Raw genomic sequence first — 57,671 nt, 5'->3', positions numbered from 1 at the left:
CGTTACCTTTTGCTTTTTTAATTACAGCTTCTGAAATATTAGAAGGTGTTTCTGCATAGTGAGAAAACTCCATTGTTGAAGTAGCTCTACCAGAAGATAATGTTCTTAATGTTGTTACATATCCAAACATCTCTGATAATGGCACGTCAGCTTTAATAGTTTTAGCACCGTTTCTGTCACCCATGTCATTAACCTGACCTCTACGACGGTTGATATCACCTACGATATCTCCCATGTTTTCTTCTGGTGTAATAACTTCCATTTTCATGATTGGCTCCAAAATAATTGCTCCAGCAGCTTTTGCCACCTCTCTATAACCCATTCTTGCAGCTAATTCAAAAGAAAGAGCATCAGAATCGACAGGGTGGAAAGATCCGTCTGTCAAAGTTACTTTCAAACTATCCACTTGATAACCAGCCAAAGGACCAGTTTTCATAGCTTCACGGAAACCTTTTTCTACAGATGGAATGTATTCTTTAGGAACGTTACCACCTTTTACCGCATTAATAAACTGTAATCCTACAGGAACTTTACCATCAACTTCGTCAGCTGGCTCAAGCGTAAATACGATATCACCGAATTTACCACGACCTCCTGATTGTTTCTTGTAAGTCTCTCTATGTGTTGCAGTTCTTGTAAACGCTTCTTTATATTCAACTTGAGGCTCACCTTGGTTTACTTCAACTTTAAATTCACGTTTCATACGATCTACCAAGATATCTAAGTGAAGCTCACCCATACCTGAGATAATAGTTTGCCCTGAAGCCTCATCTGTTCTAACAGTAAATGTTGGATCTTCTTCAGCTAATTTAGCCAAAGCCATACCCATTTTATCAACGTCAGCTTTAGTTTTAGGTTCAATTGCAATACCAATTACCGGCGCAGGGAATTTCATAGACTCAAGAATAATTGGGTGTTTTTCATCACACAATGTATCTCCAGTTTTGATATCTTTAAATCCAACAGCAGCCCCAATATCTCCAGCCTCAATATATTCGATTGGATTTTGTTTGTTCGCGTGCATTTGATAGATACGAGAAATTCTTTCTTTACTTCCTGAACGAGTGTTCAAAACGTAAGAACCAGCATCTAAACGTCCAGAGTAAGCACGGAAGAAAGCTAAACGACCTACGAATGGGTCAGTAGCAATTTTAAATGCTAGAGCAGCGAAAGGCTCTTTTACGTCTGGCTTACGTAAGATTTTAGTTTGATCTTCTTCTAATAATTCAGCATCATCAGGATGAATTCCTTCGATACCTTCCTTATCCATTGGAGAAGGTAAATATTTACAAACTGCATCTAACATGAATTGAACTCCTTTGTTTTTGAAAGAAGAACCAGCGATCATCGGGATGATAGCCATATCCATAGTAGCAGCTCTTAAAGCGTTGTTGATTTCTTCCTCAGTAATAGAGTTTTCATCTTCCATGAATTTCTCTAAAAGGTTTTCATCATAGTCAGCAACAGCTTCAATAAGAATAGATCTATATTCTTTAACTTCAGCAACCATGTCAGCAGGAATTTCAACAATATCAAAAGTCGCCCCTTGAGTTGCATCATGCCAAATGATAGCTTGGTTTTTTACTAAATCTACAACACCTTTGAAATCATTTTCTTCACCAATTGGTAAAGTGATTGCAACAGCATTTGATTTTAACATATCACGAACTTGTTGACAAACTGCCAAAAAGTTAGATCCTTGACGGTCCATTTTATTAACAAACCCCATACGTGGAACTCTGTACTGATCAGCAAGTCTCCAGTTTGTTTCTGATTGAGGCTCAACACCATCAACAGCACTAAACAAGAAAACTAAACCATCAAGTACACGCAAAGAACGGTTTACCTCTACAGTAAAGTCAACGTGTCCAGGAGTATCAATAATATTAAAGTGGTAAGGCAATGATTCAGGCAAAATTTTTCCTTGCTCAGTTGGAAAATTCCACTCACAAGTTGTTGCAGCTGAAGTAATTGTAATACCTCTTTCCTGCTCTTGAGCCATCCAGTCCATTGTTGCAGCACCATCGTGTACTTCACCAATTTTGTGTGACTTTCCAGTATAAAAAAGGATACGCTCAGTTGTTGTTGTTTTACCAGCATCAATGTGAGCAGCAATTCCGATATTTCTTGTATATTTTAAATCTCTAGCCATTTCTTACGAATTAAAATCTAAAGTGAGAGAAAGCTTTATTAGCTTCTGCCATCTTGTGAGTATCCATTCTTTTCTTAACCGCAGCACCTTCTTCTTTAGCAGCAGCTAAACATTCTGACGCTAAACGTTGTGCCATAGATTTTTCATTTCTTCTTCTAGAATAAAGTATTAACCACTTCATTGCCATAGAAATTTTTCTGTCTGGTCTAATTTGCATTGGAATTTGAAATGTAGCTCCACCAACTCTACGACTACGTACTTCTACGTGAGGCATAACGTTTGTTAAAGCATCTTTCCAAATTTCTAATGAAGATTTTTCTGAATCTTGCTTTTTAGACTCAATGATGTCAATTGCATCATAAAATACTTTGAAAGCTGTAGATTTCTTACCGTCCCACATTAAGTTGTTCACAAAACGTGTTACCAATTGGTCGTTAAACCTCGGATCTGGTAAAAGTGGTCTTTTCTTTGCCGCTCTTTTTCTCATGTCTTTTTTTTAATAAAAAGTTATAGGTTATCCGTTAAATGCTATATGTTAAAGATTTTCGACTTACATCTTCAATCCCAACCTTAACTCCTAACCTCCAACTCTTAACGTTTTAAATTACTTTTTTGCTTCTTTTGGGCGTTTAGCACCGTACTTAGATCTTCTTTGCGTTCTTCCTGCAACTCCTGACGTGTCAAGCGCTCCACGAACGATATGATATCTAACACCTGGTAAATCTTTTACCCTTCCACCTCGCACTAATACTATCGAGTGCTCTTGCAGATTGTGTCCTTCTCCAGGGATGTAAGCATTCACTTCATTACCATTTGTCAAACGTACACGCGCAACTTTACGCATTGCAGAGTTTGGTTTTTTTGGTGTAGTAGTGTAAACACGCGTACAAACCCCTCTTCTTTGAGGACAAGAATCTAAAGCAACCGATTTACTCTTCTTAGTGATTTGAGTTCTTCCTGTTCTTACTAATTGTTGAATTGTTGGCATAATTAATACTAAAAATTTATTATGTATATTAAATTCCCGCTTTTTACGGGGTTGCAAATGTATAAAATATTTTTCACTATACAAACGTTAATCCATTAATTTTCAATAACATTATTTAAGCTTATGATTTTACAAACAAACAATAGATATTTGCAATACATTTAATAAATGAAACAATTGCTTTTGAAACAGTTATTATACATATTTTTTCTCACAACATCTCTTGGTTGCTATGCCCAAAATTTTCATTTAAAAATAAAAGGGACAAACAACAATGAAAATCAAACAATTGATTCACTATACTACTCTTCAAAACATCAAAATTTAAAATCTTTATACAACGAGATAAACAACACCTCTGACAAGCTTTCAAAAAAAGGATATCTTGACAATAAAATACTAGAAATAAACAAGGTAAATGACACCTCTTATACCTCTATTATTCAGCTAAAAAACAGAATAAAAGAAATACATATATATATAGGTAGAAATAATTCTTTTTTTGATTCGGTTGAAACAAAAAACGACAGCGTAATTTTACCTTATGAAGAAACCGAAAACTATTTAAATCAAAAAATAATCGAAGCTGAAAAACAAGGATTTGCATTGACCAAAATAAAACTTGAAAATATTCAAAGAAAGAATTTGATAATTTTTGCAAGCTTAAATTATAAATACGAAAAAAAACGCGAAGTAAATTCCATTATTACAAATTACACAAATAGCAAAGATAAAGCCAACTTCCCTAAAGGACACCTAAAACAACTTAATAAAAAATACCTGCACAAAACTTTCAATCAGGAAATAACCAAACAACTTTATGACGAAATCAATAGTTATGATTTTGTAAACCAAACAAAATATCCAGAAATATTATTTACAAAGGATTCAACCAAAATCTACATTTATCTTGAGAAAAGAAAAGCAAACATCTTTGATGGTTACATAGGATTTTCAAATGACAAAGACAAAAAAGCAAATCTTAACGGATACCTAGACATATTACTATCAAATACTCTTCATGCAGGAGAGCAATTTTCATTATACTGGAAAAGTGATGGCAACCAACAAAAAATCTTCAACACAAAGCTGGAAATTCCTTATATCTTTAAATCATCATTAGGACTAAAAGCGCAATTAAATATTTTCAAGCAAGACAGTACTTTCCAAAACACAAAAACAGCAATCGACCTGGGCTATTATATCAATTACAATTCAAAAATTTATCTTGGATATCAAGCAACCGAATCGAGCGATATTCAAAACATAAACAATTCAACAATTAGTGACTTTAAAAATTCATACATTACATCAAGTTATGAATTCAAAAAAATAGATAATTTAAATAATCTGATCCCTAAAAAAGCGAATCTAAACTGGATAATTGGATATGGAAAAAGGAATACAAACAATGATCCCGAAACAGCAGGAAGCAGCCAACAATTCTACACGAACTTAAATGCCTCATATAACTTTGAGATAAATGACAAGAATTTCATTAACATAAATTCACAAAATTTTTACCTTAACAGTAAAAATTACATTTCTAACGAATTATTTCGTTTTGGAGGAATCAATTCCATAAGGGGCTTTTTAGAAAATAGCTTACAGTCTAACTTCAACACTTTAATTCTTACAGAGTATAGATATAAATTTTCAAAAAACATTTATGTTAACACTATAACCGATTATGGTCTGTACCAAGACTTAACAAGCACCAAAAGCCCAGACAAAATAAAAAAATTAATAGGATTAGGAATTGGCACCGTAATTCAAACTCCAAACGGATTACTTAGGATTAGCCTTACAAACGGAGGTTCAAATGCACAAGAATTACAATTATATAACACTATCATAAACATATGTTATAATGTTAAATTTTAGCAGTAACCGAAAAAAGTTTAAATTAATATTAGGATAGTTAACAAATTATTAAGAGTTTTGCGATACTAATTCAAAATATTTAAAAATGAAACTAAAGTTCAATGGATTCTTAGTGCTTTTATTAGTACTAGTGGCGCAACTTACTTTTGCGCAAGAAAGAGCTGTTTCAGGAATTGTTACCGATAATGCAGGTATGCCTTTGCCAGGTGTAAGTGTATTAGTGAAAGGAACAAAATCTGGAACACAAACTGATTTTGATGGTAAATTTTCTATCAAAGCATCAACAAGCCAAGTTTTGGTATTTAGCTACATTGGGATGAAATCTCAGGAGATAGCTGCAAGTTCATCTACAATCGACGTAAAACTAGCTGGAGATGCACAACAACTTGAAAGTGTTGTGGTAACAACAGCGTTAGGTATTAAAAGAGAGAAAAAATCTCTTGGATATTCTGCTCAACAAGTAACAGCTGAGCAAGTATCAACAGTTCCTACAGGAAACTTTGTGAATAACTTATCAGGGAAAGTTGCTGGTCTTAGTGTGACTCAGGGTACTAACTTTGGAGGATCTACAAACGTAGTTCTTAGAGGTTACAAATCACTTTTAGGAGATAACCAAGCTTTATTCGTAGTTGATGGAGTGCCAATTTTGAACAGTAACGTAAACAGTCTTGACCAAAAAAGCGGTAGAGGTGGTTATGACTACGGAAATGCCGCTTCAGATATTAACCCAAATAACATCGCAGATATTAACGTATTAAAAGGTGCTGCTGCGACTGCACTTTACGGATCAAGAGCTCAAAACGGGGCTATCATTATTACTACTAAAAAAGGTAAGGCAAGAAATGATATGTCTGTAGAAATCTCTTCATCTTATACTATGTCTACAGTAGATAAAACAACATTCCCTAAATACCAAACTCAATACGGTGAAGGATATGTTGGTGAAGATAGCTGGGGTGAATATAATGGAGAAAATATGGCTTCAACGGGTGATGATGCTTCTTATGGGCCAAAATACACAGGAGAGGCTGTTTGGCAATATGACGCTTTCATTCCTGGTTCTCCAAATTTTGGTAAAAAAACTCCATGGGTAGCTGCTAAAAACGGACCTATTGAATTTTTCAAAACTGGTACATCAACAGTAAACAACATTGCTATAAGTGGAGGTTCAGACAAAGCAACTTACAGATTGACTTATGCTAACACAAACAGTACAGATGTATTGCCTAACTCTTTGTTAAGCAAAAACAACTTCAATGCAACAGCTACTTATAAATTTAATGATAAGTTAAGCTCAACATTCAATGCAACTTATGTTTCTCAAAATACAAGAAACAGAAACTCTACTGGATACGGAGGCAACCAATTAGCTGGATTTAGACAATGGTGGCCAACGAATGTTGACATTAAAGAACAAGAACAACTTTATTTTATGAGTAGACAAAACTACACATGGAATATTGCTGGTCCAGACGATTTGACACCAGCTTTCTGGGACAATCCATATTTTCAGAGATATGAAAACTACAACAATGACAGCAGAAAAAGATTTGCTGCTAACGCAAGTATCAGCTACGATGTATCTAAAAGTATTAACTTAATGGGTAGAATTGGTACTGATGGATTTAACATGACAACTGAAAGCAGAATAGCGGTAGGATCTTACCCTAATGCAATTGGATCTAACCCTAATCTTGTTAATCAACCACCACAACCTTCTGGTTATGCTTTAGATCTTTATGATTTTAGCGAACAAAATTATGATTTCTTAGCAACTTACAAAAAAGACCTAGCTGAGGATTTAAATCTTAATTTTGTATTAGGTACAAACTTAAACGTACAAAACAATTTCTCTGAGCAACAAACAACTTCTGGAGGATTATATATTCCTGGATTGTACACAATTTCTAATTCAAAATCTGCTCCTACATTACCTAGAACTGTTAAAACAAGAAAAGAAGTTCTTGGATTATTCGGACAAGCTACTTTGGGTTATAAAGGGACTTACTATCTTGAAGGATCTGTAAGAAGAGATGAATCATCTGCTTTACCTTCAGACAATAATGCTTACTGGTATTCTGCAATATCTGGAAGTGTTGTTTTCTCAAACTGGTTAAAAGAAGTTGAATTCATTAGTTTTGGTAAATTAAGAGCTGCTTACGCTCAAGTAGGTTCTGACACACAAGCTAATGTATTATTGAATACATATAATGCTCAAACGCCTTTTGGTACTCCATCTTATTCATACAACACAACTGCAAAAAATTTCAATTTAAAACCACAACAATTAGACAACGTCGAATTGGGTGTAAATATGCAATTTTTAAATAACAGAGTTGGTTTTGACGTAGCTTGGTTCCAAAATAAAGCTTTCGACCAAATTTTACCATTACCTGTATCAACAGCTACTGGATCAAGTTTCAACAACATAAATGCTGGTACATTAACAACAAAAGGATTTGAGGTTACATTAAATGTAACTCCTGTTAAAACAGAAAATTTCTCTTGGGATATTGCTGTAAACTGGGCAAACCCTAACACTAAAGTTACAGAGTTAGCTCCTGGTATTGAAAACATCAACATCAACTCACTTCAAGGAGGTATCAGTATCAATGCTCCACTTAATCAAGATTATGGATCAATTTGGGGAACAACTTACGTAAGAGATGCTTCTGGTAACAAAGTTATTGGAGCTAATGGTGCATACTTAGTATCTACTACTACTGATAACAAATTAGGTACATATCAAGCAGATTGGACTGGTGGAATAAACAATAGACTTACTTACAAAAATATCTCTTTAAGTTTCTTAATTGATATCAAAAAAGGTGGAAGTGTATTCTCACTTGATCAATACTATGGTTACGGAACAGGTATTTATGACAATTCTGTTGGAAATAATGAGTTAGGAAACCCAATAAGAAACACTATCGCAAATGGAGGTGGAGTAATCTTAGATGGAGTAATGGCTAATCCAGCATATACACCAGGAGGTACTCAACCACAATACATAACAAATACAACAAGATTAAGAAGAGATTGGTCAAGCCAAGTTTTAGGGACAGACCCTCCTGCAGCAGAATTCGTTTATGACGCTGGATTTGTAAAATTAAGAGAGGTAGCTATAACTTATAACTTACCTACAAGTTTGTTAGGAAAATCAATTAAAGGTGGATCTTTTAGCGTAATTGGTAACAATGTATGGATAATTGACAAAAGCGTACCTTACTCAGACCCAGAAGCAGGATTATCTTCAGGAAACACTCAAGGATACCAATCTGGACCTATGCCGGCTACAAGAAATATTTCTTTTAACGTCAAACTTAATTTCTAAAAAAAAATGAAAAAGATATTAGCAATACTAACTATTGGTTTGTCAATGACAGCCTGTGTTAGTGAGGATATAAACACAGATCCAAACAGCGCATATTCAGCCGTACCTGGATCACTAGTCAACTACGCTCAAAAAGAGCTAAGTGATTATGTCAATACACCTAACGTAAATGAAAACAATTTCAGATTAACGATGCAGTATTGGCAAGAAACAATTTATGTAAATGAAAGTAATTATGACTTCGTTAATAGAAATGTTTCTAACCAAATCTATAGAGACAATTATTCAAATGTATTAAACAACTTAGGCAAAGCTAAAACAATTATCAATGCCTATGTGCCTAATGTAGTTGAAGCTCCAGATTGGGAACTTAACAAAAAAAATCAACTGGCAATGATAGACATCATGCAGGTATATACGTATCAACTTTTAGTAGATACTTTTGGAAATATTCCTTATACTCAAGGTGCAGATCTAGACAAATACCCATTACCTGCTTACGATGATGCAGCCACTATCTACACAGACTTAATCAAAAGAATAAATGCAGATATTGCTAGTTTAGATACTAGTGCACATGGATTCGAAAGTTTTGATGAAGGAGAACAGCTTTACCATGGAGATGTACAATCATGGATTACATTTGCTAATTCTTTAAAATTGAAACTTGGAATTGCAATTGCAGATTCAAACCCTGCGTTAGCACAAACTACAGCACAATCAGCTATTGCTGCTGGTGTAATGACGTCTCCTGCTGATAATTGCTCATTCAATTACAGAGAAGAATCACCAAACTTCAACCCTTTGTATGAAAACTTGTCTACCAGAAATGATTTTATTGCTGGAAAAACATTAGTTGACAACATGAATGCGAATAGTGACCCAAGAATAAGTAAATATTATACTAAAGCTGCTGATGGTTCAGGTGTATACAAAGGTCAGGTAATTGGTTTGCCAGGTAGTTTCCGTGTTTATTCTCGTGTTGCTTCATTTGGTTATACTGAAACTACACCAGGTGTCCTATTAAACTATACAGAGGTTGCTTTTTATATTGCTGAGGCAAATGCACGTTGGAATACAGCATCAGCTGCAACTGCTTATGCAACTGCCGTTACTGCTTCAATAGTAGAATGGGGTGGTACTACAACAGAAGCTGCAACTTACCTTGCTGCTCACCCATATGATGTTACTAATTGGAAAAAATCAATTGGAGAGCAAGCTTGGGTAGCGATGTATAATCAAGCTTTAACTTCTTGGAATTTCTGGAGAAGATTAGATTTCCCTGTTTTATTAGCTCCAGCTTCTGCTATTACAAATGCTGGTGGTAAAGTTCCTGTAAGAATGACATACCCAGTTCTTGAACAACAAGTAAATAACACAAACTGGAAAACTGGTTCTGATGCTATCGGTGGAGATTTATTGACAACAAAACTTTTCTGGGATAAATTCTAATTTATACTAGAAAAATAAATACCAAAGCCACTCTGTTCATTCAGAGTGGCTTTTTTTTATATAAACATTATACCTATATTTGCCCTATGGAAAAAGAACATCAAATATTTGGAATTAGAGCCATTATTGAAGCAATACAGGCAGGAAAAGAAGTTGACAAAGTATTTATACAAAAAGAGATTTCTGGAGAATTAATGAAAGATTTAATGAAGGTGATGAAACGCGCCAACATAAACTTTTCATATGTACCTGTTGAAAAATTAAATCGTCTAACACCAAATAATCATCAAGGAGCAGTTGCAACTATCTCCCCTATTGGTTTTATCGACTTAGAACATTTAGTTGAATCTACTATTGCATCTGGGTCTAAACCATTATTTTTAATACTAGATCAAATTTCTGACGCCAGAAACTTTGGAGCAATTATCAGAACTGCAGAATGTACTGGAGTAAATGGAATTATTGTTCAAAAAGCAGGTTCTGCTCCTGTAAATGGAGACACAGTAAAAACTTCTGCCGGAGCTGTATTTAATGTTCCTATTTGTAAAGTAGAACATATTAAAGATGCTATATTTTATTTGCAAGGATCGGGAATAAAAACTGTGGCTGCTACAGAAAAAACAGAACATAACATATATGATTTAGCTCTAAACGAGCCTTTAGCCATCATTATGGGATCTGAAGACAGAGGAATTAACCCATCTGTTCTTAAAATTGTAGATGAAAAAGCAAAACTACCAATGTTCGGAACAATAGGATCGCTAAATGTTTCTGTAGCTTGTGGAGCATTTTTATATGAAACTGTGCGTCAAAGGAGTTAAATCGCTTTGAGAAATAGGATGACAAAATAAAATATTCTAATTATGAATTGATGTCTTCAAAATCCACTCGAAACATATCATTCAAAAAGAACTGCTGTATACTAGCAATATTTATAATTGCAGGTATTAGTCATGCACAAACTAAAAAATACGGACAGTTCTGGAATGAAATACAATTTAACAGAACTCTAAATGAAAAATGGTCAGCTGAATTAGATCTGGCCAGTAGCTATAGCAGTACAGAATCTTCTTCAAATATTTTTCATAAAAACATTCAAAGATCATTCAGAGGATGGGGACATTATTACCTTTCTCCACGATGGAAGCTTTCTTCATTTGTAGCTTATTTAAATAATAAAGATGTTCCTGAAATTGGACAATTCGAATCGCCGGAATGGCGATTTGCACTACAGGGTATTTACTATTTTCATAAAACCGGGTACACTTTAAGTACCAGAATGAGAATGGAACTCAGACATATGAGAAATGCAGATGATGATTATGAAAACGTTCTAAGATATCGTCAACAAATCAAATATATAAAACCAATCAATAGTAAAGTTCTGCGAACGGGTGTCGTTTATGCAATTGCATCGGATGAATTATATTTTAAATCCGGAACAAAAGTAACAGGAGAAAGTTTTTTTGACCGTAATAGATTAAACCTGGGTGGGGGTTATTTATTTACAGATGATATTCAGGTTGAATTAACATATGCAAATGAATTTCTTCCAAGAAACAGTGGAAATCAAGTTGTAAACGCAGCTTCACTAACACTCACATTTAATAATCTCTTTAAAACTCTCAGTAAAAAACTTCTGCATAAAAATAAAGAAGTAATAAATGAAGATTAGTTTTTACTTTTCTTCTTCCTTTTTCAAGAAGCAATTCAACTGTTCTACTATAGCGTTTTTATGCAATTTGAAATTATAATCCCGAATAAATTCTGTTCCTTCCATATTAATTTCAGCGACGATAGCTTCAAACTTCGAAAAAGCTTCAACATCTTTGCCATCCATTAAATACAGCACCTGCATAATCGAATCATTATGCATATACTGAGTATCATAGTGCGATAGTTTATATGCCTTCTGATCAGCCAAATGAACAATTAAGTCATCTTTTATTTTCTTTCCTTCTTTCTTAGCGGGAAATGGTGTGGGTTGTAATGCAATGAAATAATGTTCTTTATCTGTTACAATATTAATTTTTAGTGATTTTGATTTAGTTGTGTAAAAGACAGCCGGATCAAAATAATACATCATACTTCCGTCCGCCAAAACTTTGTTTTTTATATCACATTGTGCCAAACCTTTTAAATTGTTTAAAACTGACAGAATCAAAATTGTAAAAACTAACTTTCTCATGAAATATCAAATAAAATTAAAATTCTTATTGTAAAAGTAATGTTTTTCAACTAATTAGAAACAACATGATGATTACTTATCCTCTGACTCTGTTTTAGTTACAATGTAATAGACAGAAACATTAGAATTAAAATACGCTGGCGAAATATCTAATTCTTCTTCAGGAACTTCAGTATTAATAAAATTTCCATTTTCATCAAAATGCTTCATAAAAGGATCTTCTTCCGGATTAAAATCTGGTTTTTGCCAATCATAAATTATGGCTTTTTTATATTCTGGAGTTTTATAAAACAATGTCAATACAAATCCGGTTATAAAACCTGCCAAATGTCCTTCCCATGAAATTGTGGCATCCACATCAGGAAAAACATACCAAATCATCCCACCATATAACAGTATTACAGATAATGAAAGAGCAACTAATCTGTAATAACCTGTTTGAATTCCTTTAAAGAAAATAAAACTAACCAATACATAAATCAGACCACTCGCGCCAATATGATAATTTTCACGGCCAATTATCCAGGTTATTAAACCTGAAAAAATAATTCCAAATATAATAACTGCTATAGCCTGTTTAGGATAAAAAAATTGCAATGCAGCTAACAAAACCAAAAGAGGAATAGAATTGTTGTACAAATGTCCTAAGTTTTCATGAATAAAAGGACTAAACAAAACACCTTGTAAACCTGAAAAATCTCTGGGATAAATTCCGTTTTGATAAAAATCAAAATCAAATCTAATTTGAAACCAATATATTATCCATAAAAAAAGGACAAAAAATATTGGAAGACCAATAACAGCATTTGAAAATTTAAATTGGTTGTCGTTCATATTTTTAGAAATCAATAATTGTTTGAACATCAAAAAACTATCCAAATACAATTTACTGATAATTTGTCAGTTGAATAATTTCTACTATCAAAGTACTTTCATGAGTAATTAACTTTTAAAAATTTATAATTAAAATTGAAAATAGTAATTTTACAAAATGGAAGCACCGTTAGCCGAGCGTATTCGCCCACAGAAATTAGAAGATTATATTAGTCAAAGTCATTTGGTTGGACCAAACGGATCTCTGACGCAACAAATTTCGAAAGGAATTATTCCGTCTTTAATTTTTTGGGGGCCTCCCGGAACTGGAAAAACAACTTTGGCACAAATTATTGCACAGGAATCAAAACGTCCATTTTATATTTTAAGTGCCATAAATTCAGGTGTAAAAGATATTCGTGATGTGATTGATAAAGCTAAACAAAGTGGAGGGTTGTTTACTGCTAAAAATCCTATTTTATTTATTGACGAGATTCACCGATTCAGTAAATCACAACAAGACTCACTTTTAGCAGCCGTAGAAAAAGGCTGGATCACCTTAATTGGAGCTACAACTGAAAATCCGAGTTTTGAAGTTATTCCCGCATTATTGTCACGTTGCCAGGTTTACATATTAAATGCTTTCACAAAAACTGATCTGGAAGCTTTATTGCATCGTGCAATGAAAACGGACAAAGAAATGGTTTCAAAAAATATTATTTTGAAAGAGACAGAAGCTTTGTTACGCCTTTCTGGCGGTGATGGTCGAAAACTTCTAAACATATTTGAATTAGTTGTCAATGCTTCTGCAGAAGATGAAATCATTATTACAAATGATCGCGTTTTTGAATTAGTGCAGCAAAATACGGTTCTATATGACAAAAGTGGTGAACAACATTATGATATTGTTTCGGCTTTTATAAAATCAATACGTGGAAGCGATCCAAACGGAGCGGTTTATTGGCTTGCGAGAATGATTGAAGGCGGAGAAGATGTAAAATTCATTGCCAGAAGAATGCTTATACTTTCAAGCGAAGATATTGGAAATGCAAATCCAACCGCATTTATTATGGCCAATAATACTTTTCAGGCTGTGACGACTATTGGTTATCCTGAAAGCCGAATTATATTGAGCCAATGTGCCATTTACCTGGCTACTTCCCCAAAAAGCAATGCCTCTTATATGGCTATTGGAAATGCACAACAATTGGTAAAACAAACAGGAGATTTACCTGTTCCAATTCATTTAAGAAATGCTCCAACTAAGCTTATGAAAGAATTAGGCTATGGAGATGAATATAAATATTCGCACGATTACGCCAATAATTTTGCTGAACAGGAATTTTTGCCAGATGCTATAAAAGAAACGGTTCTTTACAATCCGGGAAACAATTCTAGGGAGAACAGTAACCGCGAATTTTTAAAGAACCGTTGGAAAGATAAATATGGTTATTAAAACCAAGTTTTATATTTAAAATTTAACTGAAACTTTTTCAGATACTAATTTATCATTTTGATAATATTCAAAGAACCATTGATTGTCCTTTGCGTTTAATGTTCCTTGTACACCATCTTTTATAGCGATAAAAGAATCTGGGCGAGAAGTCTTTAATAATTTCATTACCACTTTTGGTGTTTTATCAATCAATTGATATCCATTTTCTGTTGGTTGGGCATACAATAAATTTGGGTCAGAAACATCTGCTACCGGAGGAGTTGCAACGGTCGCTGTAGGTGTTACAACAGCTGCTGTTGCTGCCGGAGTCATAACCGCCACTGCTGCCGGATTCAAAGCTCCCCTTCCTACTTTATTACCAACTGGTGAAACTATTTTGCCACTATATTTATAATGCAATCCATTTACAGATATAAATGCCATATTTAGGCTTTCTCTATATGCAATTTCATAATCTTTTTCTTTGCTTTTTCCAACTTCAGATGTATAAACTACGCTTCCATAACAATCTTTAAATTCTATAAAAAGTTTTGTAACTAAAAAAGCATTGTCTTTTTTAACATCAATATATAAAAGCTGGCAACGATCGCTAAATTCAGCAGGGATATCTTCATTGGCATAAAAAGCCTGAAAACCAGCTTTACTTAAGTTAGACTTAGTAATTGTAGCCAATCTATACTGATTGTCAGATTTTATAAAATCGTATTTCAAAGGTACAATAACAGCTTTATAATCATTAATAGATTGTGCAAATCCTATAACGGAGCAAAAAAGTGCAACTAACAATAATTTAATTCTCATCTCTACAAATATTTTTTAAGTTCTAATAAATGGTTTATTTGTTTAATATTTTCTGGAGCTTCTATTTTCTTTTCATTAAAAAAAATAGCATCCAAACCTGCGTTCAGTGCGCCATTAACATCAGCATCAAGACAGTCACCAATCATAATGCTATTTTTCTTTGAAGCCTTAGCCGAATTGACAGCATAATCAAAGATAATACTATTTGGCTTTTTCACACCAGCTAATTCTGAATTTGTTATCGTGTTAAAATAACCGGAAAGCAAAGCATTATTTATCTTTTTTTCCTGAACATTTGCAAAACCATTGGTTATAATGTGCAATTTATATTTTGGTTTCAGATATTCCAATACTTCAATTGCACCATCAAAAAGGTGATTGTTATCCGTTAAATATTCGATATAATCGTTGGCAATTTCATTGATGTCGTTATCTGAAATTTCAACATTTAAAGCATCAAAAGAAAACTTTAATCTATTGTAGCGAAGTTCAACATGAGTTATTTGATCATTTTGATATAGCTTCCAGCAAGCTTGATTGATTGGAGCATACTTTGTAATAAAATCTTCGATTCTAATTTCAGGGAATTTACTTTTAAAAATGCGATCAAAAGCCATTTCTGAATTTTTATCAAAATCCCAAAGCGTATGATCTAAATCGAAAAAAACGTCTGTAATTGTAGTATTCATAATTTAAAAAATTCCTTCATCTACAAAACTATAATATTTTGTTTCAGTAATAATCAAATGATCTAAAACTTTAACATCTAAACTATCACCTGCTTCTTTTATTTTTTTAGTAATTTGTTTGTCTGCGTCACTTGGTTGCAAATTACCCGAAGGATGATTGTGACACAAAATCAAACCAGTAGCTCCATTTTCGAGTGCTAATTTAAAAACCAGTCGTACATCGACAATCGTTCCTGAAATACCTCCTTTACTTAACTGCGATTTAGAAATTACCTTATTAGAATTATTCAGAAAAAGCACCCAAAATTCTTCATGAGGTAATTCGCCAATAATAGGCTGCATAATTTCGAAGACCCTTTTACTCGATGTGATTTTAATCAGTTCAACGGTATCTTCAGCTCTCCTCCGCCGACCCAGTTCTAATGCAGCAATAATAGTAATAGCCTTTGCCTCTCCTATCCCTTTAAAATTCATTAATTGCGAAATGGACATTTTTCCTAAAACATTTAGGTTATCGGCACTTGCCAAAATTCTTTTGCTTAAATCTACTGCAGACTCGTTTCGACTTCCTGAACCAATCAAGATCGCGATCAATTCAGCATCACTTAAAACGCTTTTGCCTTTTAGCATTAATTTCTCACGAGGGCGATCGTCTTCAGACCAATTTGTAATGGGAAAATGAATAGTTTCCATCTTTAAAAAATTAAATAATGGATTTACTCATACAAACACTATTGGTAAAACCTATATAAGGTTCATAGTTTTCTACAATTTCAAAACCTACCTTTTGATACAGATTAATTGCTTCGATTTGTTTATATAATGTTTCTAAAATCATCATTTTAAAACCCTGACTTCTTGCTTCTTCTTCTAACTCTTTTATTATTTTCTGAGCCAAACCCAAACCTCGAGCTTCTGGTGAAACAAACATGCGTTTTAATTCAACTGTATTTGCGTTATACTTTTTAAAACATCCACAAGCAACTGCTTTATCATTTAAATAAATAATAAAAACATTAGGATTAAATTCGATTAAATTATTTCCCCAATAATCATTTTTAAGTTCTGGATAACGCTCCCATAAAAAAGTATCGAAAGTTTTTATTAAAGAAATAAAATCGGGATTTTCGCTTGTTATTTTTATAACTTGTAATACTGTATTCATATGTAATATCTTTAAAAAGCTAATGTATTAAAAAATAGGAAAAATCATTCAATTTTAATTAAGAAATAAAAAAGTGCCAACTGCACTTTGGCAATTGACACATTCTTTAATTTTTTAATTGACAAATTATCTAATTGATCAACTCTTTTACCTCGTCAAAATTCAAACCTCCATAATTTCCTGAACTCATCAACAAAAGCGCAGAATTTTCAAGATTTAAGTTGAATAAATATTCTTTGAATTCGGCAGGATTTGTATAAATAATCAAATCTTTTCTATTAAAGGAATTGGCGATTTGCTCATAAGTTACTTCTTCTAACTGCTTAATTTTTACAGCATCTGGAGAATAAAACACAACAGCAACATCAGCATATTCCAATGCTCCTTCGTATTCCTTTAAGAATTCAGCATTTAAGCTGCTATAAGTATGCAATTCTAAACAAGCCACTAAAGTCCTGTTCGGATATTGTTCTTTTACTGCTTTTGTTGTTGCTGCCACTTTACTTGGCGAATGTGCAAAATCTTTATAAGCAACTTTACCTTTTCTTTCAGCAATTTTTTCTAATCGTTTTGAGGCTCCTTTAAAACTTGCAATTGCTTCGTAAAAATCAGCTTCGTCAACGCCCATGTTTTGGCAGATCCATTTAGCTCCGGCCAAATTATTTAAATTGTGCGCTCCAAAAACTTCAATTGGCATGTCGCCTTCCGGAGTTTTTAATAAAGTCACACCTTCGCTTACTGTATATTCTGGTGTATGATATGATAATTTACGAATAGGATTAGTTGCCGCCTCAGAGACACGTTTAACTTCAGGATCATTTTCGTTGTAAACTAAAATTCCGCCATTGGTAATTTTTCCAATAAAAATTTCAAATTGCTCTACATAATTCTCATACGTTGGGAACACATTAATATGATCCCATGCAATTCCCGAAATTAACGCAATATTAGGTTGATATAAATGAAATTTTGGTCGTCTGTCAATCGGAGAAGATAAATACTCATCACCTTCCAAAACCATAAAATCATTTTCTTCTGTAAGGTGCACCATAGTATCGAAACCTTCTAATTGTGCTCCTACCATATAATCAACTTCAATATTATGATAATGCATTACGTGCAAAATCATAGAAGTTATGGTTGTTTTTCCGTGTGAACCACCAATAACAACACGTGTTTTATTTTTAGATTGTTCGTACAAAAATTCCGGATAGGAATAAATTTTCAATCCTAATTCTTGTGCTTTTAATAATTCCGGATTATCTGCTTTAGCATGCATTCCAAGAATAATCGCGTCAATATCGGCAGTAATTTTTTCAGGAAACCAACCCAATTCAGCCGGTAAAATTCCTTTTTTCTCTAATCTTGATTTTGAAGGTTCAAAAATAGCGTCGTCGCTTCCTGTAACTTTATATCCTTTGTTATGCAATGCTAATGCTAAGTTGTGCATAGCGCTCCCGCCTATTGCGATGAAATGTGTTTTCATTTAAATTCCAATTTTTATTGCCTTTAAGCTTCAAATTTTCGCTTCAATTCCTGAGCTTTTTTAGGGTCTTTTAATTTGTTCAAATATAAATTATATAATTTTTGAAATGTAACTTTTGATTTGCCAATTTCATTTGCTTTCAAATAATTTTTTTCTGCCGTTGTATAACGTTTAAAATATTCGTCTATTCTTCCTCTCGATAAATAACCATCGACTGATGAAATCTGCATTAATTCACTCGAATATTCGAATGCTTTTGATTCGCTTCCTCCTAAAATTCCAGGTAACTGCAAATAGATTTCAATCAAAGCCCATCTGGCCGGAATGTGTTTTGGGTTCAGAATTATTGCCTTCTCAAATGCTTCTTTCATGTCTCCCACCATCCCTAAGGCTTTCAATTTATTCACTTCCATTGCTCTCATCGCCAGACAGCCTCCATATTTATAAAAATAATCCGCTTCTGTCGGTTTTAGCTCTTTCAGTTTTTTGTAATAGTCTGCTCCTTTTATCCATGCTTTTTGATGTGCGGCTATATCTCCCAAATATTCCAGAGTCTTTATATCGGATGGTTTAGTTTTTAGAATTCCTTCAAAAACAACTTGAGCCTCATCATATTTTTTAGCATGAAGGAACTTTTCGCCTTTTTCAAAATTCGATTGTGACCAAATCAAACTTGGTAGTAATAAAAAAAGAAGTAGGAGCTTTTTCATATCTCAAAAATAGCGAAATATAAAATGCATTATTTGGTTTTAGAGATAAATTAGTAATTTGTACGAAAATTATTTAAGCCGTTTCCCAACCTTTTGTCAAAAAATGCTCTCTATATTCTAAAACTCACGTATGAAAAACATATTATTTATTTTCTTATTGCTTTCGACAACTTTATTTGCACAGCAAAATGACAAAAAATGGGATAAAGTTATTGCTTACGAAAATGAAGGCAAAGTTAAATCAGCTAGTGAGATTGTAAACAAAATATACAACAAAGCAATTGAAGACAAAGAAGAAGTACAGATGATAAAATGCTTTTTTTATCAATCTAAATATTTGCAAGTTTTTGATGAAAATGCACAAACAAAAATCTTAAACAATCTCAAAACTGATATTAATAGAGTCTCCGCTCCTTCAAAAGCAATTTTGAATTTAGTTTATGCGAAGTGTCTGAATGATTACTTTATAAGAAATGATTACAAAATTCGAAGCAGAACAAATACCCTTGTATTAAACGAAGATTTTTTAACGTGGACGGAAAATAATTTCAAGGAACAAATTAACCTCGCTTTAAAAAATTCTCTGGAAAACGAAACTATTTTAAGAAATACGTCATTGCTTAAATATGAAGCTATTTTTGATTATCAAACAGTAGAAAAATTCAAAACCCTGAACTTATTAGATTATACCATTTCAGAAAACATAGCAATTTATACACAAAAACTTCATCAATGGGAAATTCAAAAAAACGATTTTGAATCCTATAAAAAAGATTTATTAACGAGTGATTTTCTAAAATTGAATTTCGACTTTGTAACAAACGAAACGCTCAGATCAATTTTAAAATTATATCAAAAGCAAGAAACAAACAATCCTAATACAGAAAATCTTTGGGAACGAATACAGTTTTGCAGACAATATTTAATTGATTTTAATGAGGAGTACTTTCAAGCTTTAATTCAAGTTGAAAAAAATACTAATGATATACTTCTAATTCAAAAAATTCAATTAGAAAAAGCTTCTTATTTATCTTCAAATGCTTCAAAACAAAATCATCCCGATTATTACATTAAAGCAATCGCTATTTTAGATAGTATTTTAAATATAAATAATCGGTCGAATGCTTACAAACTAGCTATCCAGAAAAAAGAAAATATTCAATATAAAACTTTAAGTGTACAACTTCAAAAATATAGTTATACAGATGAAAATACCCGCGCGTTTATTCAGTATAAAAATGTTGAAAATTTAAAAATCTTGTTTTTTAAAATAACGCAAAATCAACTTTTGGTATTAACAAAATATAACCGAAAAAGGGATAGTATTAAAGACTTTATTATGGAAAAAGTTCCACCGGTTGTAACAAAATCATATTCTCTTCCAAATAAAAAAGACTTCTTAGAATACTCTACAGAAGTGCTTCTTCCACAATTACAAACAGGGTCTTATCTAGTATATTTTGAAAGCGAATCAGATTTAAAGGATAGAAAAGCTGCAGCTTTTGAAACTATTACTATTTCTAACCTGACAATTTTAGCTTCTCAAAATTATGAAACTGAAAATTATCAGGTTTTAGATCGAAAAACAGGTAGACCTTTAGAAAATGTAACCTTAAAAACCCCAACTTTTACAATTAAAACAAATAAAAAAGGAGTCGCTTTTTTCAACAAAACAAAGGAAAATCCTAATTATCAATTTATTGAATTATATCATTTAAATGATACCCTTTCAATTCAAAAAAATTATTTGTATTACAACAGCAAGTACACTTCGAATGAAAATGAAAAATCTGAGGGAAAACTAGAATTTTATCTGGACCGCGCCATCTATCGCCCAGGCCAAATTGTGCATTATAAAGGAATTGCTGTTCAAAAATCAGGAAATAAAACATCTGTAGTTCCTTTTACAACATTTAACATCGTTTTTGAAGATGCTGATAATAACGATGTTAAAGATTTTAATATAACGACTAACGAGTTTGGTTCTTTTTCTGGTGAATTTGTTCTGCCCAAAACAGGTCTGAAAGGCACTTTTCGAATTACTGCCGAGGAACCAACTACTTATGAAAATGATATTGTATATGACAAAAAAGAAGATGAGCATCCGTTTTGGGACAAAGTTCATTTTAAAGATACTCAAATTGAATTTAGAGTTGAAGAGTACAAACGACCAAAATTTGAAGTTACTTTCGAACCTAAAAAAGAAAGTTTTCAGGTAAATCAATCCATTAAAATAAAAGGAAATGCAAAAGCATTTGCAGGAAGCAATATTTCTGATGCAAAAGTAACTTATACTGTGAGCCGCTACACCAGTTATTTTAGAAACTATTATATACAAGAACAAAACGAAACTTTAGAAACCGGAGAAACCAAAACGGATGCTTCGGGAAAATTTACTATTGATTTTGTTGCTTTGCCACCTAAAAATAGTACAAAAGAACAATTACCTGTTTTTAATTATAGCATAAAAGTTACCGTAACTGATATAAATGGCGAAACACACGAATCGACAACAACTGTAAAAGTTGGTTATCATGATTTGGTATTACAAGCTTTAATTCCTAATGAAATTGAAACAAAAAATAAAAATGAAATCAAACTTACAAGTACAAACTTAAACGATGAATTTTTAGCTACTAAAGGCGAACTTAAAATTTATTTAGTAAGTCCGCTTTTAAGTAAATTCAAGCAAAGGGTTTTTCCTCAACCCGATATTGAAGGAATTTCCGGCGAAGAATTTGAAAAATTATTCCCTTATGAAATCAACCAGGATTCCAAAGAAAAAACAAATGAAACTTTAGTATTTAGTAGAATTATAGATACTCAAAAAGACAAAATTATTCCATTAGACTTTATTTCAGATTACAAATCTGGAAATTACAAAATTCTATTTTCTGCAAAAGACACTTTTGACAACACAATTGAAACGATTACCAATTTCAAGCTTATACAAAGCAAAGATAAATTTGACCCCAGCAGATTATTTTCTGCAAAACAAATTAATATAGATGCAAAAAAAGATGGTTTTGCATTAATAAAATTATCATCTGTCATTCCTGAGCTTTATATAACAGTAACTGGAAATTATGACAGTTCTATTTTTTCTGAAGAAACTTATCATCTTCAAAATAATGAAATGGTGATTAAAATTCCACTAAAAAAAGAATTTGAAGGTGGAGTAAATATTGGTTTTGAGAGCATATTTCAAAATGAAAGATTTGTCAACAACCTTTACGTATTTCTAAAAACAGATTATCCTGAATTAAAATTTAATGTACAAACATTCAGAAGCAAAATTGAGCCTGGAACCAATGAAAACTGGTCATTTAAATTAAATGGAATCGCTACCCAAAAAGAAGCAGAAGTTCTGGCATCGATGTATGATAGCTCTTTAGATCAATTCAGTACAAAAGAGTGGAACAGTTTAAATTTTAATGAATATAGTGCGGGTGGCAATATTAAATCGCTTCTAGGATTTGAAAAAGAATATGTTTCAATACTTAATTTAAATACACCGTCAAAACGAATAGAATTAAAAAACGAAAATACTGAATTAATTTGGTTTGGATTTGATTTTAATAATAGCAATAATATGTTATATCTTCAAAAAGAATATCAAAGACAAATTAATAAAAAAATTAAAAAACCTTTAAATGCTAAAATGATTTCTGGAATTGTTAGTGATCAAAATGGAATCCCAATACCAGGCGTATCGATTAAAATAAAAGGAACTCAGAGAGGAACAAGCACCGATTTCGACGGTTATTACGAAATTGAAGCAATAGCAAATGAAGAACTTGTCTTTTCATTTATTGGCTATAAAAGTCAATCTACTTTCGTATCAAATAATAAAAAAATTGATTTTGTTTTAATTGACGAAGTAGATAAATTAGAAGAAGTTGTAGTTGTTGGTTATGGTACCCAAAAAAAATCTGACCTAACGGGTGCTGTAACAAAGATGAAATCAGCTCGAATGACTACTGAGCAAGTTGAAGAAGATAACCAGGTTTATAGTACCAGTATTTTATCAGGGATACTTGCCGGTGTTGAAATTTCACAGTCCCCATCAAATAAATTAATCATCCGTGGTGCCAGTTCTATTGACGCATCAAATCCCTTGTATATTATAGACGGAAAAATTGCGAGTGCAGATGAGATCAAAAATTTAAATTCCTCAGATGTTATTTCAATTGACGTTTTAAAAGATGCAGCATCAGCAACTGCAATTTATGGTAGTCGAGGTGCAAACGGAGCAATAATCATCACAACCAAAAAAGCCCTGGAAGCCCTAACTCAAGTAAAAACCAGAAAAAATCTTTCTGAAACTGCGTTTTTCTTACCAAATCTTAGAACAGATGCTAACGGAAAAGTGAGTTTCAATTTTACTTCTCCAGAAGCTTTGACGGCATGGAAACTTCGTTTATTTGCGCACAACAAAGATGCTGTTTCAGGTTATTTAGAGAAAAGTGTTCTGACACAGAAAGAATTAATGGTTTTACCGAATTTCCCACGCTTTTTTAGGGAAAAAGATACGATTGTTATTTCGGCTAAAATTTCAAATATTACGGATAAAGCCAAAACCGGAATCGCAATTTTACAATTCTTTGATGCCACAACAATGCAGCCAATCGATGCAAAAATGCTGAACGTAAAAAATGTTCGAAACTTTAATGTTGGTGCTTTCGGAAATACAACAGCAACCTGGACCATTTCTATTCCAGAAGGTCTGCAAGGCGTTCAATATAAAATTTTAGCAAAATCAGGTGATTTCTCTGATGGAGAAGAAAACATACTTCCGATTTTAACGAACAATATGCTGGTTACAGAAAGCATTCCGATTTGGGTTCGCGAGAATTCGGCAAAAGAATATACGTTTGAAAATTTGATAAACAATACTTCTTCGACTTTAAAAAACCATCAATTTACATTAGAATACACTTCAAATCCTACCTGGATTGCGATTCAGTCGCTGCCCTATCTTATGGAATATGAACATGAATGTGCAGAACAAACTTTTGCTCGTTTTTATGCAAATTCTCTGGCTTCAGAAATTATTTCTAGTAATCCGAAAATTGCAACCGTTTTTGAAGACTGGAGAAAAAACGGAAAACTAAATTCGAAATTAGAAGAAAACGAAGAATTAAAATCGCTTATTCTGGCAGAAACACCTTGGCTAAATGATGCACAAAGTGAAGACGAAAAGAAAAAGAATCTGGCACTTTTATTTGATTTGGAGAAAATGAAAACTTCTCAGGAAGCGACTTTTGAAAAATTAAAACAAAAGCAGAAATCATCTGGAGGATTTACATGGTTTAACGGAGGTGACGAAAATGAATACATCACCAGACATATTTTGGCTGGTTTAGGTCATTTATCAAAGTTGAATAAAACCGAAGATAGTGAAGATAAAATTGAACAAATCAGTAAAACTGGAATTCCTTATTTGGACGGTAAGTTTTTAGAATCCTATAAATACCGAACTAAAAATTTAAAAGCAACAGATAAATTAAGCTGGATTAATCCTAACTCTGATTTGCATTATCTCTACGCCAGAAGTTTTTATCTTGAAGATTATAAATTATCTGACACTTTAAAAAAGGCAACTAAACTATATCTTGACGTTATTAAAAAAGAGTGGTTATCCTATTCTCTTTATGAAAAGGGATTAGCTGCATTAGCCTTAAGTCGTTTTGGAGAAAGCGAGGCAGCTAAGAAAATTATGGAGAGTTTAAAAGAAACTTCTTCTAACAATGAAGATTGGGGAATGTATTGGATTGCTAATAAAGCAGGCTGGTATTGGTATCAGGCGCCAATAGAAACTCAGGCTTTATTGATTGAGGCTTTCGCCGAAGTGAATCACGATACCAAATCAGTAGACGCGATGAAAGTTTGGCTGTTAAAAAACAAGCAAGTCAAAAACTGGCCTACAACAAAATCAACCAGTGAAGCTATTTATGCTTTATTGATGCAAGGCAATGATTGGCTTTCTGTAAAAGATAATACCGTTATTAAAATTGGAGATCAGAAAATCTTAACCAAAAAATTATCCGAAAACGAGAAAGAAGCCGAAACCGGATATATCAAAATGAACTGGAAAGCTGATGAAGTTAAAAAGGAAATGGCTTCTGTAAGTATTCAGAACAAATCAAAAGTTCCTGGCTTTGGTGGAGTTTACTGGCAGTATTTTGAAGATTTAGATAAAATTAAAACCAATACCGGTGCTGTTTTATCTGTTTCGAAAGAATTATATCTGAAGAAAAACACTCTCAAAGGTGATCAATTAGAAAGAATCACCTCTAAAAATCCATTAAAAACGGGAGATTTAGTTACCATTAGATTGATTATTACTTCGAAAGAAGACACAGAATATGTTCACTTGAAAGACATGAGAGCTTCTTGTTTTGAACCTGTAAATGTACTTTCAGAATATCAATACAAAGATAGATTAGGATATTACATGAGTACAAAAGATGCTGCAACGCATTTCTTTTTTGACCAAATCAACAAAGGAACTTATGTTTTAGAATATGACATTCGAGTGAACAACAGCGGTGAATTCTCAAATGGAATTACAACAATTGAAAGTATGTATGCACCGGAATTCTCAAGTCACACTAAAGGAATTCGAGTGAAAGTTCAATAAGTTTTTCCGCCACGACCCGAGCGATAGCGAACAGACGAAGTAATTCACGAATTTTATTTCCAAAAATTGTCAAAAAATAATTTGTGAATTCGTGGCGGAAAAAAAATAAAAAACCCGATAGATTTTAATCTATCGGGTTTAATTTTAGGATAAAAATCAGATTATTTAACAATCGTCATTTCATCAATAATATTTTTTGCTCCTGCATATTTGTCAATAATCCAAAGTACGTAACGAATATCTACGTTAATTGTTCTTTGCAATTTAGGATCAAAAATAACGTCACCCGCCATAGCTTCGATGTTTCCATCAAAAGCAATTCCGATTAATTCTCCTTTTCCGTTAAGAACCGGAGAACCTGAATTTCCACCTGTGATATCATTATCCGTCAAGAAGTTTACTGGCATATATCCTGCTTTATCAGCATATTGACCGTAATCTTTTGCTTTGTTCAATTCTAATAAACGAGCCGGCAAATCAAATTCCTGATCTCCTGCTTTATACTTTTTTACCATACTTTCCATGGTAGTATAATTGTTGATTTTAGCATCATTACGCGGGTCAGCTGGCAAAGCGCGAACTTTTCCGTAAGTCAGTCTCAAAGTCGAGTTTGCATCAGGATATTTTATTGCATTCAATTTTGACTCTCTTAAACCTTCAACCAAATTACGGTAAGCAATAGCAAAACCATCATCAGCTTTAGCCTGATCATCTGTTTTAGCACGGTATTTTGTCAATAAATCATTTGAAATGATATACAACGGATCGTGTACAATCGCCAATGGTTTTGGATCAGCCATAAACGCTAATACTTTTTCCTTAGATGTGAAATAACTTATTTCAGTTGCTTTTGCTACATCTGCAGTAAAATCACCATTATTCTCTGATTTCATTTTAGCAATTTGTGGTGCTAAACCATATTCAGCAGCTTTTGCAGCATATAAATTCAATTGAGCAGTTAACACATCTTTTTCAAGTGGTGCGTAAAATTCGCCATAAATGTTATCAATCATAGCGTTGATTTTAGGTAACATTTCCGCTTTTTTAGCATCATTCTCATTATAGTAAGCAATCAATGCATTTCCTAAATTTGCTGGTCCGGCTGCATAACTTGAAGTACGTAAAACCTGAGATAAATAATTATCGTGACGCGCTTTTAAATTCGTTTCCTTGTAATAATCGTTGATCGTCGGAATTACATTTTCGTATTTTTCTTTGTTAGCCGGTTTAGCAGCCCACTCGTAAAATTTATCTTCCTGGGCTGATTTTGCTTCTGCAGTTCCAGCTTTAGTCAAAGCATCAATCATTCCCTGACGGTTTTTCCAGTAATTTGCAGTTGATGCATATTTAGACGCATATTGCAAACGAACTGTTGCATCTTTGTCCATATACGTTTTCATTTGGTCCATTCCGGTTTTAGCACCTTCAACCCAAGCAGGATAAGCAAACTTTACGTTTTGCTCAATTCCACCAGCTGGCATCCAACGATTTGTTCTTCCTGGATATCCCAAAATCATTGCGAAATCATTTTCTTTAACTCCTTTAATGCTTACAGGTAAGTAATGCTTTGGTTGTAAAGGCACATTGTCTTTTGAATATGTTGCAGGGTTTCCCGCTTTATCAGCATACACTCTAAACATAGAGAAATCTCCCGTTTGACGAGGCCACTCCCAGTTGTCAGTGTCTCCACCAAATTTACCAACACTTTCAGGAGGTGTTCCCACTAAACGAACGTCTGTGTAATCCTGATAAACGAAATAGTAATATTCATTTCCCTGAAAGAAAGGACGAACAGAAACCGTATATTTTCCGCCTTCGTTATTTTCTTTTTCGATCAAAGCAATCTCTTGCTGAATAATTTTGTTTCTTTCTGTTTCTGTCATTTTATCATTTACTTTTGATAAAATTCTTTTAGAAACGTCATCCATACGAACAAAGAAACGAACGTATAAAGATTTTGGTTTCATTTCGGCACTTTTTTCTTTTGCCCAAAAACCATCTTTCAAATAATTTTGTTCTGCAGTAGAAAGTTCTGCAATTGCATTGTAACCACAGTGGTGATTGGTTAAAACTAATCCGTCTTTAGAAACGATTTCAGCTGTACAACCTCCATTAAATTGCACAACCGCATCTTTTAAACTATGATGGTTGATACTGTAAATTTCTTCAGCTGTTAATTGCAAGCCCATTTTCTCCATATCTCTATGGTTCAATCTTTCGATAAACATCAAAAACCACATTCCTTCATCAGCTCTTGCAGGAAAAGCCATAAGGCACATAGTAAAGAATAAAATTATTTTTTTCATATTATTTTGTTTAAGTCATGCGAATATAATTCATTTTCGCATTTATTATATCTTATTAATTCTTAAAATAAAATATACTGTTTCTTTTTTATCGTTTTTTTACGAATTTAACATTGAAACCAATAAAAAAGGCGTCCGCTGTAGCGAACGCCTTTTAAAAATATTTTTAAACTTTTTACTCGTTAAGCATTTTCCAAAGTTTGTCTTTTAAATCGGTCAGACCTTGTTGTGCAACAGATGAAATAAACATATATGGAATATCTTTGAAAGCAACATCCAGTTCAACTTTCAATTCAGCTTTTAGTTCGTCATCCAGCATATCGCATTTTGAGATTACTAAAAGACGTTCCTTATCCAACATTTCAGGATTGTATTTAGTCAATTCGTTAACCAAAATATCGTATTCTCCCTTAATGTCCGGCGTATCAACCGGAACTAAAAATAGTAAAGTTGAATTACGCTCAATATGACGTAAAAAATAATGTCCTAAACCTTTTCCTTCTGCGGCACCTTCAATAATTCCGGGAATATCAGCAATTACAAAAGATTGATAATCTCTGTAAGCCACAATTCCTAAGTTTGGTTTTAAAGTTGTAAAAGGATAATCAGCAATTTTTGGTTTTGCCGAAGTCAACACAGACAATAAAGTTGATTTTCCTGCATTTGGAAAACCTACTAAACCAACATCAGCTAAAACTTTCAATTCCAGAATCACATCCATTTCTACACCTGGCAAACCTGGCTGTGCGTAACGTGGCGTTTGGTTTGTTGAACTTCTAAAATGCCAGTTTCCTAAACCACCTTTTCCTCCTCTTGAAAGAATTTGTTTTTCCCCGTCTTCGGTAATTTCGAATAACGTTTCTCCGGTTTCTTTATCTTTTACGACAGTTCCTAAAGGTACTTCAATAAATTTATCATCTCCATCAGCACCAGTACTACGGTCTCCTCCTCCATCTCCACCGTGACCGGCTTTAATGTGACGTGCAAATTTTAAGTGAAATAATGTCCACAAACCTTTATTCCCCACTAAATATACGTGTCCACCGCGACCACCATCTCCACCGTCCGGGCCTCCTTTTTCAATAAATTTCTCTCTATGTAAATGCGTAGATCCTTTTCCTCCCTTTCCGGATGAAACATATATCTTAACGTAATCTACAAAATTTCCTTCTGTCATTGTTTTGAATTTCAGATTTTAGATTTTAGATTTTTAGATTGATAATCTAATTAAATCTAAATCTATCCTCTATTTATTTTTACTCTTTTAGAGCTTTAACTAATACTTTATCAATCTTTACGCCATCCATGTCTAATACTTCCAGCACAAATTTTTGCCAATATAATTTTTCGCCTTCTTTTGGAATGTGTGAAAGCTCAGTCATAATCATTCCGCTTACGGTGTTTACTTCGTAATCGTTTGTCAATTCGTCTAACTCAAAATAAGTTAAGAAATCGTGTAATGAATAATGTCCGTCAACCAGCCATGAACCATCTTCTCTTTCAATTAATTGGAATTCATCTTTATAAAAATCAGATGCATCTCCAACTAAAGCTTCCAGAATGTCATTCAATGTAATTATACCTTGAAAAACTCCGTATTCATCAGAAACCAAAGCATAATGTACTCCTGTTTTTTTGAAATTTTCCAACGCTTTGTAAGCTGTTGTTTGTTCCATTAAATAAGGAGGATCTGTCATTATTGCTGACAAATCAAAATGCTCGCTTTCGATGTTTGCGAATATATTTTTAAGCGTTACAATTCCCACAATATCATCATAGTTATCGCTGTAAACCGGATAAACAGTGTGCAGATCTTGCAAAACCAATTCTTTTATTTTGGATTTTTCATCTTTTAAAGGCAACATATCTACCGATTTTCGGTGCGTCATTAACGAATTTACTTTTCTGTCACCAATATGAAAAACACGCTCCACGATATCTTGTTCAATTTCCTGAACTTCTCCAACTTCGGTTCCTTCTTTTATAATCGCTTTAATTTCTTCTTCGGTAACTTTTCCGTCTGCCGTTGGTTTTATCTGCAAAACTTTCAACAAAAATTCAGTTGACGATGTTAACAGCCAAATAAATGGTGCCGTAATAATCGAAACTACTTTCATTGGCATTGCCACCATTTTAGCAATTGTTTCCGGATAATTTAAACCGATTCGTTTTGGCAATAATTCTCCTAAAACTAAAGAGAAAAAGGTTAAAACTACAACCACAATTCCCACTGCAACTGAATGTGCGTAAGGTTTTAAAACGGCAAATCCGGCAACAAAAGCTTCAACATCCATTGTGATTTTATCTCCACTATAAATACCCGTTAAAATTCCGATTAAGGTAATTCCGATTTGTACTGTTGATAAAAACTTATTTGGCGAGTTGGCTAAATCAAGCGCTGTCTTGGCACTTTTATTTCCTTTTTTCGCGGCAGTTTCAAGTCTGTTTTTTCTAGCCGAAATCAATGCGATTTCTGACATCGAGAAAACTCCGTTTAATAGTATTAGAAAAAATATTATTAGTATTTCCAATTTGTGGCTTGTTTGTTAAATATAATAGTTCGTTAATATAATTTGCAATCTCTCTTGTATTCTTAGCCCAGATGGAAGTGAAGAGCCCGGAGCTAAAAAAACTAATTTTTCTTGCCAGAAAACAGCGACCAGCGGAAGCTCGTTTTATGGTTAGAAAAATAGTTTTTTTAGCGAGGACTCGTAACGTACAGCTGGAATAGCTTCTACAAATTATCTATAACTGACGTTAATCGCTCTGTAATTTGTTCAATAGTACCTATGCCATCTACAGCATGAAACTTATTTTGTGCTTTATAATATCCAATTAATGGAGCTGTTTTTTCGTTGTATTCCTGATATCTTACACGAATTTTTTCTTCGTCCTGATCATCCACTCTTCCGCTTGTTTTTCCTCTTTCAAGCAAACGCGCAACCAAAATTTCATCATCTGCTTCTAATGCAATAGTTGCTGTAACACTTGACCCAATTGTTGGTAAAAATTTATCTAAAGCTTCAGCCTGATCTAAAGTTCTCGGGTAACCATCGAACAAAAATCCATTTGAGTCTAAATGTTTATTCACTTCATCAATTAACATTGCAGTTGTAACTTCGCAAGGAACCAATTCTCCATTGTCCATAAAAACTCTTGCTCTTTTACCTAAATCTGTATCATTTTTTAAATTAAAACGAAAAATATCTCCTGTAGAAAGATGTGTTAATTTGTATTTCTCTTTTAAAAATTCTGCCTGAGTTCCTTTTCCTGCTCCTGGCTTTCCAAATAAAACAATGTTAATCATAATATGTGTGAGTTGTGTGACTTCTTATTTTAAGAAGTTTAAAATGAATATATAGTTGTGTTTTGTTTACTGTTATTCGGCTAACTTATATACTTCGGTTAAATTTCTTCCTAAACCATCGTAGTCTAAACCGTAACCCACGATGAATTTATTTGGAATTCTGATTCCGATGTAATCAATTTTAATGTCTTTTTTATATGCTTCAGGTTTAAAAAACAAGGTCGCAATTTTAAAATGCTTTACGTTTTGTTGTTTAAACAAATGTTTTAATTCTTCGATTGTATTTCCGGTATCGATAATATCTTCAATTATCACTACAGTTCTGCCTGAAAGATCCTGATTAATTCCTATTAATTCTTTAACAGTATTAGTCGTTTCAGTTCCTTCGTAAGACGCCATTTTGATAAATGAAACCTCGCAAGGTTTTTTATATTTTTTCAGAAAATCGCTAACAACCATAAATGCACCGTTCAAAACACCAATAAAAATTGGAGTATCATCTCCAAAATCATCTTCTACTTGTGCAACTATTTTGGTTAAAGCAAAATCAATTTCCTTAGCCGAAATAAACGGAACAAATTGTTTATCGTGAAGTTGTATCATTATTTTTGATTTTAAAATAATGCGCAAAGATACAGAATTACAACCAAATTGTCAGTATCAAAATACTACTGAAGAAGTTCTTTTTTGGAAATGTTAAATATCAGTTAATATCTACAAATCATTTCCTACAACTATGGCAAAATTTACTAAATTGTTATTTTATAAATATTTAACTCCAAAAATACCATGAAAACTACGATACAACTGTTATCTATATCGTTATTAACTATAATAACAGCCTGCAACGGGCAAGTAAAAAAGGAAGAGAAAGAAGCCCTGGCAAAACAACCTGCCAATGTTGTAAAAACTGCAATTGGAAATATTACACTTCCTCCGCCTTATGCAACTGAATCTAAATCCAAAAACAGTAAAGTGATAGGCTGGCCCGAAGGAAAAACACCAAAAGCACCTGAAGGCTTTACGGTCACAAAATTTGCTGACGGATTTGAAAATCCGCGCTGGACATATATAGGTCCAAACAATGATATTTTTGTTGTTGAAAGCGGCACAAGAACAAGCAAAAATCAAATTATAATTTTACGTGACAACGACAAAGACGGCGTTTTTGAAACCCGCGAAGTCTTTTTGAAAGACCTCAACAGACCTTTGGGAATGCTTATTCTAAAAGACTTTTTTTATGTTGCAAATACTGACGGACTTTACCGTTATCCTTATAAAAACGCACCATTAAAATTAGAAACCCAGGGCACCAAAATTGTTGAACTTCCTGCTGGAGGATACAACAATCACTGGACCAGAAGTTTGCTTGCTAACCCTGAAGGAACGAAAATTTATATTGGCGTTGGTTCAGGAAGCAACGTTGGAGAAAATGGAATGAAGGAAGAAATACGCCGTGCTGCAATTTTAGAAATCAATCCTGACGGAACCGGTGAAAAAATTTATGCTGAAGGCCTAAGAAATCCAATGGGAATGGACTGGAATCCCGCCAATAAAAAAGAACTTTGGACTGCAGTTAATGAGCGCGATGAACTAGGTGATGATTTGGTTCCGGATTATATTACAAGTGTAAAAAGAGGTGGCTTTTACGGATGGCCGTATTCTTATTTCGGCAGTATTCCTGATCCGAGATTGAAAGGCGAACGTAAAGATTTAGTCGCAAAAGCAATTGTTCCCGATGTTCCCGTTGGTGCTCACACGGCATCGTTAGGATTGGCTTTTTATACTAAAGATAAATTTCCGGCAAAATATAAAAATGGCGCTTTCGTAGGACAGCATGGTTCTTGGAATCGTTCTGTAATTTCCGGTTATAAAGTTCTTTTTGTCCCTTTTAAAGACGGAAAACCATCCGGAAAACCAGAAGATTTTTTAACCGGATTTATTTCGGATGCTGACAAAGCCCAGGTTTACGGACGCCCTGTTGCGGTTACGGTTATGAATGACGGATCGCTTTTAGTAAACGATGACAGCGGAAATACGATTTGGAAAGTGACTGCTAATAAATAAATTCCAAAATTCAAATTCCAAATTCCAACTCGGTGGCAATAATTTAAACACATAGAAACATAGTTTTCTGGGACTCAAAAAAGGCATTTCACTTGCAAAAAGACACATAGCTATGTGTTTTAAAACAAGTGAAACGCCTTTGTACGCAAACCAAAACTATGTTTCTATGTGTTTAAATTTAAGCTCAAAAACTAAATTATTTTTATGCTTTTAAAAAAATATTGTTTTCTCCTTCTTCTCACAATTCTTTTCCAAAGCACTTTTGCGCAGGAAGAAAAAAGCAAATCTATTGATTCTGTGAAAACAGAAAAACTGGAAGAAGTTATTATCAGTTCTTTTCATATTAATGACAGTTTGCAGAATGCTCCGGCTTCGATTGGAATTTTATCCAAAAAAGAACTGACGCAAAATAATGCTACAGATATTACGACTGTTGTTAATACAATTCCGGGTGTTTTTATGCAATCTTCGAATTTTACCACAACCCGAATTTCGATTCGCGGTATTGGTGCAAGAACGCCTTATGGAACGAACAAAATAAGAGCTTTTTATGGCAGTATTCCGCTGACTTCCGGAAATAGCGAAACGGTTATTGATGATATTGATTTGGAAAACCTCAACCAGATTGAAATCATTAAAGGTCCGCTTTCGAGTATTTACGGTGCCGGTTTGGGCGGTGCAATTTTGATTTCGCCTCAACTTTCAAAAAATAAAGGACAAACTGCCGGAATTAGTACTGTTTTTGGTTCTTTTGGATTATTAAAAAACAGCTTGAATTATAGTTTAGATGATAAAAATTCAAGCTTGAATTTAAGCTATCACAATCTAAAATCAGATGGCTGGCGCGAAAACAGTTCTTATAAACGAGAAGGATTTACGCTTGCCGGAGAATTGTTTAGAAGACAAAACAGTAAACTGACTTACTTCACCAATTACACTTATTTAAAAGCTTTTATTCCGAGTTCGATTAGTAAAGAAGTTTACGATTCAAATCCTGAATTGGGCGCGCCAACCTGGGTGGCTTCAAAAGGATTTAAAGAATACAAATCGACTTTGGCAGGATTGGCTTATGATTTTAAGATTACTGATAATCTAAATAATTCCACTTCTGTTTTCATCAATTATAAAGACAGCAATGAACCGCGACCTTTTGATATTTTGCGCCAATATACTTTTGCAACCGGAGCAAGAACACAATTTTCAGGGAATTTCGAAATTGGAAAACTGAAGAATCAATTCATTTTTGGAATGGAATATTTTACGGACAATTACAATGGAAACACTTTTGAAAATTTATACAAACAAAATAACGGACAAGGCAGTTTACAAGGAAATCAATTGACAGAAAGCGATCAGAAAAGGCATTTTTACAATATTTTTTCGCAAATCAGATCGTTGCTTTCTGAAAAATTTGAACTTCAATTTGGCCTAAATTATAATGAAACGCATTTTGAACTGACGAACTTTCTTCCGCAAAAAACGGCAACAGAAAAATACAGTTATGACGGAATTTTTTCACCACAACTTTCTTTATTATTCAAACCAAATCAGCAACAAACAATATATTTTTCAGCAAGTCATGGATTTTCACTTCCAGCCACAGAAGAAACTTTGACCAGTAATGGAACCATCAATCCGGATATTAAACCTGAAAACGGTTATAATTTTGAATTGGGTGGAAAATTCTACTTTTTCAATAAAAATCTTTATTCTGAAATTGCAGTTTACCGAATGGAAATTAAAGATTTATTGGTTGCCAAAAGAATTGGAGACGATCAATATGAAGGTGTAAATGCCGACAAAACATTGCATGAAGGAATTGAAATTACGTTGAAACACAACTGGCAAATCAATCGAATTTTTAATCTGAATTCTTATATTGGAACTTCCATTGGAAAATATGAATTTAAGGAATTTGTAGATAATGGAAATGATTATTCCGGGAATAAATTAACCGGAGTTCCAGCCAATAAAGTCAATGCAGGATTAATTTTAAATACTCGTTTTGGAATTTATTTGAATGCCGATTATCAATTTGTGGATGAAATTCCGATGAACGATGCTAATTCGGCTTTCTCGGATTCTTATACTATTATCAATTTAAAAACCGGTTATCGTTTTGAAATTCTCCACAATCTAAACACCAATTTAGCTTTTGGAATTAATAATGTAACTAATGAAAAATATGCTTCCTTAATTTTGCCGAATGCACTTCCTGTTGGAACTTCATCTCCAAGATATTATTACCCAGGACTTCCTGTAAATTACTACGGAAATGTCTCATTAAATTACTTATTTTAGTCGCAGAATTAAATCTATTAACGATGCTATCTGAACTACAAAAGAAACTTGATTACGTAAGTGCTTATAGAGAAAACCGTTTGAAAGCGGCACAGGAAATTTTAGAAAATCCTTCTTTATTTACTGAATTGGTTTCGATTTGTTTTTCTCCATCCAATAAAAACAACCATAAAGCCTGTTGGATTTTAGAATTTGTATCTTATGAAGAATTGATTTGGCTTCAGCCCCATCTTGATCTTTTCTTTTCTAATTTGAAGCATTTAAAAGATGAAAGCTCGATTCGTCCCATTGCAAAAGTGACTCAGCTTTTAGTAAAATCACATTATAAAAAAGATGAAAACTGCATCAATCTTTCTGAAGAAAACCTTCAGGATTGCATTGAAGCTTCATTTGACTGGCTTATAAATGATGTCAAAGTGGCCACAAAAGCCTATTCAATAAGAACATTATATGTTTTAGGAAATTATTACGACTGGATTCATCCTGAACTGAAAATTATTCTGGACAAAGATTATGGCGATCATTCGGCGGCTTATAAAGCTGTTGCGAAGGAAGTTTTGAAGAAGATGAAATAGTTTTTTCAGCCATGAATTCACAAATTATTTTTAGCATGAGTTTAAGAAAAATTCGTGAATTCGTGGCGAAAAAAAATTAAAAAGTATCTTTGCAAAAACACAACACAAAATGAATTATTTTTCTTCTGATTTTAAATTAGGAATATTAGGCGGTGGACAATTAGGCAAAATGCTTTTGTTTGATACGCGAAAATTTGACATACAAACTTATGTTTTAGATCCGAGTGACGAAGCTCCGAGCAAAATTGCCTGCAATAAATTCTTTCAGGGCGATTTAATGGATTATGAAACGGTTTATAATTTTGGAAAACAGGTTGATGTTTTGACTTTCGAAATTGAATTGGTTAATCTTGAAGCTTTAACACAATTAGAAAATGAAGGCTTAAAAGTATATCCTTCTCCAAAAACCTTAAAAGGAATTCAGAATAAAGGAACACAAAAAGATTTTTATACCGAAAGCAATATTCCAACCGCAGCATATTTACGATTTGAAAGTCCGTTGCATTTGCAAAAATCAGTTGGAAATAATGAAATCACGATTCCATTTGTTTGGAAATGTACGGAGTTTGGTTACGACGGAAATGGCGTAAAAGTAATTCGCCAGATTTCTGATATGGAGGATTTGCCAAATGTCGAATGTATTGCCGAAACGATGGTTCCGTTCAAAAATGAATTGGCGGTAATTGTGGTAAGAAATCCATCGGGAGAAATTAAAACCTATCCAGTTGTTGAAATGGAATTTCATCCGGAAGCTAATCAGGTAGAATATGTAATTTGCCCTGCAAGAATCGACGAAAAAGTAGCCGAAAAAGCAAGAGCAATTGCTTTGAATGTATCAGAAAAATTCAATCATGTTGGACTTTTAGCAGTGGAGATGTTCCAAACTAATGAAGATGAGATTTTGGTAAATGAAGTTGCCCCTCGCCCACACAATTCTGGACATTATTCTATTGAAGCAAGTTATACTTCACAATTTGAAAATCATTTACGTGCTATTTTAGATCTTCCGTTAGGAAATACAGACAGCAAAGTTGCCGGAGTTATGGTAAATTTAGTGGGCGCCGAAGGTTTTTCCGGAGATGTAGTTTACGAAAACATCGAAACCATTTTAGGATGGAATGGTGTTACACCACATATTTACGGCAAAAAACAAACAAGACCTTTTAGAAAAATGGGTCATGTAACTATCGTAAATGAAGATATGCAAGAAGCAAGACGAATTGCAGAGGAAGTTAAGAATACTATTAGAGTGATTAGTGCTTAGTGATTAGTCGTAGTTAACAGTTTTCACTAACTTAAATCAAAATATAAAAATGGGATTTCTGGATTTTTTTGATTTACTAGATAATGCCTCAAAAGTGGCTGATAGTTCAAATTTGATCAAAACTCACTTTGAAAAATTTACTGATAAAAATGAATACGTTGGTGAGAGGATCAAAAGTTTTATTACATTCTTAATTCTAACATTATTCTTAATTGCATTAGGTTTTGTAATTATATTTATATTTTATAAAATCATAAAATAGTCTTAAATAAAAAACTTTAAGATTTCCGTTTGACAAACCTGAAACAAAACAAACAAAAAACATGAGCAAAGTAGCCATCATAATGGGAAGTATCTCTGACATGCCAGTCATGCAGGATGCCATCGACATATTAAAACAATTTAATGTAGAAGTTGAAGTAGATATCGTTTCGGCACACAGAACGCCGGAAAAATTATTCAATTTCAGTAAAAATGCACATACTCGCGGAATTTCGGTAATTATTGCTGGTGCGGGTGGTGCAGCACATTTACCTGGAATGGTTGCTTCAATGTCGCCGCTTCCTGTAATTGGAGTTCCGGTAAAATCGAGTAATTCTATTGATGGTTGGGATTCGGTATTATCGATTTTGCAAATGCCTGGCGGTGTTCCTGTGGCAACTGTAGCTTTGAACGGCGCAAAAAATGCCGGAATTTTAGCAGCGCAAATTATTGGAAGTCACGATAAAAAAGTACTTGAAACCATTATTTCTTATAAAGAAGAATTGAAAGCTGCGGTTAATAAAGCGGCTGAAGGTTTAAATAAATAATATTATTTCGCAGAGATACACAGAGAAAAGCGCAGAGATTCACTAAGGTTTTTACAATTATTATTTGAGAAAAATTTTGCGAATCTCTGCGCTTTTCTTTGCGAGTCTTTGTGAAACAAAATTCAAAAGGCTTCACATAATGCGAAGCCTTTACTATTTTTTAAAACTTATTTTGAAACTTCATCTTCAATTTCCTCCAAGACAGATTCAAATTCATATTCTGTAATATCTTCTTTATTTATCCAATTCTCTGAAGTAACCAAGTTATAATTTACATCATCTTTTGTTGTCAATTCCCAGATAATACTTTCTGCTTCAGGAAAGGGAATATTTTGAGACATTTGATTTTCAAACAATCTTTTGATTAGATTTCTGTCAGATAAACCGTTATTCAATAACTTCAATATATTTTCCGCTGTCAGTTTTTGTACTTCACCAGTAATTGGTGTCATAGAAAAATGAACCACAGATGCTTTTGCATTTGGAAATTTCCCATTGTAAGCTTTAAAAAGTAATTGATTGACATGAAATAATCTGCCTTGCATGTGAATTTCGGGATATTCCTCACATACTTTATCTATCAACATATTGTTCGATATCTGTTCGATTTGTCCTTCACTTAATTCGTCTCCCAATTTATATTCTAATACAATCTGCGCAGCTTCGTTTGCTTCGTAATCCGAAATAGCCATCTCTAATAATTCCGGTAAACTGCTTTTTTCGGCTGTAGCTCCATCCGGATAATTGAATTTTTGCAATAAAACAACAAAATCTTCATCTGACCAATATCCTTCAACTTCATTAACCGTGTCAATATTCTTTATTACAATTTGATAATTCATAGTGTTATATTTAATTATGATTAGTGCTTTTGTTATTCTAACCGTATTTTTTCAATTTACGCTTTTAATATCGCCTGCAGCAATAAATAACATATCTATAACACAATTTAAGAGGATTTTATGCCGAGAATCAATGTTATATAGTCGATTAGATTTTTATAAATTGTTATCTTTGGAATTCAAAAATTACGACTTCAATTAATAAAAAATAGTATATCATAATGAGTGTTTTACTTTCAAAATTCAATACCAAACATAACACCGCACCTTTTTCACAAATTAAAATCGAAGATTATGTTCCTGCTTTTCAGGAAGGAATTTCTTTGGCTAAAGCTGAAATTGATGCCATTGTAAATAATCCGGAAGCTCCAACTTTTGAAAATACCATAGTAGCAATGGATTTTTCTGGCGATATTTTAGATCGTTTGTCTAGCATTTTCTTCAATTTAAATTCGGCTGAAACGAGTGACGAAATGCAGAAAATCGCTCAGGAAGTTTCGCCTTTACTTTCTGAATTCGGAAATGACATTACTTTGAACGCTGCTTTATTTGCTAAAATAAAAGCCGTTTATGATCAAAAGGAAAGTTTAAATCTGAATCCGGAACAAACAACTCTTTTAGATAAAAAATACAAAAGCTTCTCCAGAAACGGAGCCAATTTACCGGAAGACAAAAAAGATCAATTACGAGAAATTGACAAAGAATTATCGAGATTGAGTTTGCGGTTTGGCGAAAATGTTTTGGCTGAAACCAATGCTTTCGAATTGCATTTGACTGATGAAAAAGATCTATCCGGTTTACCGGAAGGAACTATTGAAGCTGCCAGATTATTAGCCAAAAACCAGGAAAAAGAAGGATGGATTTTCACATTAGATCATCCAAGTTATATTCCGTTTTTGACATATGCGGATAATCGTGAATTGCGCAAAAAAATGGCGATTGCTTTTGGCGCAAAAGCATTTCAGAATAACGAATTTGACAATCAGGAAAATGTCTTGAAAATTGCTAAACTGCGTTTTGAAAGAGCTAATTTATTAGGCTATAAAACACATGCGAATTTTGTTTTAGAAGAAAGGATGGCCGAAAGTCCGGAGAAAGTTTTCTCTTTCTTAAATGATTTATTAGCAAAAGCAAAACCAGCTGCTCAAAAAGAATTTGCAGAATTAACTGCTTTCGCTAAAGAACTGGACGGAATCGAGCAATTAGAAAAATGGGATGGTGCTTATTATTCTGAAAAATTAAAACAACAGCTTTTTAATTTGGATGATGAAAAACTGAAACCTTATTTTCAATTAGAAAAAGTTTTAGAAGGTGCTTTTACAGTTGCCAACAAATTATTCGGTTTGACTTTTACGGAAGTTTTTGACATTGATAAATACCACGAAGAAGTGATCACTTATGAAGTGAAAGATGCTGAAAACAATTTAGTTTCGATTTTCTACGCTGATTTCTTCCCAAGAAAAGGAAAAAGAAACGGTGCCTGGATGACTTCATTCAAATCGCAATCTATAAAAGACGGCGTAAACGAAAGACCGCATATTTCGAACGTTTGTAATTTCACAAAACCAACAGAAACAAAACCTTCATTATTGACTTTTAATGAAGTAACGACTTTATTTCACGAATTTGGTCACGGTTTACACGGAATGTTGGCGAATACAACGTATCCTAGTTTATCCGGAACTTCTGTTTTTTGGGATTTTGTTGAATTACCAAGTCAGATTATGGAGAATTGGTGTTACGAACCAGAAGCTTTGGCTTTGTTCGCAAACCATTATGAAACCGGAGAAATCATTCCGATTGAATATGTACAAAAAATTAAAGAAAGTGCCAGTTTTCAGGAAGGATTGGCAACTTTACGTCAATTGAGTTTTGGACTTTTAGACATGGCTTGGCACGGACAAGATCCAACCAATATTACCGATTTGAAAGCTTTTGAAACAGAACAATTCGCCAACACACAATTGTATCCGGATGTGAAAGAAAACGCTATGAGTACCGCTTTCTCTCATATTTTTCAAGGCGGATATTCTTCTGGATATTATAGCTATAAATGGGCAGAAGTTCTGGATGCTGATGCTTTTGAATATTTTCAGGAAAATGGAATTTTCAATAAAGAAATCGCGACCAAATTCAAAGATAATGTTCTTTCAAAAGGAGGAACAGAACATCCGATGATTTTGTACAAACGTTTTAGAGGTCAGGAACCAAAACCGGAAGCTTTGTTGAAACGTGCAGGACTATTGTAAATTTTAAATTTTAGATATCAGATTTTAGATTATATCCGGAGTAGAAATACTTCGGATTTTTTATTCAATCTTGATTCAAATATTACAAATCATTTTAATTATCTTCGTTAATTTTTTAAACCTAATCTTACAAAATACAATTTGAAAAAATATTTAAAAATACTCGCTTATCTTTTTATTCTAGGATTGATTGCTGTTGTCTCTGTGAATTTATATGTAAAGTCTACTACCAAGACACATATTCATCATTCATTAAAAAGATTTCCTAAAAATGATGTCGGGATTATTTTCGGTGCGGGAATTAAAGGAGATCAGCCGAGTAAATATTTAAAAGACAGACTCGATGCCGGAATTTTATTATACAAGTCCAAACGTATCAATAAAATTTTACTTTCCGGAGATAACGGCCGTGAAGAATATGATGAATTAATGGTAATGAAAAATTACTGTTATACTCATGGCGTTGATACGACCAAAATATTTATCGATTATGCTGGTTTCGACACGTATTCTACAATGTATCGCGCTAAGCATATTTTTAAAATAAAAAAAGCCACTTTAATTTCTCAGGAATATCATTTGAATCGAGCCATTTATATCGGACAAAAACTCGGAATTAAATCGGTTGGATATTCAGCCAATAAAGGAGAATATTTAGGATATAATTATGTTTGTTTTAGAGAATATGGTTCTATTTTTAAATCTTTTTTTGATGTTTTGAGAAATCGGGAACCACATTTTTTAGGAAATACAATCGATATTAATGGAGTTTCAAATTATTCGAAAGAGGATAAACGATAAATCTTTGACATTTAATGATTTCTGAACAAGTCAATTAATGTCATTATCACTACATAACAAATCTCTTAGATCAGTACCACGTGGATAGTTTTTTCCCCAGTCTTGTCCGTAGGAACTCCAGCCATTATTAATATCGTAGGAAACAGTTCTTTTATTATCAGCATTTGTACTTAAATCAACCAGTATCCCTTGATTTTCGGATTTAAAAATAACAGTGTTAGTTTGCATTTCGCTACTGGTAAACATTAAAAACGCCTTATTTAATGGTTCAACATTAATAATATTATTTCCATTTGTTTCAAAAACACAATTACCAGAATATTGATCTTCCACACTATCATAGATACAAATCCCGGTGGAATACTCCCGATTCGCATCATTTTGAATTAAAACAGTTGGAGAAGGATTATTTGCATCTACTGAAACCTTTCCAAAATTCTCAATTAACATTCGATGTTTTAGCTCAATCTCATAATTTGATCCTGCACTATTTTTAACTTTTGCACTGTAACCGGCACTTATTATTGGTTTTAAAGATGCTATTTGTGGAAAACGTATAATTCCATTTTCAACAATTTCACTTGTAGACAGATAGGCAGAAAGTCTAAAGTCCCATTCTATCCAGACAGATTGCAAAAAATCATCAGTCACACTCCAAACTAAAGGTGCAAATAAAGATTTATTAACAGATTTACAGGCAAGAAAACAACATAAAGTATAGTTTCCTTTATTTAATTTTTCTACCGTTTCTTGTGATAAATTTATTATTAATGAACTCTTCATCGCCCGCTATTTAAATTAATTTATAAATAAAAGAATTACCCTTCATCTTATTTGACGAAGAGTAATTCAATCCCCCAATACAATAAATTATACGGCGTATTTCTCGCTAATTGCTTTTTCTTGACTTGATGTATTTTCAATTAACAAAGATTTTAAGTCGGCAAGAGCATTAAAGTTTTTCAACCATGTTCCACCACCTGCACTCCAGCCATTGTTTACTGAATAATTTGTGTCTCTTGAACTTACACCAGTAAGATTAATCAAGGCACCAGCTGACATTGCTTTAGTTATTACTGTTGCAGTTAATACTTGTTCTGTAGAAAAAATTAGTGCAATTTTTGTGATAGGTGTGATAACTCTTGAAGAACCAGCTCCTAAAATAGGAAATGCACATAAAATATTTGACGACCCGTTTACCATCTGGTTAATTCCTACTGTAAATTGTTGGTTGTCATTGTTAAGAAAAGCTACGGCGCCATCGATACCATCTGAACTGGAATCTAAATTACCTGATCCTTGTTCTATAGTAACTAATTGTCCTAAATCTGTATCGATAGTGTTGCTTGCTACAATTACTGTTTTAGGCTTAATTGTAGTAGTCGAATTGTAAGCTTGAAATTCTTCTTCCCAGGTAACTACTGTTTTCCCTAATAATTTTTCAGCCGGCAGATTAAACCAAACTGTAGGAGAACCGTCCCCGGATGCCGCTACGGACTTAAATCCGTATAAAGAATATCCTTGACTTTTTAAAGTTTTTACGTCTTCCGGGCTAATGTTAATTGTTGTGCTAAAAGTTGCCATAATATATGTTTTTGATGTGTTAGTCCCTACTCATAAGGCTTTTCAGGTTACGCCTTCACATTATTTCCTGAATGCAAACAGTATTAAAAGATCATAAAAATGGTAGTCATTTTTATTTCAGCCTGAGTTATCTATCGTACAATTCTAAATCAATCAAAATGTGCGTATCGTTTTTCTTTAAGATAAAAATCTCATTACATTGTTGAATTGAATTATAGTTTAAACTACTCTTAGTTGTATCATGTCCCCGATCTGCAGTATTAGTCCATGATTGAAATTCTATTTGTACAAATAATGAATATTGTAAGTTTAAATGCTATGCTACTTCAAACTAGCCCAATATCCACTTACCTGATTGGCACATGCCGACCAGTATAATTTTAATTTTTCACCTTTGCCCAGTTTACTTAACGCTTCTTTGATTTTCTGATTAGACGCAAGTAATTCAGATAATAAGGTATCATTATCAACGGTTACAACATTCTTTTTATCGCCTATAGTATCTTTTCCCCATTTTGAAAGGCTTCCAAGATTATATAATGTAAAATTAGGCGCAAGAGAACCTCCCTTATATATTCCCACTGCGGGTTCTATGTTTCCGTTAGGACTATTATCGTGATGCAACACCAGATTGTCAATTTTCTCCTGATGAATCAACGCTGCTGCTACATCAGTTGTTAAAGAATACCCGACAGGTGGCAAAAGATAAAGATCAACATTGTCTGGGAGTTTTGTATTTGTCGCTCCACCCGGATAACTACCGTGACCCAGCAGAACTATGTCTTTATTTGTAACTTGTACGCTCATGATTAATTTTTTTAATAGTTAAATGATTAATTTTAAAAAACGCATGCCCGGGCAATTCTAAATTGTACAATTTTGAAAAGTAAAATTCACGCTAGCTTCTTTTTCTTTTCTTGACCAAAACTACATCTGATAATCAATCGCATATAAAAAAATGTCATAAGAAGAAGATTTCTTGACATAAGAAATAAAAAAATAGACATAAGATTATCATCATTGAAAAATCAATCATATAAATAAACTTTCATTTATTTTTGAAAGTTTAAAAACTTTTGCTTACATTTGATCTATGGAATTCAAAGAAGCAAAAAATAAGTTTGTACAAACCTGGGGAGCATTAGGTTCTCAATGGGGAATTAATAAAACGATGGCACAAATCCATGCTTTATTAATGGTCTCGAACGAAGCTGTTTCTATGGAAGACATTATGGATGAATTGCAGATTTCTCGCGGAAACGCCAGCATGAACCTAAGAGCTTTAATGGATTGGGGAATTGTTTATAAAGAATATAAAGCCGGAGAAAGAAGAGAATTTTTTACTGCAGAAAAAGATTTAGACGAATTAGCCGTAAAAATTTCGAGAGAAAGAAGCAAAAGAGAAATTAAACCTGCTCTTAAAATCTTAAAAGAAGTTTCGACAATCGAAGCGAAAGATTCCGCAGAAGAAAAACACTTTGTAGATCAGACCTCTAAATTATACGATTTCGTTTTAAAAGCAGATAATATGTTAGATAAAATGACCGAATTCAATGAAAACTGGTTAGGCCGTTTGGTTCTAAAAATCATGAAATAAAAAAATTTAATCAAAACTTTCATTTTTTTCTGAAAGTTTAAAAATTTAAAAACTAAAAAAACTAAAAAAACTAAAAACCATGAACACAACTATACCAAACTGGCTAATAATCCTAAGCGGAATTGGCCAAATATTTACAGCCCTTATCTATCCATACATTCGTCACAATGTTTTTGATTGGTACAATGATGTAAAACAACTGAAACCACTAAATCAGGAAATTGCTAAAACTTATGGAAGATATATTCAGGGATTAAACTTTTGTTTTGGCTTAATTGCGATTTTATTTACAACTGAATTAAAAGATCAATCAGCTTTGGCAGTTGCATTAACCGGCTTAATTGCTTTGTATTGGGTAGGAAAAGTCGCTACTCAGATCGCGTATTATCCAATGTATCAGATTCCCCAAAAACTGCTTTTTAAAGTAGGAAGCTACTTTATGAATATGCTTTTTGTGTTATTCGCAACGGTAAATACAGCGTTGTTCCTTTATAATTTAATTGGTCATTATAAATTGCTTTAATCATGAATCTCAACATCATTGGATATTTCGCCTATCTCAGCATTACCATTTTCATCATTCTGAAAGTAGGGAAAATATGCTACAAAAACGGAAATATTTATGTCGCTGAACTGATTCCGAATCATGCTGACATCTGCCAAAAAATAAATCAGGTTTTGCTTTTGGCTTATTATCTTCTCAATATTGGTTATTGTGCCATGACATTGATTTCCTGGCAAAAAATTTCAACTCTACCCAATCTTATTGAAACAATCGGGATAAAAACAGCCATCATCATTTTTATCATTTCAATATTACATTATCTCAATATCATCATTCTAACTAGGTACATTCATAAATTAATCAAATAACATCTAATATTAAATATCATGGAAACTACAAAAATCTTAATCGGCTACGGCATCTATTTACCAATCGCTTTATTCCTTACTTATTATGTTTCTAAAACGCTTTTCAAAAACGGAAAAATCTTTATGCTTGACATTTTTAAAGGAAGAGAAGACATTGCCGAAGCAACCAACAAACTTTTTGAAACCGGATTTTATCTCTTAAATATTGGTTTTGCTTTAATGATTTTAGAATTACAATTATATCAAGACAGTTATCAGGAATTGATTGAAAGACTAAGCTACAAAATTGGTGGATTTTCTATCTATCTTGGCATCATGTTATTCTTCAATTTATATTTCTTCTTTAGAGGAAAAAGAAAAGCTAAAGAAGCTCAGCAAGAAGAAAGATTGGTTTTTAAAGCTTAAATATACTAACAAAACCCGACAGGTTTTTAAAACCTGTCGGGTTTAATACTTGAAAAACAAATGAAAAAACTCATAATCGCAGCCGGAACAGGATTTTTAGGACAAGTTTTAATCAATCATTTCAAAGATAAATTTGAAGAAATTGTAATTCTCACAAGAGGAAAATCTCAAACAATTGACGGAATAAAATATATAAACTGGAACGCGCGAACTTTTTCAGGTTGGGAAAAGGAATTGGAAAATGCCACGGTTCTAATTAATCTCGCCGGAAAATCTGTTGATTGTCGTTATACAAAAGAGAATAAAAAGGAAATTCTTTTATCTCGAATTGAAAGCACCAAAATTCTCAACAAAGCTGTTTTAAACTGTCAAAATCCGCCGAAACACTGGCTGAATTCATCAACTTCAACCATTTATCGTTTTTCTTTAGATAAACAAATGGATGAAATTGATGGTGAAATTGGAAATGATTTTTCTATAAATGTGGCACTTTCCTGGGAAAAAGCATTCTTTAAAACCGAAACTCCAAATACTTTAAAAACAGCTTTACGAACTTCAATTGTTTTAGGAAAAAATGGTGGCGCTTTTATTCCGTTAAAGACTTTGGCAAAAATTGGTTTTGGAGGAAAACAAGGAAAAGGAAATCAATTTATAAGTTGGATTCACGAAGAAGATTTTGCGAATGCAGTTGATTTTATTCTTCAAAAAGAAATTACTGGCGTTATTAATATTGTTTCTCCGGAACCAATTCGAAATGTTGATTTTATGCAGAAACTTCGAAAAGCAGTTGGCTTCTCTTTCGGAATTCCGATGAATAAATTCTTTCTGGAAATTGGATCTTTTTTTATTCGCACGGAAACCGAATTGGTTTTAAAAAGCAGGAATGTGATTCCGAAACGGCTTTTGGAAAATGGGTTTCAATTTAAGTTTGGAGATATTGATACCGCTTTTAAGAATTTAATCTAATGTCATTTGTCATTTCGACGAAGGAGAAATCACACTAGAAACTCCGCAATCAAAATCGCCAATCTTTTTCGAATTCCGAGTGTGATTTCTCCTTCGTCGAAATGACAAGATTGCGCAAAAAAAATATAAATTAATGACAACAATAAACCTCACAACAAAAATAAAAGCACCAAAACAAATCGTTTTTGACGCCTCAAGAAACATCGATATTCACCAACAATCTGCAAGTCCTTCAAAAGAAAAAGCAATTGCCGGTGTCACATCTGGTTTGATCAATTTAAATGAAACTGTAACCTGGCGCGGGAAACATTTTGGTTTTTATTTGACTCACAAAAGCAAAATCATAACAATGAATCTACATGATTATTTTGTGGATGAAATGGAAGAAGGAAAATTCAAGACCTTTAAACACGAACATATTTTTGAGGAAGAAAATGGCGTAACGATTATGAAAGACAAATTGCAATATGAAACGCCATTTGGAATTTTTGGAGAATTATTTGATATTTTATTTCTGGAAAAACATTTGACTCAATTTCTTCTAGAGAGAAACAAAATCTTAAAAAAAGTTTGTGAAAAACCTGCATTATAGATTTTAGGCTTCCTTAATTATCATCATCCAAATCAATAATTTCATCTTCGATATTATTACTCCCTTTCCTGAAGCCAACTTCATAAATTAAAAAGATAGTAAAAGTGTTCACCAGAAGATGTGCCATATAAGTATAAAAATTCATAGGCACAAAAAGACTGTAAATCAGAGTAGCTAAAATAGAAGTAAGTACCATCATAAAATTTTGATAGTATCGAATAAGTGATTTATTTAAAAAGTAAAACACAAGTAGCAATAATCCGAATAAACGATTAAGCAAACCAACAAAAAGCACAGAAAATCCGCATACAAAAACCGACATCCCAAGATAAGAACCGATAAGGAATGGCCAAATAAAAGCCAGAAAAAACATCCATCCGAAGAAAAACAAAATAAATTGTAGTTGCGTAAACTTCATTCCAAAAAAGGAAACATCTTTTTGCATATGAGCATTTTTATTTTCAAATATAGGATTATTATGAATTGAAATTTTAACACAATTCAAGAATAATGAAAATCAACAGGAAAAAAGAATTACAACAATCCAAAAAAATTCTTACTTTTAGAATAGTTTATTCTGCAAATTAAAAAATCAATTCTATGACATTCAAAACTAAAATTTTATCAGTAGCATTTTTCGCCATTTCTTATATCGGATTTTCACAAACCAATTGTGCAACATTAAAAGGCTGTGACAGAAAATTATGCGAGTTAAACATTAAATTAGTTGCGGCTAAAAAAGCGGGAAATCAAAATCAGATAAAAGGAGTTGAAGATGCGATTGCACAGACCAAGAAAAACTGTACCACAAAAAAAGTCAATAAAGATCTTGACAAAAAAGTAAACGAAAAACAGCAAAAAGTAAACGAAAGAACTGCTGATTTAAATGAAGCCATTAAAGACAAAGAAAGCAAAGAAAAAATCGATAAAAAGAGAAAAAAATTAAATGAAGCAAAAGCTGAATTGAATAAAGCTTTGGCTGAACAAAAAACGAAGTAGATATTTGAAGAATTATTTCACACAGATTGAGCAGATTTAAAAAACAAATTGAATTGCCTACAGCTTTAGCTGGAGGATAAATTATAATGGAATGTTTCTTGGCTTTAGCCGAACTTTGTTATTTGGCTAAAGCCCTGATCGAAGATTTTTTTTACCTCTAGCTAAAGCTGCAGGCAATTCAAGAATTAAACTGATTTATTTACCTTCTTTTGAAAACAAATTTTCTCGTTGACGGTTTGCGTGAGGGATTGAGGCGGTATCCTTTTATGAAGCGGAGCGGAATAAAAGATATAGCCGAAAGCCCGGTTCGCCGCGGCGAAACACGCCCAAATTGTTTATAAATGTCTTTTTATAAAAACACAATCATCAGCCACCAAAAAATCGGAACACTTTCGACCCAAAAAGAAGTGTAATATTTAGAGCGATTTGGGTTGGCAAAAAGAATAAACAACATGAGCATGAGAACCATTATCAGATTGATAATGAGATCATGAAAACTAAAGCTCAATATACCCACTATCCAAAACGGAACTAAAAGAGAAAATCCTAAAATTTTAGTTTTTTTCACGCCAATAGTCTGCGGAACGGTTTGCAAATGCGGATCATCATTCGCCAGATCCAGAATTTCAAAAACCAAAATCAAGACAAAAACCAAAACAAATCGCTGAATACATTTGATGAAAAAATTACCCGTAAACGGAATTTCAGCATTCATATAAGGTAAAACTAACGTTGCCCCTACCCAACAAATCGCGACAATATAAATTTTTACACCTGCCCAGTTTCGGGCATTTTTTCTGTTTGGGAAAAATGGTAATGTGTAAAGTGCCGTTATGGCAAAAATTACAACGGAAACAATTTGAGTAATTCGCTTTAAATGGAAAAAATAATAGCCGACTAAAATCACAGAAATAAAACTTAAAACAGCAATAATTTTTAATTGAATGCCAACCGGTTTTCTTTTCACGCGAACCAAAGCGTCATATTTAACAAAATTATATCCCACAATTGTTCCGAAAAAAACGAACAACGCCATCGCTTCATCATACTGAATATGAAACACATGAAATGTAACCCTGACCAAAGCATAACACGATAAAGCCACATGAATGCTGCTATTTAGGTAAAAATCTAATATCTGTTTCAAAAATTTCATCTCTCAAATCTAATCAATTAGTAACAAATCAACTCTTTGGTTATAAATTTCATAAAAATTGAAGTTAAAAATACCCATTAAATTATTAATAATACTTAATTTTGCGCCACAAAAAAACAACACATTTACTATAAAATGTAATAAACCTTTGTAATTCGTGATTTATTTGAGAATTTATTTGGCTAATTACATTGACTAAAAAAACTAGATAGCTACAAATGAGAACAGATGCTTTTGCTTTAAGACACATTGGCCCAAGAGAAACAGATCTTCAACACATGTTACAAACAATTGGTGTTGAATCTATTGAACAACTTGTTTATGAAACCCTTCCGGACGATATTCGTTTAAAAGCGCCTTTGAATTTGGATCCTGCAATGACAGAGTACGAATTCGCAAATCATATTCAGGAATTAGGAAAGAAAAATAAAGTATTCAAATCATATATTGGTTTAGGTTATCATCCAACTATCGTTCCTGCGCCAATTCAAAGAAATATCTTCGAAAATCCAGGATGGTATACAGCTTATACACCTTATCAGGCAGAAATTGCTCAAGGTCGTCTTGAAGCGATTTTAAATTTCCAAACAACTGTTATTGAATTATCAGGAATGGAAATTGCAAACGCGTCTTTATTAGATGAAGGTACAGCTGCTGCTGAAGCAATGGCGTTATTATTTGACGTTCGTACACGTGATCAAAAGAAAAACAACATAAATAAATTCTTCGTTTCTGAAGAAATTTTACCACAAACTTTATCAATATTACAAACACGTTCAACTCCGGTTGGAATTGAATTAGTTGTTGGAAACCACGAAACATTTGATTTTTCAAATGAGTTTTTTGGAGCTATTTTACAATACCCAGGAAAATATGGTCAGGTAAACGATTATAGTGCTTTTGTTGCTAAAGCAAAAGAAAACGAAATTAAAGTTGCCTTTGCTGCTGATATTTTATCACTTGCTGCTTTAACTTCTCCAGGAGAAATGGGAGCTGCAGTAGTGGTTGGAACTTCACAACGTTTTGGTGTACCAATGGGTTACGGTGGTCCTCACGCTGCATTTTTTGCAACTAAAGACGAATACAAACGTTCTATGCCAGGTCGTATCATTGGAGTTTCTATTGATGTTAATGGAAACCGCGCTTTACGTATGGCTTTAGGAACTCGTGAACAGCACATCAAACGTGAAAAAGCGACTTCAAATATTTGTACTGCTCAGGTTTTATTAGCAGTTATGGCTGGAATGTATGCAGTTTACCACGGACCAGAAGGATTAAAATACATTGCAAACAAAGTTCACGCATCGGCAGTTACTGCTGCTGAAGCTTTAAATAAATTAGGAGTTTTCCAAACCAACACAGCTTACTTTGATACTATTTCGGTAAAAGCCGATGCTCAAAAAGTGAAAGCTGTTGCAGAGAAAAACGAAGTAAACTTCTTCTATGTTGATGCTGATACGATTTCTATTTCGTTCAACGAAACAACTTCAATTGCCGACATCAACCAAATTATTGCGATTTTTGCTGAAGCTTTAGGAAAAGAAACTTTCTCTGTTTCTGAATTGACTGAAGCTAGTCAATTACCTGCTTCTTTAGAAAGAACATCACCTTTCTTAACGCATGATGTTTTCAACAATCATCATTCAGAAAGTCAGATCATGCGTTATATCAAAAAATTAGAGCGTAAAGATTTATCATTGAATCATTCAATGATTTCATTAGGTTCTTGCACGATGAAACTAAACGCAGCTTCAGAAATGTTGCCTTTATCAATGCCAAACTGGAACAGCATTCACCCATTTGCACCAGTTGAACAAGCGGAAGGTTATATCACGATGCTTAAAAAATTAGAAGAGCAATTAAATGTAATTACTGGATTTGCTGGAACAACTTTACAGCCAAACTCTGGAGCTCAGGGAGAATATGCTGGTTTAATGGCTATTCGCGCTTATCATTTATCAAGAGGCGATAGTCACCGTAATGTATGTTTGATTCCTTCATCAGCTCACGGAACAAATCCTGCTTCTGCAGCGATGGCCGGAATGAAAATTATCGTTACGAAAACGACTCCGGAAGGAAATATTGACGTAGAAGATTTAAGAGAAAAAGCGATTGAACACAAAGATGATTTATCTTGTTTAATGGTAACTTATCCTTCAACTCACGGAGTTTTCGAATCTTCAATTATCGAAATCACAAAATTAATCCACGATAACGGCGGATTAGTATATATGGACGGTGCAAACATGAACGCGCAAGTTGGATTAACAAATCCTGCTACAATTGGTGCTGACGTTTGTCACTTAAACTTACACAAAACATTCGCTATTCCTCACGGTGGTGGTGGACCTGGAGTTGGACCAATCTGTGTGAACGAGAAATTAGTTCCGTTCTTGCCAACAAACCCAATCTTAAAAGTAGGCGGCGAACAAGCGATTACTGCTATTTCATCTGCACCTTACGGATCAGCTTTAGTTTGTTTAATCTCTTACGGTTACATCACAATGATGGGTGCTGAAGGATTAAAAAGTGCTACTGAACATGCAATTTTGAATGCCAACTATATGAAAGCGCGTTTCGAAGGACACTATCCAATTCTTTATACTGGAGAATGCGGAAGAGCGGCTCACGAAATGATATTAGATTGTCGTTCATTTAAAGAAAACGGAATTGAAGTTGGTGATATCGCAAAACGTTTAATGGATTATGGTTTCCATGCGCCAACGGTTTCTTTTCCAGTTGCTGGAACTTTAATGATCGAACCAACTGAATCTGAAGATTTAGCAGAATTAGATCGTTTTTGTGATGCTCTTATTTCAATCAGAAAAGAAATTGAAGTTGCAACAGCCGATGATAAAAACAACGTATTGAAAAATGCACCGCACACATTGGCAATGTTAACTACAGATTCTTGGGATTTCCCTTATACCAGAGAAAAAGCAGCTTATCCATTAGAGTACATTGCTGAAAATAAATTCTGGCCATCAGTTCGTCGTGTAGATGATGCTTATGGTGACAGAAATTTAGTTTGCAGCTGTGCTCCAATCGAAGCTTACATGGAAAACTAAGAAATAAGTTTTCTTATACATATTCAAAACCCGACAGGTCTTAAAACTTGTCGGGTTTTGTGTTTTAAATCTCAATTTTCAAATTACAAAATCTAAAATAATTGGGGCGTGCCAGTATTTAAAAAAAGGCCTAAGCAACTTTGCGCTTATGAGGCCCTTTCTTAAATACTGTCGGGCTATCCATGCTACTTCGGTAGCTTACTCCTATCCCTCACGCGAAAAACATTCTAACAAGCATAATACGTTTTAAAAAACTTTTCATGTTTGTACTTCGACAATTACTGTCATTTCGACGAAGGAGAAATCACACATGAAATTCGACAATGATTGACGATTTTATTTTGTAGAGCTACTAGTGTGATTTCTCCTTCGTCGAAATGACAAGATTGTGAAATTGACGTGGTGCAAAAATTTAAAACTTAAAACCTGAAATAAAAACAATTTAACTCACTCTACAATTTCAAACGTTTGAAATCTCGGTAAAACATAAATTTCATTAAAAAATAAACAATATATCCACCAAATAATTATTATTTGATAATTATATGCATGCATAGTATTTTTTATGATAGTTATCATAATTTTTTATATAATTTAGCAATAAATTTATTGGATAATTAAGGAATAATGAAAATAAAAATAATTGGTATCGGAAGTTACATTCCGAATAAAGAAGTAAGCAATACTGACTTTGACAAGCATGTTTTTTTAAATGAAGACGGAACTCCTTTTGGCTATCCAAATGAAGTTGTAATAAAAAAATTCAAAGGTATCACCGGAATCGAAAATCGCCGTTATGCCGAAACTCATCATAACGCCTCAGATTTGGCATTTTTTGCTGCTGAAAAAGCAATTGAAAACGCTGGAATCGACCGTGAAACTTTAGATTATATTATTTTCGCCCACAACTTTGGAGATGTAAAATCCGGGACACACCAAACCGATATTTTACCAAGTTTAGCAACTCGTGTAAAAAACAAATTGGCTATTAAAAATCCCAAATGTGTTGCTTACGATATTCTTTTCGGATGCCCGGGCTGGATCGAAGGTGTTTTGCAGGCTAATGCTTTCATCAAATCCGGAATGGCAAATCGTGTTCTGGTAATTGGAGCTGAAACTTTATCAAGAGTTGTTGATGATCACGATCGTGATTCGATGATTTATTCTGATGGTGCAGGAGCTTCTATTTTAGAAGGCACAGAAAGCGAATCGGGATTATTATCTTACGAAAGTGCTACATTCGCTAATGATGAAGCTAACTTTTTATACTTCGGAAAATCATACAATCCAGATTTAGATCCGGACATCAAATACATTAAAATGTACGGTCGTAAAATTTACGAATTTGCATTAAGCCAGGTTCCATGCGCAATGAAGAGCTGTTTAGATAAAAGCGGTATTGCGATTGACGACGTGAAGAAAATCTTAATTCACCAGGCAAACGAAAAAATGGACGAGGCCATTATCGAACGTTTTTACAAATTATATGATAAAACGGCACCTGCAGCTATTATGCCAATGAGTATTCATGATCTTGGAAACAGCAGTGTCGCAACAGTACCAACTTTATATGATTTGATCCTAAAAGGAAAAATTGAAGGTCACGAAATCAATAAAGGCGATGTTATCATTTTTGCTTCAGTTGGAGCCGGAATGAATGTTAATGCTTTTGTATACAGACATTAAATAATACTTCAATTAAATTAAGTTTTATTTAATTGGAGTCAAATATTCACGCAAAGACGCGAAGTCGCAAAGTAAATAAAATTCAAACTTTGCGACTTCGCGTCTTTGCGTGAGATTTAATTTGTAATTCTTATAAATACCTTATATCACATTCAAATTAAAAAAACATAAAAAAGAAGATAACTTCGTATATTTGCGCCTTTGCTGATAAAAAATAAAAAATGTACGAAAAAACATTTCCGAATAAAAGATTCAAACTTACTTTAGAATTTTTACAAAAGCACGTTAGCACATCAGAAACCATTTTTGATTTTGGTGTACCAAATCCGTTTTCTAAAATAATGGAAGAAAATGGTTATACCGTAAAAAACACAAAAGGTGAAGATTTAGACAACGATCAAACTGCCTTACAAACAGAAGAATATACCGTTTTTACAGCATTTGAAATTTTCGAACATTTGCTAAATCCATATACAATTTTAGAAAACGTAAAATGCGATAAATTGTTAATTTCAATTCCGTTGCGTTTATGGTTTTCGCCAGCATACCGTTCTAAAACAGATATGTGGGACAGACATTATCACGAATTTGAAGATTGGCAGCTAGACTGGCTTTTAGAAAAAACAGGCTGGAAAATAACAGATCGTCTTCAATTTACACATCCGGTAAAAAAGTTCGGATTCAGACCTTTATTAAGATATTTTACTCCGAGATATTATATTGTCTACGCAGAAAAAATTTAAATTTCAGATTGTAGATTTTAGATTAACGATTTTGGATTTCTGATTTTAGATAAAGTAAAAAATCTAAAATCTACAATCTGAAATCTAAACTATTTTAAATGAAATATTATATCGTCATTCCCGCGCATAACGAACAAGATTTAATTGGTCTTACTTTACAGTCTTTGGTTTCGCAAACCGTTTTGCCTGCAAAAATTGTGGTTGTAAACGACAATTCTACAGATAAAACAGAAGAAGTTGTTTTGGGTTTTGCTAAAGACAATCCGTATATTTCTGTTGTAAACAAAACTTCAGATGCCATTCATATGCCAGGAAGCAAAGTAATTCAGGCTTTTCAGAAAGGATTTGAAACATTGGATGCTGATTACGATATTATGGTAAAAATTGATGGCGATTTAATTTTTCCTCCTAACTATTTCGAAACCATAATCAAACATTTTGAATCTGATCCAAAAATTGGAATGGCAGGCGGATTTTGTTATATTGAAAAAAATGGTGAATGGATTTTAGAAAACCTGACCGATAAAGATCATATTCGTGGCGCACTGAAAGCGTATCGAAAAGCAACCTTTCAGCAAATTGGAGGATTAAAACCTGCCATGGGATGGGATACTGTAGACGAATTACTTTGTAAATATTATGATTGGAAAGTAGTTACTGACCAATCATTACATGTAAAACACCTTAAACCAACAGGTGCAAATTATAATAAAACAGCACGTTACAAACAAGGCGAGGCTTTTTACACTTTAGGATATGGTTTCTGGATTACGGCAATTGCTTCTGCAAAACTGGCTATGATGAAGAAAAAACCTTTTCTGTTTCTTGACTACATCAAAGGATTCTGGAAAGCTAAAAAAGCTAAGACTACTTTATTAGTAACAACTGAACAAGCTAAATTTATTAGAAATTATCGTTTCAAAAAAATGAAAGAAAAGTTAATTTGATTCGGAAAACAGCCGAAAATACAAAACTCATAACCCAAAACTCATAACTTCTTTTTACCTTAGCCAATATTTCAAAAACTATGATGCTAATTCGTTATTTATCTCAAATAGGAAGATATTTTTTAATGTTGAAAGAAATTTTCAATAAACAGACTAAATGGTCTGTTATGAAAAAATTGATTTTCAAAGAAATCGATGATTTAATAATTGACTCTCTTGGCATCGTTTGCTTTATCTCCTTTTTTATCGGAGGAGTTGTCGCTATTCAAACCGCACTAAATTTAACTAATCCTTTAATTCCAAAATATTTAATTGGTTTTGCTACACGTCAATCTGTAATTCTGGAGTTTGCTCCTACTTTTATTTCGGTAATTATGGCCGGTAAAATGGGATCTTATATCACTTCAAGTATCGGAACAATGCGCGTTACCGAACAAATTGATGCTTTAGAAGTTATGGGAGTTAATTCATTAAACTATCTTGTTTTTCCAAAAATAGTAGCCTTATTAATGTATCCTTTTGTAATTGGAATTAGTATGTTTCTGGGAATTTTTGGCGGATGGCTTGCTTGTGCATATGGAGGTTTTTCGACTAGTCAGGATTTTATTCAGGGTGCTCAAATGGAATTTATTCCTTTTCATATTACATATGCTTTCATTAAAACTTTAATTTTCGCAATGTTATTAGCTACAATTCCATCTTTTCACGGATATTACATGAAAGGTGGAGCACTTGAAGTTGGTAAAGCTAGTACAGTATCATTTGTATGGACA

Annotated in this window: 48 protein-coding genes and 2 pseudogenes (2 of these 50 running past the window's edge); 28 read left to right on the top strand and 22 right to left on the bottom strand. The window is 33.2% G+C overall.

Translation table 11 applies throughout. The features are described 5' to 3' along the window. The 3 genes from fusA to rpsL form a co-directional block, all read right to left on the bottom strand. On the bottom strand, nt 1–2,152 hold the 5' portion of the coding sequence (gene fusA, locus AC1RRN_RS12795; protein ID WP_029272048.1) for an elongation factor G. The gene continues 5 nt to the left of window position 1, outside the view; 2,152 of the gene's 2,157 nt are visible here — the first part of the coding sequence; it begins with the start codon at nt 2,150–2,152; its stop codon lies off the left edge, out of view. 10 nt (nt 2,153–2,162) lie between these two features. Then, nucleotides 2,163–2,639 carry a 30S ribosomal protein S7 gene (rpsG, locus tag AC1RRN_RS12790; protein ID WP_007803600.1) on the bottom strand — a complete coding sequence of 159 codons (477 nt, stop codon included), beginning with the start codon at nt 2,637–2,639 and terminating at the stop codon, nt 2,163–2,165. Nucleotides 2,640–2,756: 117 nt separating this feature from the next. Then, on the bottom strand, nt 2,757–3,140 hold the full coding sequence (gene rpsL / locus AC1RRN_RS12785; protein ID WP_007136570.1) for a 30S ribosomal protein S12: 384 nt from the start codon (nt 3,138–3,140) through the stop codon (nt 2,757–2,759). A 168-nt stretch (nt 3,141–3,308) separates the two neighbouring features. Here rpsL and AC1RRN_RS12780 point away from each other — a divergent pair, with 168 nt between their 5' ends. The 5 genes from AC1RRN_RS12780 to AC1RRN_RS12760 all read left to right on the top strand — a co-directional run bounded on the left by AC1RRN_RS12780 (nt 3,309) and on the right by AC1RRN_RS12760 (nt 11,485). Next, nucleotides 3,309–5,024 carry a BamA/TamA family outer membrane protein gene (locus tag AC1RRN_RS12780; RefSeq protein ID WP_492967674.1) on the top strand — a complete coding sequence of 572 codons (1,716 nt, stop codon included), beginning with the start codon at nt 3,309–3,311 and terminating at the stop codon, nt 5,022–5,024. Between the two features lie 85 nt (nt 5,025–5,109). Next, nucleotides 5,110–8,358 (top strand): SusC/RagA family TonB-linked outer membrane protein, encoded by a 3,249-nt coding sequence (locus tag AC1RRN_RS12775; RefSeq protein ID WP_492967673.1) that lies wholly within the window; start codon nt 5,110–5,112, stop codon nt 8,356–8,358. Between the two features lie 6 nt (nt 8,359–8,364). Continuing rightward, the gene (locus AC1RRN_RS12770; protein ID WP_492967672.1) at nt 8,365–9,810 is read left to right on the top strand and encodes a SusD/RagB family nutrient-binding outer membrane lipoprotein; all 1,446 of its coding nucleotides are present in this window, start codon (nt 8,365–8,367) and stop codon (nt 9,808–9,810) included. A gap of 86 nt (nt 9,811–9,896) precedes the next feature. Continuing rightward, nucleotides 9,897–10,631, top strand: a complete 735-nt coding sequence (gene rlmB / locus AC1RRN_RS12765; RefSeq protein ID WP_492967671.1) for a 23S rRNA (guanosine(2251)-2'-O)-methyltransferase RlmB — start codon at nt 9,897–9,899, stop codon at nt 10,629–10,631. A 50-nt stretch (nt 10,632–10,681) separates the two neighbouring features. Beyond that, nucleotides 10,682–11,485, top strand: coding sequence for a DUF2490 domain-containing protein (locus AC1RRN_RS12760; RefSeq protein ID WP_492967670.1), 804 nt, complete (start codon nt 10,682–10,684; stop codon nt 11,483–11,485). A gap of 3 nt (nt 11,486–11,488) precedes the next feature. Here AC1RRN_RS12760 and AC1RRN_RS12755 read toward each other — a convergent pair whose 3' ends face one another. Next, on the bottom strand, nt 11,489–11,998 hold the full coding sequence (locus AC1RRN_RS12755) for a hypothetical protein (RefSeq protein ID WP_492967668.1): 510 nt from the start codon (nt 11,996–11,998) through the stop codon (nt 11,489–11,491). A 72-nt stretch (nt 11,999–12,070) separates the two neighbouring features. Continuing rightward, the gene (locus AC1RRN_RS12750) at nt 12,071–12,832 is read right to left on the bottom strand and encodes a rhomboid family intramembrane serine protease (protein ID WP_492967667.1); all 762 of its coding nucleotides are present in this window, start codon (nt 12,830–12,832) and stop codon (nt 12,071–12,073) included. A gap of 157 nt (nt 12,833–12,989) precedes the next feature. Here AC1RRN_RS12750 and AC1RRN_RS12745 point away from each other — a divergent pair, with 157 nt between their 5' ends. Then, nucleotides 12,990–14,267, top strand: a complete 1,278-nt coding sequence (locus AC1RRN_RS12745) for a replication-associated recombination protein A (protein WP_492967666.1) — start codon at nt 12,990–12,992, stop codon at nt 14,265–14,267. Nucleotides 14,268–14,282: 15 nt separating this feature from the next. On the opposite strand, the gene AC1RRN_RS12740 is transcribed toward AC1RRN_RS12745, so the two are convergent. From AC1RRN_RS12740 to AC1RRN_RS12715, 6 genes are all read right to left on the bottom strand, one after another. Beyond that, nucleotides 14,283–15,068, bottom strand: a complete 786-nt coding sequence (locus tag AC1RRN_RS12740; protein WP_492967665.1) for a hypothetical protein — start codon at nt 15,066–15,068, stop codon at nt 14,283–14,285. A 2-nt stretch (nt 15,069–15,070) separates the two neighbouring features. Next, entirely contained in the window at nt 15,071–15,757 is a 687-nt protein-coding gene (locus AC1RRN_RS12735; protein ID WP_492967664.1) for a YjjG family noncanonical pyrimidine nucleotidase, read from the bottom strand. Between the two features lie 3 nt (nt 15,758–15,760). Next, on the bottom strand, nt 15,761–16,450 hold the full coding sequence (radC, locus tag AC1RRN_RS12730) for a RadC family protein (protein WP_492967663.1): 690 nt from the start codon (nt 16,448–16,450) through the stop codon (nt 15,761–15,763). Between the two features lie 10 nt (nt 16,451–16,460). Then, nucleotides 16,461–16,922 carry a GNAT family N-acetyltransferase gene (locus tag AC1RRN_RS12725; RefSeq protein WP_492967662.1) on the bottom strand — a complete coding sequence of 154 codons (462 nt, stop codon included), beginning with the start codon at nt 16,920–16,922 and terminating at the stop codon, nt 16,461–16,463. A 130-nt stretch (nt 16,923–17,052) separates the two neighbouring features. Beyond that, nucleotides 17,053–18,408, bottom strand: coding sequence for a UDP-N-acetylmuramate--L-alanine ligase (locus AC1RRN_RS12720; RefSeq protein WP_492967661.1), 1,356 nt, complete (start codon nt 18,406–18,408; stop codon nt 17,053–17,055). Nucleotides 18,409–18,431: 23 nt separating this feature from the next. After that, entirely contained in the window at nt 18,432–19,118 is a 687-nt protein-coding gene (locus AC1RRN_RS12715) for a tetratricopeptide repeat protein (protein WP_492967660.1), read from the bottom strand. 130 nt (nt 19,119–19,248) lie between these two features. Here AC1RRN_RS12715 and AC1RRN_RS12710 point away from each other — a divergent pair. The 3 genes and pseudogenes from AC1RRN_RS12710 to AC1RRN_RS12700 all read left to right on the top strand — a co-directional run. Next, a pseudogene (locus tag AC1RRN_RS12710) lies at nt 19,249–23,013 on the top strand (MG2 domain-containing protein); the annotation flags it as partial. Between the two features lie 63 nt (nt 23,014–23,076). Further along, nucleotides 23,077–23,394 (top strand): annotated as a pseudogene (locus AC1RRN_RS12705) (TonB-dependent receptor plug domain-containing protein); the annotation flags it as partial. Further along, nucleotides 23,374–25,761 carry an alpha-2-macroglobulin family protein gene (locus AC1RRN_RS12700; RefSeq protein ID WP_492967797.1) on the top strand — a complete coding sequence of 796 codons (2,388 nt, stop codon included), beginning with the start codon at nt 23,374–23,376 and terminating at the stop codon, nt 25,759–25,761. The pseudogene AC1RRN_RS12705 and the gene AC1RRN_RS12700, both read left to right, overlap by 21 nt. Nucleotides 25,762–25,922: 161 nt before the next feature. On the opposite strand, the gene AC1RRN_RS12695 is transcribed toward AC1RRN_RS12700, so the two are convergent. From AC1RRN_RS12695 to hpt, 5 genes are all read right to left on the bottom strand, one after another. Next, nucleotides 25,923–28,067: a S46 family peptidase gene (locus tag AC1RRN_RS12695; protein ID WP_492967659.1), complete on the bottom strand. Its 2,145-nt coding sequence runs from the start codon at nt 28,065–28,067 to the stop codon at nt 25,923–25,925. A gap of 175 nt (nt 28,068–28,242) precedes the next feature. Continuing rightward, nucleotides 28,243–29,244: a GTPase ObgE gene (gene obgE, locus AC1RRN_RS12690; RefSeq protein ID WP_074659349.1), complete on the bottom strand. Its 1,002-nt coding sequence runs from the start codon at nt 29,242–29,244 to the stop codon at nt 28,243–28,245. Between the two features lie 79 nt (nt 29,245–29,323). After that, complete coding sequence (locus tag AC1RRN_RS12685; protein ID WP_492967658.1) at nt 29,324–30,598, bottom strand: hemolysin family protein; 1,275 nt, start codon at nt 30,596–30,598, stop codon at nt 29,324–29,326. Between the two features lie 203 nt (nt 30,599–30,801). After that, nucleotides 30,802–31,374, bottom strand: coding sequence for an adenylate kinase (locus AC1RRN_RS12680; RefSeq protein WP_492967657.1), 573 nt, complete (start codon nt 31,372–31,374; stop codon nt 30,802–30,804). 72 nt (nt 31,375–31,446) lie between these two features. Beyond that, complete coding sequence (hpt, locus tag AC1RRN_RS12675) at nt 31,447–31,977, bottom strand: hypoxanthine phosphoribosyltransferase (protein ID WP_492967656.1); 531 nt, start codon at nt 31,975–31,977, stop codon at nt 31,447–31,449. A gap of 186 nt (nt 31,978–32,163) precedes the next feature. On the opposite strand from hpt, the gene AC1RRN_RS12670 reads away from it, so the two are divergent. From AC1RRN_RS12670 to purE, 5 genes are all read left to right on the top strand, one after another. Continuing rightward, nucleotides 32,164–33,441 carry a PQQ-dependent sugar dehydrogenase gene (locus tag AC1RRN_RS12670; RefSeq protein WP_492967655.1) on the top strand — a complete coding sequence of 426 codons (1,278 nt, stop codon included), beginning with the start codon at nt 32,164–32,166 and terminating at the stop codon, nt 33,439–33,441. 297 nt (nt 33,442–33,738) lie between these two features. Further along, nucleotides 33,739–35,742: a TonB-dependent receptor gene (locus AC1RRN_RS12665; RefSeq protein ID WP_492967654.1), complete on the top strand. Its 2,004-nt coding sequence runs from the start codon at nt 33,739–33,741 to the stop codon at nt 35,740–35,742. Nucleotides 35,743–35,765: 23 nt separating this feature from the next. Further along, the gene (locus AC1RRN_RS12660) at nt 35,766–36,317 is read left to right on the top strand and encodes a HEAT-like fold family protein (RefSeq protein WP_492967653.1); all 552 of its coding nucleotides are present in this window, start codon (nt 35,766–35,768) and stop codon (nt 36,315–36,317) included. A 109-nt stretch (nt 36,318–36,426) separates the two neighbouring features. After that, nucleotides 36,427–37,581 carry a 5-(carboxyamino)imidazole ribonucleotide synthase gene (locus AC1RRN_RS12655; protein ID WP_492967652.1) on the top strand — a complete coding sequence of 385 codons (1,155 nt, stop codon included), beginning with the start codon at nt 36,427–36,429 and terminating at the stop codon, nt 37,579–37,581. A 323-nt stretch (nt 37,582–37,904) separates the two neighbouring features. Continuing rightward, entirely contained in the window at nt 37,905–38,390 is a 486-nt protein-coding gene (gene purE, locus AC1RRN_RS12650; protein ID WP_492967651.1) for a 5-(carboxyamino)imidazole ribonucleotide mutase, read from the top strand. Nucleotides 38,391–38,557: 167 nt separating this feature from the next. On the opposite strand, the gene AC1RRN_RS12645 is transcribed toward purE, so the two are convergent. Further along, nucleotides 38,558–39,232, bottom strand: coding sequence for a hypothetical protein (locus AC1RRN_RS12645; RefSeq protein WP_492967650.1), 675 nt, complete (start codon nt 39,230–39,232; stop codon nt 38,558–38,560). Nucleotides 39,233–39,453: 221 nt separating this feature from the next. Between AC1RRN_RS12645 and AC1RRN_RS12640 the strand changes: the two genes are divergently transcribed. Continuing rightward, nucleotides 39,454–41,481: a M3 family metallopeptidase gene (locus AC1RRN_RS12640; RefSeq protein ID WP_492967649.1), complete on the top strand. Its 2,028-nt coding sequence runs from the start codon at nt 39,454–39,456 to the stop codon at nt 41,479–41,481. A 141-nt stretch (nt 41,482–41,622) separates the two neighbouring features. Continuing rightward, a complete protein-coding gene (locus tag AC1RRN_RS12635; RefSeq protein ID WP_492967648.1) occupies nt 41,623–42,282 on the top strand; it encodes a SanA/YdcF family protein in 660 nt (219 codons plus the stop codon). 30 nt (nt 42,283–42,312) lie between these two features. Here AC1RRN_RS12635 and AC1RRN_RS12630 read toward each other — a convergent pair whose 3' ends face one another. The 3 genes from AC1RRN_RS12630 to AC1RRN_RS12620 form a co-directional block, all read right to left on the bottom strand. After that, on the bottom strand, nt 42,313–43,065 hold the full coding sequence (locus AC1RRN_RS12630) for a hypothetical protein (RefSeq protein ID WP_492967647.1): 753 nt from the start codon (nt 43,063–43,065) through the stop codon (nt 42,313–42,315). Nucleotides 43,066–43,152: 87 nt separating this feature from the next. After that, nucleotides 43,153–43,866: a hypothetical protein gene (locus tag AC1RRN_RS12625; RefSeq protein ID WP_492967646.1), complete on the bottom strand. Its 714-nt coding sequence runs from the start codon at nt 43,864–43,866 to the stop codon at nt 43,153–43,155. Nucleotides 43,867–44,187: 321 nt separating this feature from the next. Further along, entirely contained in the window at nt 44,188–44,673 is a 486-nt protein-coding gene (locus AC1RRN_RS12620; RefSeq protein WP_492967645.1) for a putative adhesin, read from the bottom strand. Nucleotides 44,674–44,959: 286 nt separating this feature from the next. Here AC1RRN_RS12620 and AC1RRN_RS12615 point away from each other — a divergent pair, with 286 nt between their 5' ends. The 6 genes from AC1RRN_RS12615 to AC1RRN_RS12590 all read left to right on the top strand — a co-directional run bounded on the left by AC1RRN_RS12615 (nt 44,960) and on the right by AC1RRN_RS12590 (nt 48,299). Beyond that, a complete protein-coding gene (locus AC1RRN_RS12615; protein ID WP_056189131.1) occupies nt 44,960–45,463 on the top strand; it encodes a GbsR/MarR family transcriptional regulator in 504 nt (167 codons plus the stop codon). Nucleotides 45,464–45,542: 79 nt separating this feature from the next. Next, nucleotides 45,543–45,986, top strand: coding sequence for a hypothetical protein (locus tag AC1RRN_RS12610; RefSeq protein ID WP_492967644.1), 444 nt, complete (start codon nt 45,543–45,545; stop codon nt 45,984–45,986). A 2-nt stretch (nt 45,987–45,988) separates the two neighbouring features. Continuing rightward, nucleotides 45,989–46,336: a hypothetical protein gene (locus AC1RRN_RS12605; RefSeq protein WP_492967643.1), complete on the top strand. Its 348-nt coding sequence runs from the start codon at nt 45,989–45,991 to the stop codon at nt 46,334–46,336. Between the two features lie 18 nt (nt 46,337–46,354). Further along, on the top strand, nt 46,355–46,741 hold the full coding sequence (locus tag AC1RRN_RS12600) for a hypothetical protein (RefSeq protein ID WP_492967642.1): 387 nt from the start codon (nt 46,355–46,357) through the stop codon (nt 46,739–46,741). A gap of 60 nt (nt 46,742–46,801) precedes the next feature. Continuing rightward, nucleotides 46,802–47,707 (top strand): TIGR01777 family oxidoreductase, encoded by a 906-nt coding sequence (locus AC1RRN_RS12595; protein ID WP_492967641.1) that lies wholly within the window; start codon nt 46,802–46,804, stop codon nt 47,705–47,707. Between the two features lie 133 nt (nt 47,708–47,840). Further along, nucleotides 47,841–48,299, top strand: coding sequence for an SRPBCC family protein (locus AC1RRN_RS12590; RefSeq protein ID WP_492967640.1), 459 nt, complete (start codon nt 47,841–47,843; stop codon nt 48,297–48,299). 13 nt (nt 48,300–48,312) lie between these two features. Here AC1RRN_RS12590 and AC1RRN_RS12585 read toward each other — a convergent pair whose 3' ends face one another. Then, nucleotides 48,313–48,744 carry a hypothetical protein gene (locus AC1RRN_RS12585; RefSeq protein WP_492967639.1) on the bottom strand — a complete coding sequence of 144 codons (432 nt, stop codon included), beginning with the start codon at nt 48,742–48,744 and terminating at the stop codon, nt 48,313–48,315. Between the two features lie 155 nt (nt 48,745–48,899). Here AC1RRN_RS12585 and AC1RRN_RS12580 point away from each other — a divergent pair, with 155 nt between their 5' ends. Next, nucleotides 48,900–49,298, top strand: a complete 399-nt coding sequence (locus AC1RRN_RS12580) for a DUF1090 family protein (RefSeq protein ID WP_492967638.1) — start codon at nt 48,900–48,902, stop codon at nt 49,296–49,298. 349 nt (nt 49,299–49,647) lie between these two features. On the opposite strand, the gene AC1RRN_RS12575 is transcribed toward AC1RRN_RS12580, so the two are convergent. Next, a complete protein-coding gene (locus tag AC1RRN_RS12575; RefSeq protein ID WP_492967637.1) occupies nt 49,648–50,454 on the bottom strand; it encodes a UbiA prenyltransferase family protein in 807 nt (268 codons plus the stop codon). Nucleotides 50,455–50,672: 218 nt separating this feature from the next. Between AC1RRN_RS12575 and gcvP the strand changes: the two genes are divergently transcribed. From gcvP to AC1RRN_RS12550, 5 genes are all read left to right on the top strand, one after another. Then, a complete protein-coding gene (gcvP, locus tag AC1RRN_RS12570; protein WP_492967636.1) occupies nt 50,673–53,522 on the top strand; it encodes an aminomethyl-transferring glycine dehydrogenase in 2,850 nt (949 codons plus the stop codon). A gap of 627 nt (nt 53,523–54,149) precedes the next feature. Further along, nucleotides 54,150–55,208 (top strand): 3-oxoacyl-ACP synthase III family protein, encoded by a 1,059-nt coding sequence (locus tag AC1RRN_RS12565; protein ID WP_492967635.1) that lies wholly within the window; start codon nt 54,150–54,152, stop codon nt 55,206–55,208. A 221-nt stretch (nt 55,209–55,429) separates the two neighbouring features. Beyond that, nucleotides 55,430–55,951 carry a methyltransferase gene (locus tag AC1RRN_RS12560; RefSeq protein WP_492967634.1) on the top strand — a complete coding sequence of 174 codons (522 nt, stop codon included), beginning with the start codon at nt 55,430–55,432 and terminating at the stop codon, nt 55,949–55,951. Nucleotides 55,952–56,049: 98 nt separating this feature from the next. After that, complete coding sequence (locus tag AC1RRN_RS12555; RefSeq protein WP_492967633.1) at nt 56,050–56,898, top strand: glycosyltransferase family 2 protein; 849 nt, start codon at nt 56,050–56,052, stop codon at nt 56,896–56,898. An 80-nt stretch (nt 56,899–56,978) separates the two neighbouring features. Next, nucleotides 56,979–57,671: the 5' portion of an MlaE family ABC transporter permease gene (locus AC1RRN_RS12550; protein WP_072974880.1), read on the top strand. The gene runs 54 nt beyond the window's last position; 693 of the gene's 747 nt are visible here — the first part of the coding sequence; the start codon lies at nt 56,979–56,981; its stop codon lies off the right edge, out of view.

Source organism: Flavobacterium sp. GW821-FHT11G01, assembly GCF_058808175.1.
This window is presented reverse-complemented; position numbering and strand designations above follow the sequence as displayed.

Excerpts from the sequence above, each read along its gene's own strand:
- AC1RRN_RS12680 (WP_492967657.1), bottom strand. The coding sequence starts at position 31,374 with ATGATTAACATTGTTTTATTTGGAAAGCCAGGAGCAGGAAAAGGAACT.
- AC1RRN_RS12645 (WP_492967650.1), bottom strand. The coding sequence starts at position 39,232 with ATGAATTATCAAATTGTAATAAAGAATATTGACACGGTTAATGAAGTT.
- purE (WP_492967651.1), top strand. The coding sequence starts at position 37,905 with ATGAGCAAAGTAGCCATCATAATGGGAAGTATCTCTGACATGCCAGTC.
- AC1RRN_RS12745 (WP_492967666.1), top strand. The coding sequence starts at position 12,990 with ATGGAAGCACCGTTAGCCGAGCGTATTCGCCCACAGAAATTAGAAGAT.
- AC1RRN_RS12715 (WP_492967660.1), bottom strand. The coding sequence starts at position 19,118 with ATGAAAAAGCTCCTACTTCTTTTTTTATTACTACCAAGTTTGATTTGG.
- hpt (WP_492967656.1), bottom strand. The coding sequence starts at position 31,977 with ATGATACAACTTCACGATAAACAATTTGTTCCGTTTATTTCGGCTAAG.
- AC1RRN_RS12655 (WP_492967652.1), top strand. The coding sequence starts at position 36,427 with ATGAATTATTTTTCTTCTGATTTTAAATTAGGAATATTAGGCGGTGGA.
- rpsL (WP_007136570.1), bottom strand. The coding sequence starts at position 3,140 with ATGCCAACAATTCAACAATTAGTAAGAACAGGAAGAACTCAAATCACT.
- AC1RRN_RS12565 (WP_492967635.1), top strand. The coding sequence starts at position 54,150 with ATGAAAATAAAAATAATTGGTATCGGAAGTTACATTCCGAATAAAGAA.
- AC1RRN_RS12640 (WP_492967649.1), top strand. The coding sequence starts at position 39,454 with ATGAGTGTTTTACTTTCAAAATTCAATACCAAACATAACACCGCACCT.
- AC1RRN_RS12725 (WP_492967662.1), bottom strand. The coding sequence starts at position 16,922 with ATGAATACAGTATTACAAGTTATAAAAATAACAAGCGAAAATCCCGAT.
- AC1RRN_RS12760 (WP_492967670.1), top strand. The coding sequence starts at position 10,682 with ATGTCTTCAAAATCCACTCGAAACATATCATTCAAAAAGAACTGCTGT.
- AC1RRN_RS12600 (WP_492967642.1), top strand. The coding sequence starts at position 46,355 with ATGGAAACTACAAAAATCTTAATCGGCTACGGCATCTATTTACCAATC.
- AC1RRN_RS12580 (WP_492967638.1), top strand. The coding sequence starts at position 48,900 with ATGACATTCAAAACTAAAATTTTATCAGTAGCATTTTTCGCCATTTCT.
- obgE (WP_074659349.1), bottom strand. The coding sequence starts at position 29,244 with ATGACAGAAGGAAATTTTGTAGATTACGTTAAGATATATGTTTCATCC.
- AC1RRN_RS12775 (WP_492967673.1), top strand. The coding sequence starts at position 5,110 with ATGAAACTAAAGTTCAATGGATTCTTAGTGCTTTTATTAGTACTAGTG.
- AC1RRN_RS12590 (WP_492967640.1), top strand. The coding sequence starts at position 47,841 with ATGACAACAATAAACCTCACAACAAAAATAAAAGCACCAAAACAAATC.
- AC1RRN_RS12720 (WP_492967661.1), bottom strand. The coding sequence starts at position 18,408 with ATGAAAACACATTTCATCGCAATAGGCGGGAGCGCTATGCACAACTTA.
- AC1RRN_RS12560 (WP_492967634.1), top strand. The coding sequence starts at position 55,430 with ATGTACGAAAAAACATTTCCGAATAAAAGATTCAAACTTACTTTAGAA.
- AC1RRN_RS12755 (WP_492967668.1), bottom strand. The coding sequence starts at position 11,998 with ATGAGAAAGTTAGTTTTTACAATTTTGATTCTGTCAGTTTTAAACAAT.
- AC1RRN_RS12695 (WP_492967659.1), bottom strand. The coding sequence starts at position 28,067 with ATGAAAAAAATAATTTTATTCTTTACTATGTGCCTTATGGCTTTTCCT.
- AC1RRN_RS12780 (WP_492967674.1), top strand. The coding sequence starts at position 3,309 with ATGAAACAATTGCTTTTGAAACAGTTATTATACATATTTTTTCTCACA.
- AC1RRN_RS12735 (WP_492967664.1), bottom strand. The coding sequence starts at position 15,757 with ATGAATACTACAATTACAGACGTTTTTTTCGATTTAGATCATACGCTT.
- AC1RRN_RS12585 (WP_492967639.1), bottom strand. The coding sequence starts at position 48,744 with ATGCAAAAAGATGTTTCCTTTTTTGGAATGAAGTTTACGCAACTACAA.
- AC1RRN_RS12630 (WP_492967647.1), bottom strand. The coding sequence starts at position 43,065 with ATGAAGAGTTCATTAATAATAAATTTATCACAAGAAACGGTAGAAAAA.
- rlmB (WP_492967671.1), top strand. The coding sequence starts at position 9,897 with ATGGAAAAAGAACATCAAATATTTGGAATTAGAGCCATTATTGAAGCA.
- AC1RRN_RS12605 (WP_492967643.1), top strand. The coding sequence starts at position 45,989 with ATGAATCTCAACATCATTGGATATTTCGCCTATCTCAGCATTACCATT.
- radC (WP_492967663.1), bottom strand. The coding sequence starts at position 16,450 with ATGGAAACTATTCATTTTCCCATTACAAATTGGTCTGAAGACGATCGC.
- AC1RRN_RS12625 (WP_492967646.1), bottom strand. The coding sequence starts at position 43,866 with ATGGCAACTTTTAGCACAACAATTAACATTAGCCCGGAAGACGTAAAA.
- AC1RRN_RS12670 (WP_492967655.1), top strand. The coding sequence starts at position 32,164 with ATGAAAACTACGATACAACTGTTATCTATATCGTTATTAACTATAATA.
- AC1RRN_RS12555 (WP_492967633.1), top strand. The coding sequence starts at position 56,050 with ATGAAATATTATATCGTCATTCCCGCGCATAACGAACAAGATTTAATT.
- AC1RRN_RS12660 (WP_492967653.1), top strand. The coding sequence starts at position 35,766 with ATGCTATCTGAACTACAAAAGAAACTTGATTACGTAAGTGCTTATAGA.
- AC1RRN_RS12740 (WP_492967665.1), bottom strand. The coding sequence starts at position 15,068 with ATGAGAATTAAATTATTGTTAGTTGCACTTTTTTGCTCCGTTATAGGA.
- AC1RRN_RS12575 (WP_492967637.1), bottom strand. The coding sequence starts at position 50,454 with ATGAAATTTTTGAAACAGATATTAGATTTTTACCTAAATAGCAGCATT.
- AC1RRN_RS12595 (WP_492967641.1), top strand. The coding sequence starts at position 46,802 with ATGAAAAAACTCATAATCGCAGCCGGAACAGGATTTTTAGGACAAGTT.
- gcvP (WP_492967636.1), top strand. The coding sequence starts at position 50,673 with ATGAGAACAGATGCTTTTGCTTTAAGACACATTGGCCCAAGAGAAACA.
- AC1RRN_RS12615 (WP_056189131.1), top strand. The coding sequence starts at position 44,960 with ATGGAATTCAAAGAAGCAAAAAATAAGTTTGTACAAACCTGGGGAGCA.
- AC1RRN_RS12620 (WP_492967645.1), bottom strand. The coding sequence starts at position 44,673 with ATGAGCGTACAAGTTACAAATAAAGACATAGTTCTGCTGGGTCACGGT.
- rpsG (WP_007803600.1), bottom strand. The coding sequence starts at position 2,639 with ATGAGAAAAAGAGCGGCAAAGAAAAGACCACTTTTACCAGATCCGAGG.
- AC1RRN_RS12770 (WP_492967672.1), top strand. The coding sequence starts at position 8,365 with ATGAAAAAGATATTAGCAATACTAACTATTGGTTTGTCAATGACAGCC.
- AC1RRN_RS12750 (WP_492967667.1), bottom strand. The coding sequence starts at position 12,832 with ATGAACGACAACCAATTTAAATTTTCAAATGCTGTTATTGGTCTTCCA.
- AC1RRN_RS12610 (WP_492967644.1), top strand. The coding sequence starts at position 45,543 with ATGAACACAACTATACCAAACTGGCTAATAATCCTAAGCGGAATTGGC.